This is a genomic window from Rodentibacter caecimuris, assembly GCF_001019715.1.
Taxonomy (GTDB): Bacteria; Pseudomonadota; Gammaproteobacteria; order Enterobacterales; family Pasteurellaceae; genus Rodentibacter; species Rodentibacter caecimuris.
In genome coordinates this window covers 1,781,039-1,838,709 of record NZ_BBXJ01000001.1, presented here as the reverse complement: position 1 = coordinate 1,838,709, position 57,671 = coordinate 1,781,039, and the positions used below count along the sequence as shown (strand labels likewise).

At 40.0% G+C, this 57,671-nt stretch carries 50 protein-coding genes, 5 tRNA genes and 1 pseudogene (2 of these 56 running past the window's edge); 30 read left to right on the top strand and 26 right to left on the bottom strand.

Annotated elements, in window-relative coordinates:
• Positions 1 to 1,743 carry the 5' portion of a fumarate reductase (quinol) flavoprotein subunit gene (frdA, locus tag PNEUHYL_RS09020; protein WP_059367378.1) on the bottom strand. It extends 57 nt beyond the left edge of the window, so 1,743 of the gene's 1,800 nt are visible here — the first part of the coding sequence; it begins with the start codon at positions 1,741 to 1,743; its stop codon lies beyond the left edge, outside the window.
• 286 nt (positions 1,744 to 2,029) lie between these two features.
• Between frdA and epmA the strand changes: the two genes are divergently transcribed.
• The 3 genes from epmA (at position 2,030) to PNEUHYL_RS09005 (ending at position 5,878) form a co-directional block, all read left to right on the top strand.
• On the top strand, positions 2,030 to 3,013 hold the full coding sequence (gene epmA / locus PNEUHYL_RS09015; protein ID WP_059367376.1) for an elongation factor P--(R)-beta-lysine ligase: 984 nt from the start codon (positions 2,030 to 2,032) through the stop codon (positions 3,011 to 3,013).
• A 227-nt stretch (positions 3,014 to 3,240) separates the two neighbouring features.
• The gene (locus tag PNEUHYL_RS09010; RefSeq protein WP_059368854.1) at positions 3,241 to 4,470 is read left to right on the top strand and encodes an HAAAP family serine/threonine permease; all 1,230 of its coding nucleotides are present in this window, start codon (positions 3,241 to 3,243) and stop codon (positions 4,468 to 4,470) included.
• A 40-nt stretch (positions 4,471 to 4,510) separates the two neighbouring features.
• On the top strand, positions 4,511 to 5,878 hold the full coding sequence (locus tag PNEUHYL_RS09005) for an L-serine ammonia-lyase (protein ID WP_059367375.1): 1,368 nt from the start codon (positions 4,511 to 4,513) through the stop codon (positions 5,876 to 5,878).
• Positions 5,879 to 5,928: 50 nt separating this feature from the next.
• Here PNEUHYL_RS09005 and PNEUHYL_RS09000 read toward each other — a convergent pair whose 3' ends face one another.
• Complete coding sequence (locus PNEUHYL_RS09000; RefSeq protein WP_059367373.1) at positions 5,929 to 7,353, bottom strand: surface lipoprotein assembly modifier; 1,425 nt, start codon at positions 7,351 to 7,353, stop codon at positions 5,929 to 5,931.
• 186 nt (positions 7,354 to 7,539) lie between these two features.
• Positions 7,540 to 9,666, bottom strand: a complete 2,127-nt coding sequence (locus PNEUHYL_RS08995; protein ID WP_059367371.1) for a factor H binding protein domain-containing protein — start codon at positions 9,664 to 9,666, stop codon at positions 7,540 to 7,542.
• 131 nt (positions 9,667 to 9,797) lie between these two features.
• Between PNEUHYL_RS08995 and PNEUHYL_RS08990 the strand changes: the two genes are divergently transcribed.
• From PNEUHYL_RS08990 to PNEUHYL_RS08965, 6 genes are all read left to right on the top strand, one after another.
• Positions 9,798 to 10,211: a helix-turn-helix domain-containing protein gene (locus tag PNEUHYL_RS08990; RefSeq protein ID WP_059367370.1), complete on the top strand. Its 414-nt coding sequence runs from the start codon at positions 9,798 to 9,800 to the stop codon at positions 10,209 to 10,211.
• A 154-nt stretch (positions 10,212 to 10,365) separates the two neighbouring features.
• Positions 10,366 to 11,370, top strand: coding sequence for an ornithine carbamoyltransferase (locus tag PNEUHYL_RS08985; RefSeq protein ID WP_059367368.1), 1,005 nt, complete (start codon positions 10,366 to 10,368; stop codon positions 11,368 to 11,370).
• Between the two features lie 71 nt (positions 11,371 to 11,441).
• Positions 11,442 to 12,386, top strand: a complete 945-nt coding sequence (arcC, locus tag PNEUHYL_RS08980) for a carbamate kinase (protein ID WP_059367366.1) — start codon at positions 11,442 to 11,444, stop codon at positions 12,384 to 12,386.
• A 63-nt stretch (positions 12,387 to 12,449) separates the two neighbouring features.
• Positions 12,450 to 13,142 carry a hypothetical protein gene (locus tag PNEUHYL_RS08975; protein WP_059367364.1) on the top strand — a complete coding sequence of 231 codons (693 nt, stop codon included), beginning with the start codon at positions 12,450 to 12,452 and terminating at the stop codon, positions 13,140 to 13,142.
• A 12-nt stretch (positions 13,143 to 13,154) separates the two neighbouring features.
• Positions 13,155 to 13,982 (top strand): hypothetical protein, encoded by an 828-nt coding sequence (locus PNEUHYL_RS08970; protein WP_059367362.1) that lies wholly within the window; start codon positions 13,155 to 13,157, stop codon positions 13,980 to 13,982.
• Positions 13,983 to 14,149: 167 nt separating this feature from the next.
• Entirely contained in the window at positions 14,150 to 14,863 is a 714-nt protein-coding gene (locus PNEUHYL_RS08965) for a YadA-like family protein (protein ID WP_059367359.1), read from the top strand.
• A 287-nt stretch (positions 14,864 to 15,150) separates the two neighbouring features.
• On the opposite strand, the gene PNEUHYL_RS08960 is transcribed toward PNEUHYL_RS08965, so the two are convergent.
• A complete protein-coding gene (locus tag PNEUHYL_RS08960; protein WP_059367358.1) occupies positions 15,151 to 15,552 on the bottom strand; it encodes a helix-turn-helix domain-containing protein in 402 nt (133 codons plus the stop codon).
• 654 nt (positions 15,553 to 16,206) lie between these two features.
• On the opposite strand from PNEUHYL_RS08960, the gene PNEUHYL_RS08955 reads away from it, so the two are divergent.
• Positions 16,207 to 16,935, top strand: a complete 729-nt coding sequence (locus tag PNEUHYL_RS08955; protein WP_059367355.1) for a leucine-rich repeat domain-containing protein — start codon at positions 16,207 to 16,209, stop codon at positions 16,933 to 16,935.
• Between the two features lie 234 nt (positions 16,936 to 17,169).
• On the opposite strand, the pseudogene PNEUHYL_RS08950 reads toward PNEUHYL_RS08955, so the two are convergent.
• The 6 genes and pseudogenes from PNEUHYL_RS08950 to yiaK all read right to left on the bottom strand — a co-directional run bounded on the left by PNEUHYL_RS08950 (position 17,170) and on the right by yiaK (position 23,247).
• Positions 17,170 to 18,619, bottom strand: a pseudogene (locus PNEUHYL_RS08950) (FGGY-family carbohydrate kinase).
• 267 nt (positions 18,620 to 18,886) lie between these two features.
• Complete coding sequence (locus tag PNEUHYL_RS08945; protein ID WP_059367352.1) at positions 18,887 to 19,873, bottom strand: TRAP transporter substrate-binding protein; 987 nt, start codon at positions 19,871 to 19,873, stop codon at positions 18,887 to 18,889.
• A gap of 73 nt (positions 19,874 to 19,946) precedes the next feature.
• Entirely contained in the window at positions 19,947 to 21,227 is a 1,281-nt protein-coding gene (locus PNEUHYL_RS08940) for a TRAP transporter large permease subunit (protein ID WP_059367349.1), read from the bottom strand.
• Positions 21,224 to 21,694 (bottom strand): TRAP transporter small permease, encoded by a 471-nt coding sequence (locus PNEUHYL_RS08935; protein WP_059367347.1) that lies wholly within the window; start codon positions 21,692 to 21,694, stop codon positions 21,224 to 21,226. The genes PNEUHYL_RS08940 and PNEUHYL_RS08935 overlap by 4 nt, the downstream gene beginning before the upstream one ends.
• Positions 21,695 to 21,703: 9 nt before the next feature.
• Positions 21,704 to 22,168, bottom strand: coding sequence for a NanQ anomerase/TabA/YiaL family protein (locus PNEUHYL_RS08930; RefSeq protein ID WP_059367345.1), 465 nt, complete (start codon positions 22,166 to 22,168; stop codon positions 21,704 to 21,706).
• An 80-nt stretch (positions 22,169 to 22,248) separates the two neighbouring features.
• Positions 22,249 to 23,247: a 3-dehydro-L-gulonate 2-dehydrogenase gene (gene yiaK, locus PNEUHYL_RS08925; protein WP_059367343.1), complete on the bottom strand. Its 999-nt coding sequence runs from the start codon at positions 23,245 to 23,247 to the stop codon at positions 22,249 to 22,251.
• A 229-nt stretch (positions 23,248 to 23,476) separates the two neighbouring features.
• Between yiaK and PNEUHYL_RS08920 the strand changes: the two genes are divergently transcribed.
• Together PNEUHYL_RS08920 and PNEUHYL_RS08915 are read left to right on the top strand one after the other, a co-directional pair.
• Positions 23,477 to 24,271: an IclR family transcriptional regulator gene (locus PNEUHYL_RS08920; RefSeq protein ID WP_059367341.1), complete on the top strand. Its 795-nt coding sequence runs from the start codon at positions 23,477 to 23,479 to the stop codon at positions 24,269 to 24,271.
• A 127-nt stretch (positions 24,272 to 24,398) separates the two neighbouring features.
• Entirely contained in the window at positions 24,399 to 26,033 is a 1,635-nt protein-coding gene (locus PNEUHYL_RS08915; protein WP_059367339.1) for a phosphoethanolamine transferase, read from the top strand.
• A 108-nt stretch (positions 26,034 to 26,141) separates the two neighbouring features.
• Here the strand turns inward: PNEUHYL_RS08915 and ycaO are convergent, their stop codons facing one another.
• Both ycaO and PNEUHYL_RS08905 read right to left on the bottom strand, forming a co-directional pair.
• The gene (gene ycaO / locus PNEUHYL_RS08910; RefSeq protein WP_059367337.1) at positions 26,142 to 27,905 is read right to left on the bottom strand and encodes a 30S ribosomal protein S12 methylthiotransferase accessory factor YcaO; all 1,764 of its coding nucleotides are present in this window, start codon (positions 27,903 to 27,905) and stop codon (positions 26,142 to 26,144) included.
• 92 nt (positions 27,906 to 27,997) lie between these two features.
• The gene (locus PNEUHYL_RS08905; protein WP_059367335.1) at positions 27,998 to 28,726 is read right to left on the bottom strand and encodes a class I SAM-dependent methyltransferase; all 729 of its coding nucleotides are present in this window, start codon (positions 28,724 to 28,726) and stop codon (positions 27,998 to 28,000) included.
• Between the two features lie 21 nt (positions 28,727 to 28,747).
• Between PNEUHYL_RS08905 and gloB the strand changes: the two genes are divergently transcribed.
• The 8 genes from gloB (at position 28,748) to PNEUHYL_RS08865 (ending at position 32,252) form a co-directional block, all read left to right on the top strand.
• The gene (gloB, locus tag PNEUHYL_RS08900) at positions 28,748 to 29,449 is read left to right on the top strand and encodes a hydroxyacylglutathione hydrolase (protein ID WP_059367331.1); all 702 of its coding nucleotides are present in this window, start codon (positions 28,748 to 28,750) and stop codon (positions 29,447 to 29,449) included.
• A gap of 133 nt (positions 29,450 to 29,582) precedes the next feature.
• Positions 29,583 to 30,905, top strand: a complete 1,323-nt coding sequence (hemA, locus tag PNEUHYL_RS08895; protein WP_059368853.1) for a glutamyl-tRNA reductase — start codon at positions 29,583 to 29,585, stop codon at positions 30,903 to 30,905.
• Entirely contained in the window at positions 30,889 to 31,620 is a 732-nt protein-coding gene (locus tag PNEUHYL_RS08890; protein WP_059367329.1) for a phosphodiester glycosidase family protein, read from the top strand. The genes hemA and PNEUHYL_RS08890 overlap by 17 nt, the downstream gene beginning before the upstream one ends.
• Before the next feature lie 123 nt (positions 31,621 to 31,743).
• Positions 31,744 to 31,820 (top strand) — tRNA-Met (locus tag PNEUHYL_RS08885).
• Between the two features lie 3 nt (positions 31,821 to 31,823).
• Positions 31,824 to 31,908, top strand: a tRNA-Leu gene (locus PNEUHYL_RS08880).
• A 29-nt stretch (positions 31,909 to 31,937) separates the two neighbouring features.
• Positions 31,938 to 32,012 (top strand) — tRNA-Gln (locus PNEUHYL_RS08875).
• Between the two features lie 45 nt (positions 32,013 to 32,057).
• Positions 32,058 to 32,132: transfer RNA gene (locus tag PNEUHYL_RS08870), tRNA-Gln, on the top strand.
• Between the two features lie 45 nt (positions 32,133 to 32,177).
• Positions 32,178 to 32,252, top strand: a tRNA-Gln gene (locus PNEUHYL_RS08865).
• A 101-nt stretch (positions 32,253 to 32,353) separates the two neighbouring features.
• Here PNEUHYL_RS08865 and prfC read toward each other — a convergent pair.
• Positions 32,354 to 33,934: a peptide chain release factor 3 gene (prfC, locus tag PNEUHYL_RS08860; protein WP_059367327.1), complete on the bottom strand. Its 1,581-nt coding sequence runs from the start codon at positions 33,932 to 33,934 to the stop codon at positions 32,354 to 32,356.
• Between the two features lie 177 nt (positions 33,935 to 34,111).
• Between prfC and PNEUHYL_RS08850 the strand changes: the two genes are divergently transcribed.
• Positions 34,112 to 34,978, top strand: a complete 867-nt coding sequence (locus PNEUHYL_RS08850; protein ID WP_059367325.1) for a phosphoribosylaminoimidazolesuccinocarboxamide synthase — start codon at positions 34,112 to 34,114, stop codon at positions 34,976 to 34,978.
• Between the two features lie 172 nt (positions 34,979 to 35,150).
• Positions 35,151 to 36,485, top strand: a complete 1,335-nt coding sequence (gene argG / locus PNEUHYL_RS08845; RefSeq protein ID WP_059367323.1) for an argininosuccinate synthase — start codon at positions 35,151 to 35,153, stop codon at positions 36,483 to 36,485.
• Between the two features lie 48 nt (positions 36,486 to 36,533).
• Here the strand turns inward: argG and ribA are convergent, their stop codons facing one another.
• The gene (gene ribA, locus PNEUHYL_RS08840) at positions 36,534 to 37,193 is read right to left on the bottom strand and encodes a GTP cyclohydrolase II (protein ID WP_059367321.1); all 660 of its coding nucleotides are present in this window, start codon (positions 37,191 to 37,193) and stop codon (positions 36,534 to 36,536) included.
• Positions 37,194 to 37,260: 67 nt separating this feature from the next.
• On the opposite strand from ribA, the gene PNEUHYL_RS08835 reads away from it, so the two are divergent.
• The 3 genes from PNEUHYL_RS08835 (at position 37,261) to PNEUHYL_RS08825 (ending at position 40,563) form a co-directional block, all read left to right on the top strand.
• The gene (locus PNEUHYL_RS08835) at positions 37,261 to 37,980 is read left to right on the top strand and encodes a phosphatase PAP2 family protein (protein WP_059367319.1); all 720 of its coding nucleotides are present in this window, start codon (positions 37,261 to 37,263) and stop codon (positions 37,978 to 37,980) included.
• Positions 37,981 to 38,049: 69 nt separating this feature from the next.
• Complete coding sequence (nagK, locus tag PNEUHYL_RS08830) at positions 38,050 to 38,964, top strand: N-acetylglucosamine kinase (protein WP_059367318.1); 915 nt, start codon at positions 38,050 to 38,052, stop codon at positions 38,962 to 38,964.
• 165 nt (positions 38,965 to 39,129) lie between these two features.
• Positions 39,130 to 40,563, top strand: a complete 1,434-nt coding sequence (locus PNEUHYL_RS08825) for an alanine/glycine:cation symporter family protein (RefSeq protein ID WP_059367316.1) — start codon at positions 39,130 to 39,132, stop codon at positions 40,561 to 40,563.
• A 110-nt stretch (positions 40,564 to 40,673) separates the two neighbouring features.
• Here the strand turns inward: PNEUHYL_RS08825 and PNEUHYL_RS08820 are convergent, their stop codons facing one another.
• From PNEUHYL_RS08820 to PNEUHYL_RS08810, 3 genes are all read right to left on the bottom strand, one after another.
• Complete coding sequence (locus tag PNEUHYL_RS08820; RefSeq protein ID WP_059367314.1) at positions 40,674 to 41,867, bottom strand: Bcr/CflA family multidrug efflux MFS transporter; 1,194 nt, start codon at positions 41,865 to 41,867, stop codon at positions 40,674 to 40,676.
• The gene (rsuA, locus tag PNEUHYL_RS08815; RefSeq protein ID WP_059367312.1) at positions 41,864 to 42,568 is read right to left on the bottom strand and encodes a 16S rRNA pseudouridine(516) synthase RsuA; all 705 of its coding nucleotides are present in this window, start codon (positions 42,566 to 42,568) and stop codon (positions 41,864 to 41,866) included. The genes PNEUHYL_RS08820 and rsuA overlap by 4 nt, the downstream gene beginning before the upstream one ends.
• Positions 42,569 to 42,675: 107 nt before the next feature.
• Positions 42,676 to 43,323: a DUF1919 domain-containing protein gene (locus PNEUHYL_RS08810; RefSeq protein WP_059367310.1), complete on the bottom strand. Its 648-nt coding sequence runs from the start codon at positions 43,321 to 43,323 to the stop codon at positions 42,676 to 42,678.
• Positions 43,324 to 43,489: 166 nt separating this feature from the next.
• Here PNEUHYL_RS08810 and PNEUHYL_RS08805 point away from each other — a divergent pair, with 166 nt between their 5' ends.
• Complete coding sequence (locus tag PNEUHYL_RS08805) at positions 43,490 to 45,760, top strand: NADP-dependent malic enzyme (protein WP_059367306.1); 2,271 nt, start codon at positions 43,490 to 43,492, stop codon at positions 45,758 to 45,760.
• A 49-nt stretch (positions 45,761 to 45,809) separates the two neighbouring features.
• Here the strand turns inward: PNEUHYL_RS08805 and cmoB are convergent, their stop codons facing one another.
• A complete protein-coding gene (gene cmoB, locus PNEUHYL_RS08800; protein WP_059367304.1) occupies positions 45,810 to 46,775 on the bottom strand; it encodes a tRNA 5-methoxyuridine(34)/uridine 5-oxyacetic acid(34) synthase CmoB in 966 nt (321 codons plus the stop codon).
• Between the two features lie 131 nt (positions 46,776 to 46,906).
• On the opposite strand from cmoB, the gene rng reads away from it, so the two are divergent.
• Entirely contained in the window at positions 46,907 to 48,382 is a 1,476-nt protein-coding gene (gene rng / locus PNEUHYL_RS08795; RefSeq protein WP_059367302.1) for a ribonuclease G, read from the top strand.
• A 62-nt stretch (positions 48,383 to 48,444) separates the two neighbouring features.
• Here rng and PNEUHYL_RS08790 read toward each other — a convergent pair whose 3' ends face one another.
• The 5 genes from PNEUHYL_RS08790 to rsmC all read right to left on the bottom strand — a co-directional run bounded on the left by PNEUHYL_RS08790 (position 48,445) and on the right by rsmC (position 54,321).
• Positions 48,445 to 48,942 carry a YbhB/YbcL family Raf kinase inhibitor-like protein gene (locus PNEUHYL_RS08790; protein ID WP_059367300.1) on the bottom strand — a complete coding sequence of 166 codons (498 nt, stop codon included), beginning with the start codon at positions 48,940 to 48,942 and terminating at the stop codon, positions 48,445 to 48,447.
• Positions 48,943 to 49,021: 79 nt separating this feature from the next.
• The gene (gene treC / locus PNEUHYL_RS08785) at positions 49,022 to 50,650 is read right to left on the bottom strand and encodes an alpha,alpha-phosphotrehalase (protein ID WP_059368852.1); all 1,629 of its coding nucleotides are present in this window, start codon (positions 50,648 to 50,650) and stop codon (positions 49,022 to 49,024) included.
• A 138-nt stretch (positions 50,651 to 50,788) separates the two neighbouring features.
• The gene (gene treB, locus PNEUHYL_RS08780) at positions 50,789 to 52,207 is read right to left on the bottom strand and encodes a PTS trehalose transporter subunit IIBC (RefSeq protein WP_059367294.1); all 1,419 of its coding nucleotides are present in this window, start codon (positions 52,205 to 52,207) and stop codon (positions 50,789 to 50,791) included.
• 173 nt (positions 52,208 to 52,380) lie between these two features.
• Complete coding sequence (locus PNEUHYL_RS08775; RefSeq protein ID WP_059367291.1) at positions 52,381 to 53,322, bottom strand: LacI family DNA-binding transcriptional regulator; 942 nt, start codon at positions 53,320 to 53,322, stop codon at positions 52,381 to 52,383.
• Positions 53,323 to 53,328: 6 nt separating this feature from the next.
• Complete coding sequence (gene rsmC / locus PNEUHYL_RS08770) at positions 53,329 to 54,321, bottom strand: 16S rRNA (guanine(1207)-N(2))-methyltransferase RsmC (RefSeq protein ID WP_059367289.1); 993 nt, start codon at positions 54,319 to 54,321, stop codon at positions 53,329 to 53,331.
• Positions 54,322 to 54,431: 110 nt separating this feature from the next.
• On the opposite strand from rsmC, the gene PNEUHYL_RS08765 reads away from it, so the two are divergent.
• The 3 genes from PNEUHYL_RS08765 to rimI are packed head-to-tail and all read left to right on the top strand — an operon-like array spanning position 54,432 to position 55,868.
• Positions 54,432 to 55,010 (top strand): membrane lipoprotein lipid attachment site-containing protein, encoded by a 579-nt coding sequence (locus tag PNEUHYL_RS08765; RefSeq protein WP_059367287.1) that lies wholly within the window; start codon positions 54,432 to 54,434, stop codon positions 55,008 to 55,010.
• Between the two features lie 8 nt (positions 55,011 to 55,018).
• Complete coding sequence (gene holD, locus PNEUHYL_RS08760) at positions 55,019 to 55,423, top strand: DNA polymerase III subunit psi (protein WP_059367286.1); 405 nt, start codon at positions 55,019 to 55,021, stop codon at positions 55,421 to 55,423.
• Positions 55,424 to 55,427: 4 nt separating this feature from the next.
• The gene (rimI, locus tag PNEUHYL_RS08755; RefSeq protein ID WP_059367284.1) at positions 55,428 to 55,868 is read left to right on the top strand and encodes a ribosomal protein S18-alanine N-acetyltransferase; all 441 of its coding nucleotides are present in this window, start codon (positions 55,428 to 55,430) and stop codon (positions 55,866 to 55,868) included.
• A gap of 39 nt (positions 55,869 to 55,907) precedes the next feature.
• On the opposite strand, the gene fdhE is transcribed toward rimI, so the two are convergent.
• The 3 genes from fdhE to fdxH all read right to left on the bottom strand — a co-directional run.
• Positions 55,908 to 56,819, bottom strand: coding sequence for a formate dehydrogenase accessory protein FdhE (gene fdhE, locus PNEUHYL_RS08750; protein WP_059367282.1), 912 nt, complete (start codon positions 56,817 to 56,819; stop codon positions 55,908 to 55,910).
• Between the two features lie 64 nt (positions 56,820 to 56,883).
• The gene (locus PNEUHYL_RS08745; RefSeq protein WP_059367279.1) at positions 56,884 to 57,594 is read right to left on the bottom strand and encodes a formate dehydrogenase subunit gamma; all 711 of its coding nucleotides are present in this window, start codon (positions 57,592 to 57,594) and stop codon (positions 56,884 to 56,886) included.
• Positions 57,587 to 57,671, bottom strand: partial view of a formate dehydrogenase subunit beta gene (gene fdxH / locus PNEUHYL_RS08740; protein WP_059367276.1) — the final stretch only. 839 nt of this gene lie beyond the right edge of the window; the window shows 85 of its 924 coding nt (coding positions 840–924); its start codon lies beyond the right edge, outside the window; its stop codon occupies positions 57,587 to 57,589. Before fdxH ends, PNEUHYL_RS08745 begins: the two co-directional genes overlap by 8 nt.

Genomic DNA, 57,671 nt, shown 5'->3' with positions numbered 1-57,671 from the left:
GCCATAAACACGTTTTGCAGGTTGGGATTTAGTGATTTTCACCGGGCTGTATTCAATGCGCGGTGCACCATTCTCATTGTAGAAAGCAAGGGTGTGTTTTAAATAATTGACATCATCACGTTCAGTGTAATCTAAGCGTTGATGAGCCCCACGAGATTCTTTACGTTCGATAGCGGAATTAGCGATAGATTGTGCCACATCAAGGATGTAACCTAATTCAACGGTGTAAAGTACATCGGTGTTAAATACACTTGAATTATCTGCGACACGAATACGTTTATAGCGTTCTTTTAATTCTGCAATTTTATCAACGGCTCTTTGCATACTGGCTTGATCGCGGTAAATACCACAGCCTTCTTCCATAACGGTTCCCATTTCATCACGGATTTCAGACCAAGATTCATTACCTTCTTGTTTGTGAAGTGCTTCTAAACGAGCTACGACATCTTTAGCCTGTGCATCTACCGCACTTTGGTTTGTTTGTGGTGCTTCAACCGCACGTTGAGCCGCATATTCACCTGCTACCCGACCAAGAACAACTAACTCTGCCAATGAGTTAGACCCTAAGCGGTTTGCTCCGTGTAACCCCGAAGAAGCACATTCACCTACGGCAAACAAGCCTTTAATACGGGTTTCACTATTGAAATCGACTTCAATACCGCCCATGGTGTAGTGAACGACCGGACGAACAGGAATTGGTTCGTTAACCGGATTTACCCCTTCGTACGCACTTGATAACTCACAAATGAATGGAAGACGTTCGTGCAAGTATTTTTCACCGAGGTGACGTAAATCCAGATGTACAACATCTACACCTTTAGCGGTTTTTAAGGTATTTCCTTTCTTCCACTCTTGCCAGAAAGCCTGAGAAACTTTATCACGCGGTCCTAATTCCATATATTTATTTTCAGGTTTACCAATCGGCGTTTCCGGTCCTAGTCCATAATCCTGTAAATAACGGTAGCCGTTTTTATTAACCAAGATACCACCCTCACCACGGCAACCTTCAGTCATTAAAATACCGGTATTTGGTAAGCCCGTTGGGTGATATTGTACAAATTCCATATCACGTAGTGGCACGCCGTGACGATATGCCATGGATAAGCCGTCTCCGGTTACAATGCCGCCATTGGTATTGAATTTAAATGCTCGGCAACCACCACCGGTTGCGATAACTACCGCATTGGCATTGATTTGAACGAGTGTACCCTCCATCATATTCATCGCGACCATACCGCGGGCGTGACCATCATCGACTAAAATATCTAATACGAAATGCTCGTCAAAGCGTTGAATTTGAGGGAATTGTGTTGAGGTTTGGAACAGGGTATGTAGCAAGTGGAAGCCGGTTTTATCTGCTGCGAACCAAGTGCGCTCGATTTTCATTCCTCCGAAACGGCGTACGTTCACATCACCATCTGCTTTACGGCTCCACGGACAGCCCCAGCGTTCTAACTGAGTCATTTCTACCGGAGAATGTTCTACAAAATACTCTACAACATCTTGCTCACACAACCAATCGCCTCCGGCAACGGTATCATGAAAGTGTTTATCATAGGAATCTTCTTCTTTAATAACCGCCGCTGCACCGCCTTCAGCTGCAACGGTATGGCTACGCATTGGATAAACTTTTGAAACCAATGCGATTTTTAAATTAGGATTTGCCTCTGCTGCTGCAATTGCTGCACGTAAACCGCCACCACCGGCACCAACAATTGCAATATCGACATTAACTGTTTGCACGATATCCTCCAATCATGTAGAAAGTATAATAAAAGCCCTTTAAAGGGTGAGCGGAGGCATTGTGCCACTTTTTTTACAAATTAATAACTTTTTTTCGGAGGAATTTCAGAGAAATTGTGAATTTTGTGATCTACCTCAAAAAAGTTAATTTATTTAACCAAATCAAATGAGAAGGTTTTTTATTTGACGTGCTTTTGTGATGATAAGGCCGGAAAGTTGAGTTGTTAAATTCCCTAGTTTACAATGTTGAAGTTTATGATGATTTTACTAAAAAATAAGAGGAAAAATGACCGCACTTACTTCGCAAACTGTGTCATGGCAGCCTTCAGCCTCCATTAAAAATTTACTTGCCAGAGCAAAAATCATTGCTGAAATTCGTCGTTTTTTTACCGATCGGGGTTTGCTTGAAGTTGAAACCCCGGTTTTGAGTGAATTTGGTGTGACGGATATTCACCTTTCTACATTTAGCACCGAATTTATTGCACCGATTAATGAACTCTCAAAAACCTTGTGGCTTTCAACCAGTCCTGAATATCATATGAAACGTTTATTGGCTGCGGGTAGCGGCCCTATTTTTCAAATTAGCAAAGTATTTCGTAATGAAGAAGCGGGTAATCGCCATAATCCTGAATTTACTATGTTGGAGTGGTATCGACCGCACTTTGACATGTATCGTTTGATTAATGAAGTAGATGATTTACTCCAACAAATTCTTGATTGTAAGCCGGCAGAAAGTATGACTTACCAATTTGCTTTCCAAGAGTATGTGGGACTTGATCCGCTTTCAGCAAGTCGGAAAGAATTGGTCGAGGCTGCCCGTCAACATAATTTTATGGCAGAAGAGGACGAGGATCGCGATACGTTATTGCAATTTTTATTTAGTGAAGTGGTGGAACCGCAAATTGGGCAGGATGCGCCGGTTGCGATTTACCATTTCCCTTCCTCACAGGCCGCACTTGCGCAATTAAGTCCGGAAGATCAACGTGTGGCGGAACGTTTTGAGTTTTATTACAAAGGATTAGAACTCGCCAATGGCTTTCATGAATTAACGGATGTAAATGAACAACGGCATCGTTTTGAGCAGGATAACCGTCAGCGTGAAAAGCTCGATTTACCGGAGCGGGCAATAGATGAGCGCTTTCTTAGTGCATTGCAAGCGGGGATACCGAATACATCGGGCGTTGCTTTAGGAGTGGATCGTTTAATTATGATTGCCCTAGAGGCTTCCAGTATTAACGAAGTGCTCTCCTTTTCTATTGAGAACGCTTAATTTATATAGAAAGTGCGGTTAAGATATTGATTGCTTTTTAACCTCACTTTAATCTAAACCAAATTTTGCTTATTTAATCATGGAAAAACTGTTATCTAGATCACATTTCTAAAAATATTCTTTTGAATTTCACTTTCTTAAAGCATATTATGCGCGCCAGATTTTCAGGTGGTTACTTGAACAATTATAGTAAACTAATTTCTTTTTTAATTTTGAAGGTCTTTATTATGAAAAATCCAAAATGGAATAAATTTGATGCATCATGGATGTTAAATTTATTTGGTACGGCAGTAGGTGCCGGTGTTTTATTTCTACCGATTAATGCCGGTATGGGTGGTTTCTGGCCGCTAGTTATTATGGCAATTTTAGTCGGACCGATGACTTATTTTGCTCACCGTGGTTTATCATATTTCGTGCTTTCTTCCAAAAAACCGGGAAGTGACATTACCGAAGTTGTAGAAGAACATTTTGGTAAAACGGCAGGTAAATTAATTACTCTACTTTATTTTTTCGCAATTTTTCCAATTTTGTTAATTTATGGTAATGGTATTACCAATACCGTAGATTCCTTTATTGTGAATCAACTTGGCATGGCATCGCCTAATCGTGTGTTACTTTCTTTTGTCTTAATTGCAGTATTAATTTCAGTGATGCTTTTCAATGAAAAAGTGATGCTAAAAATTACAGAATGGCTTGTATATCCGCTAGTGCTCATTTTATTTGTGTTATCAATTTATTTAATTCCGGAATGGAACAGTTCTATGTTGCAGGAATTTCCGACTACAAGCAGTTTTATTACGACATTATGGGTAACGATTCCGGTTTTAGTATTCTCTTTTAACCATTCTCCGGCAATTTCTTCCTTCACCTGTTCGCAATATCGTGAATACAAAGAATTTGATCTTACTGAACGTCATATTGAACACACTGAAAAAGGTACATCAACGATTTTACTTTTCTTTGTTATGTTCTTTGTATTCAGCTGCGTATTAACTTTAACTCCGGAAGAGTTATTGGCGGCAAAAGAACAAAATATCAGTATTTTGTCTTTCTTAGCGAACAAATTCGATAATCCTTATATTTCCTACTTTGGCCCATTGGTTGCATTTTTAGCGATTACCAGTTCTTTCTTTGGTCATTATATGGGGGCTCGTGAGGGGTTAGAGGGATTGTACTTAAAAATGAAAGGTGAGTCGGTTAATCGTAAAAAATTAAATTATGCAACCGCACTTTTCTTCTTAGTTACTCTATGGGGCGTTGCGATTATTAATCCTAGTATTCTTGGTTTGATTGAATCCCTTGGCGGCCCAATTATTGCGATGATTTTATTCATTATGCCGATGTACGCTATTCGCAAAGTTCCGGCAATGAAACGTTATCAAGGTCGCTTTAGCAATATATTTGTAACCGTAATGGGATTAATAGCTATCTCTGCGGTCGTATATGGATTATTATAGGCAGCTTAGGTTTTAGCTTATCTTAATTAACGAGAAATATATGATTAGCGTATTTGATATGTTTAAAGTGGGAATTGGTCCGTCCAGTTCCCATACTGTTGGTCCGATGAAAGCGGGTAAACAATTTATTGATGATCTCATTAAGCTTGGGCAGTTTGAAAACACAACAGAAATTCATGTAGATGTCTATGGTTCTCTTTCCATGACCGGGCGTGGCCATAATACGGATATTGCGATCATTATGGGGCTTGCAGGTTATTTACCGCATGATGTAGATATTGATCTCATTCCGCGTTTTATCGAAAACGTGAAAGAGACTGCGGAATTATCTATCGATCAAGGTAAAAAAACAGTGAAATTTGATTTTGATAACAATCTCATTTTTCACAGTACTTTTTTGAAATTACATGAAAATGGCATGACGATCACTGCATTAGATGCAGACCGTAAGGAACTTTACCGTCAGACTTATTATTCTATCGGCGGTGGTTTTATCGTTGATGAAGCCCATTTCGGTCAGGAAGAAGAAAGCGCAATCAGCGTGCCTTATCCTTATAAAAATGCGGAAGACATTTTAAAGCACTGCACTGAAAAAGGTTTAATGCTTTCTACAGTCATGCTTGAAAATGAAATTGCTTTACATGGTAAAGACGCGGTGAGCGCGCATTTAGACAATGTGTGGAAAACTATGCAGGCTTGTATTGATCACGGCTTGCATACTGAAGGTATTTTACCGGGTCCATTACGTGTTCCTCGTCGTGCAGCTTCGTTACATCGCATGCTACAAGCGAATACGAATTTATCAAACGATCCAATGCGTGTTATTGATTGGGTAAATATGTTCGCTCTGGCAGTCAATGAAGAAAATGCGGCTGGTGGACGGGTAGTAACCGCACCAACCAATGGTGCTTGCGGCATTATTCCGGCAGTACTTTCTTACTATGATAAATTTGTTTCACCTTTAACGGCGGAGATTGTTGAACGCTATTTGTTAGCGGCGGGAATGATTGGCTCGCTTTACAAAATGAATGCTTCGATTTCCGGTGCTGAAGTAGGATGTCAAGGGGAAGTCGGCGTGGCTTGTTCCATGGCGGCAGCCGGTTTGGCTGAGATTCTTGGCGCTAATCCAATGCAAGTATGTATTGCAGCAGAAATTGCAATGGAGCATAACCTTGGTTTAACTTGCGACCCTGTCGGCGGACAAGTTCAAGTGCCTTGTATCGAACGTAATGCAATTGCCTCAGTGAAAGCGATTAATGCGGCTCGTATGTCATTGCGTCGTACTACTGATCCACGGGTTACGCTTGATAAAGTGATTGAAACCATGTACGAAACAGGCAAAGATATGAATGCAAAATACCGTGAGACTTCACAAGGCGGGCTTGCAGTCAAAGTGGTTTGTACTTAAATTTCAATCCAAAGTGCGGTCAAAATCGACCGCACTTTTCGTTCTTTCTTCTAAAAATCTTTTTCTACCGAAACAAACCATTCGGCACTTTGGCGTGAGTAAAATTCAGGAATATTGCTATCAATCTTGCGATAACGGTAATTCAATTTCGGGATAAACCCTCTCCATTGCAACTGGTTATGCCAAACCGCTACATTAATGCTATATTCCTTGTCTTGCCGTTTTTTCGTCGGGAAATAAAAATTTTCCGCTCGAAAATCACGTTTTACATAGCGTCCGCTTAAACGCATCGCAAAATCCTTGATTTGCCATATTGTGCCGATATTAAGCCCTCGGCGGAGTGAAGATTCCGCTTTATCTTTACTTTGATCGAGGCTCCCTTCAATACCACCAAATATCAACCAATTCAGTTTAGCTTGATAACTGAATGAAAGGGTTGCACCGTTAATGTAACCATTATGTCGGCGTGCCACATTGGTTTCGGCGTAGCGTTTTTGTGTATGGGAAAGCGTGCCTGAAAGCGTCCAAAGTGCGGTCAGTTCTCGATGAAAATTTGCCACGATGCCATAGTTCTTGCTGTAACGTGGCGTACCTAACCAGTTTTGCTCAAAAAACAGCATAATACCCCAAGATTGCAAGGCGGAACGATGGCGATAGCCTAATGCGGCATATAAGGATTTTTCGCTATATTCTTGATTATCCCAATAATGTACACCGCTGAAATTGCTGGTAACGGCGACAAAATGATTGCCGCCGATATTGATTTCACGATTTAGCCCCAAGCCATAACGAAAACCGTGCGCTTTTTGTGGTAAAGATTCCTCGTCTTTTCGGAAGCGAAGACCGCCAAGTATAATATCTTGTTGAGCGGAGGCATTATTCACATTGTCCGTTTGAGTGTATTGCAATTCGGTATCCACTTGCCAGTTTTGGTGTTTTTCCATTTCTTGTAAATAACGTTGGGTTAAGCCTTTCATTGTTGGGGATAAATCAGGTATTGCTCGCTCAATTTCTGCTTTTGCTTGGCGATATTGTTTGTTTTCAAAGAGCATTACACCCAAATCAAAGCGTGGATAAGCCAATGCCGGATTTTCATTCACGATCTGTTGATAAAGGGAAATCGCTTCAGGATATTGGCGTTCGGCACGTAACATTGCCCCTTTAGCGTAGCGGTAAAGGGTAGCATCATAATGGGCTTGTTCTTGATAGATCGGTAATAATCGTTTTAATAATCCCCATTGTTGATTTACCACGCCATAGTTAATCAACTTTTCTAGTTTTGTTTGCACTGAATCCCTTTCATTCAATGCAATTTGGGGCGTGGAAAGTGCGGTGGATTTTGGCGGTGTTTTTAGCTGAGGCTTCTCGGTTTTCGGCACATTTGTTTCTTCAAAGAAAATTGGTTTAGGTGTATGAATGGTTTCAGCTTGAGAAATAAGGGGGAAAACCAGTAAAAAATAAGTCAGTTTTTTCATAATAAATAGTAGGGACACACTGCGTGTGTCCGCTTATAACATATTGAAATAATTTGATTTTATAACGGACACACGCAGTGTGTCCCTACAGATCAACAAAATGTTTGTGTCGTGCTATATAACGGAACAAAAGAATGCCGTTTAAATTTAAATTGTTTTAAACGGCATTTTGTTAAAGGTTAAAGATTATTTTTGGATTTCACCGCGCGTGCCACCGAAGCCAATGTCAATATTACCGCGAGGGCTACCATCTTGAGAAGAATCATTTATTCTTTCAATTGTAACATCTCTTATATATCTATCTAGTGGCATTGGCTCAGAAGAGCCTTCAATCCATTTATATGTCCCTTGTGATAAAGATGCTTTACCTGCGATTTCTTCTGCATTTGGACCAAAGAAATTAGCCGCATATTCACCTGTTACACCACCTTGATCGTTCCAAGCCTCTGCAATGGCATTGCCTTTAACTCTCATACTATTATGACTTGCTGATTTGTAAATTTCAGCTTCTTGCAAAGTAATATCACCAATATGATCTAACCCTGTAATTTTTCCTGAGCCTTTTCTATCAGCGAAATCTACAGTGTAAGATAGTTCACCCTGTTTTTTAGCATCAAATGCAACACCGGTATAGGTTGCTCTTCCTTCTGAAGGGAATTTATCAACCGGTGTTTTAAAACCATTTGTATGACCTGGATAAGAACCGGCATCTACTGTATAGGTTTCGCTTGTTCTAGTCTTAGAAACTTCACGAGAACGAAAAGGAGATGAATTTTTATCATCGCCTTCCTCATAGTAATATTCTATTTCGGTATATGGCTCTACGGTTTTGTTATAGTTACCTGTAATGACGGAATATTTTTGGTTATAAATATCGGCATAAGTTGTCACTGTTTTATTGGCGACTTCCCGATCATTTTCAATAATGGGTTCATTTCTAATAGAATGATCTTGCTTTGTTAAGAATCCTAGTGGTTTATCTCCAGTACCTTTGAGATTTATTATCGCTTCATCAACTTCTTTATCTAAATTGATTTGAGCCTCTTCCAAAGAAACAAGCGTATTTTGATCGATAAATTGTTCGATATAATAACTACCTACATTTAATTCGGTGAGGATTTTTGCTAATTCTGTAATCTTTTCACGATTTGTTTTGTACTGTTCAAGCTCCGTTTTAGCTTCTTCAAGGGGTTTATCTTTATTTTTTTGAGCAAACTCCCAAGTATTAAAGTGATGAACATTAGGGAAATAAGTATTTTTGTAGTTTTCAGCTAATTCACGTATTTGCTCTTCTTTTCGTGCCTGTAACCGCTCTTTTTCTTTTTCAGCAGCTAGTTGATTGAGGGTTTCTAATGCACTAGATTTATCGTTATCTATATTTTGATTAGCAAAATTTTGAGCTTCCCAATCTTCCAATCCTTTTTCTTTAGCAAGGTCGATTAATTCATTGATTTTGGTTTCTCGTTCAGCTTTTTCAGTAACATAATTATTGAGATCTTCTACCGCACTTTCTTTATCCGTATGATTTCTACCATAGGCAAAATTATGGGCTTCCCACTCTGGCAAACCTTTCTCTTTTGCTAATGCAAAAATTTCATTAATCAGTAGTTGTCTTTTTTGCTGAATTTCATCACGACGGCTTTCTAACAAGGTTTCAGCTTCATCAAGTGTGCTATTTTTATTTTCTCGGGCAAATTGACGAGCGTCCTGATTATTCAAACCATAATTACGCGCAAGTTGGCGTAATGTGATGGTTTTATGTGCATTTAATACTTCATCAGCTACTTCTGCTTTGGATTTGTTTTGTAAATCATCGGCGAGTTCGTTTGCCCAACCTTGTGGTAAACCGCTTTGCAAGGCAAATTTTAGAACTTCATTACGGTTTAAAATTTTGTCATTTGCTAGTTTGGCTTCTAATTCTTTCACAGCTTTTTCTTTTGCTGCCATTTCTTTGGCTAAATTTTCTTTTGCTTTTTCAGTAGCCTGCTGTGTTTTGGTTTGTTCATCTTGTAAGGCTTTTTGTGCCTCTTTTAAGCGTTGTTCGGCTTGAGCTAAATCTTGTTTTGCTTTATTTAAATCTTGCGTAGAAAGCTGTTCTGACTGTTTTAATTTTTCTTCGGTAGATTGTTTTTCGCTTTGTGCTTGCGCAAGTTGCGCTTTCAAGCGATCTAATTCGCTTTGCTGTTGAGTTGCTTGATTATTTTTGATTTCGTTATTCGGTGTGGCTGGGCGATTATCATTCCCACCACTACTCCCACATCCGGTTAATGCCAATAAAAGTGCGGTTGCAACTGAGAGATTTTTTAGTTTCATTTTGGTATCCTTAAATAGTAGTATGATTAAAAAACCAAAAAAATTATAATTTTGTATTAATTTGTGTACAATTAACCAACAGTTACACTCAGTTACCTTAATAAGGTACTTTCATTTTGTGAGACTAAACGATGAAAATTAATGAAAAAATCCGTCAATTACGTGAACAGCACCAACTATCTCAGGAAAATATGGCGGAGAAATTAGGAATGTCGGTAACGGGGTATGCCAAAATTGAGCGGGGCGAAGTGCGTTCGACTTTACCCCGTTTGGAACAAATTTCAGAAGTCTTTGAGATAGATATTTGTGAATTGTTGGCTTTTGGGGAAAACGAGAAAGTTTATTTTAATAATTCCTCAAGTGGTTCTACAAATTCAAATAATTCTAATCATTTCTTATTTGCAGTGGGGAATGAGAATTTAGAAAAAGCGATTCAACAATTACAATTAATGGTGACACACAAAGATGAATTATTACTACAAAAAGACAAAATTATTAACGGCTTAGAACGCGAACTGGCGTTATTGCGAAAATTGCAAAATTAAAATCTCCTCTAAAGTGCGGTTAAAATTCCTTAAATTTTAATCGCACTTTTTCGTTATTTTCCTCCTTTTGTTGCTTTTTTGTTCTTGAACGCAAACGTTTGCTTTGCTAAAATTTGCCGATTTTTTATCAACACACGAGAAAAGGGGAGCAACTATGGCGTTTAATCTTAAAAACAGACATTTACTGAGTTTAGTAAATCATACTGAGCGTGAAATTCGATTCTTATTGGATTTGGCGAGAGATTTAAAAAGAGCAAAATATGCGGGAACTGAACGACCTCGTTTAACCGGTAAAAATATTGCGCTTATTTTTGAGAAAACGTCAACTCGCACGCGATGCGCTTTTGAAGTGGCAGCTTATGATCAAGGTGCACACGTGACTTATATTGATCCGGATTCTTCACAAATCGGGCATAAAGAATCAATGAAAGACACCGCGCGGGTATTAGGCAGAATGTATGATGCCATTGAATATCGTGGGTTTAAACAATCAGTTGTCAATGAACTTGCGCAATACTCGGGTGTGCCGGTATTTAACGGTTTAACCGATGAATTTCATCCGACCCAAATGTTTGCCGATGTTTTAACAATGATTGAAAATTGTGAGAAACCATTAAGCCAAATCAGCTATGTGTACATTGGCGATGCACGTAATAATATGGGGAATTCCTTATTGTTAATTGGTGCAAAACTAGGTATGGACGTGCGTATCTGTGCACCGAAAGCCTTATTACCGGAAGCGTCGTTAGTGAAAATGTGTCAAGAGTTTGCAGAGCGATCCGGTGCAAGAATTACCGTTACCGAAGATATTGATACGGCGGTTAAAGGCGTTGATTTTGTGCATACGGATGTATGGGTTTCAATGGGAGAGCCTCTCGAAACTTGGGCTGAACGTATTGATATGTTAATGCCTTATCAAGTCACACCAGAATTAATGAAACGTACTGGCAATCCGAAAGTCAAATTTATGCACTGTTTACCGGCATTCCATAATAGCGAAACCAAGATGGGGAAAGAAATTGCAGAAAAATACCCTCAGTTGGCAAATGGTATTGAGGTGACGGAGGAAGTATTTGAGTCACCGGCAAATGTGGCATTTGAGCAAGCCGAAAATCGAATGCACACGATTAAAGCTGTGATGGTGGCAAGCTTGGCATAGTAAATTATAGATAGCATCGTAAATATTAAATTAACGATGCTATTTTTTTATAAATTAACAAGGGAAGTAAAATGAGAATTGTGGTTGCATTGGGTGGAAATGCCTTATTAAAAAGAGGGGAGCCGATGACGGCTCAAAATCAGTCTGCGAATATTCATATTGCGGCAGAACAATTGGCAAAAATTAAACAAGAAAATGAATTAGTGATTTCCCATGGCAATGGGCCACAGGTCGGGCTGTTAGCATTACAGCATGCGGCGTATTATGCGCAAGACACTAAAATTGAGCCTTATCCGTTAGATGTGCTTGTTTCTCAAACGGTTGGGATGATCGGTTATATGTTGCAACAAGAATTAATCAATTTATTGCCGCAAACCCCAACTATCACAGTATTAAATCAAGTCATTGTTGATCCAAAGGATCCGGCATTTGAAACACCAAGTAAGCCCATCGGGCAAGTTTATACCAAAGAGGAAGCGGAAAAATTAGCGTCAGAGAAAGATTGGACGATCATGGTTGATGGGCAATATTATCGTCGTGCAGTACCAAGTCCCTTACCAAAAGCTGTCACGGGAATTGATTCTGTAAAAGCTTTATTAGCCAATCGTAATATTGTTATTTGCGGTGGTGGCGGTGGAATTCCAAGTTATTATAACGACCAAGGGGAATTACAAGGCGTTGAAGCTGTGGTGGATAAAGATTTATGCTCTGCTGTTATTTCTCAACAATTAGAGGCGGATTTATTTATTATCGCTACCGATGTGCCTGCGGCTTATGTGAATTTCAATAAACCGGATCAAAAACGAATTGCTAAAGTTAACCCACAGGCTTTAGAAATGCTTGCTGCTGAATTTGCGGCTGGCTCGATGGGTCCGAAAGTGAAAGCAGTGATCAACTTTGTTAATGCCACCGGTAAAGAGGCCGTCATTGGTTCATTAAATGATATTGAACTTATTGTTAAAGGTGATGCCGGTACGCGTGTTACTCGCTCTATTGAGGGCGTGGAATTTTACTAAATTAAGAAAAACGGGGATGAAAACATCCCTATTTTTGACCGCACTTTTTAGAAAGCTTTTCAAATGATGGCGGTTGTACCAAACGCATTTTCTGTTAGCTCTTCGCCTGGTGGTAATTCAGGAACGATTGCTTGGAAAACCGGAGAGGAGACGAGTATTGCAGGTGGTGATGCTAAGGGAGATAATAATGCAACCGCTATAGGGCGAAATAGTACTAATCCGGCATATAATAGCTCTAGAGCGTGGGCACTCGGTGCTATTGTCATTGGTACTGCCTCAAAAGTCGGTAACACCGGACAAGATGAAAATGCACGGGGCGGTATTGCTATCGGTTTTACTGCCCCCACCCAAAGCAAACACGGGGTTACTATCGGTTCAAGTGCCGCAACCAGCGGTGAAGGTGCTACGGTGATTGGTTCAGACTCAAACGCAAGCAGTTTTTCCACAGCCTTAGGGCGTTCTTCTAAAGCAAGCGCAAGCGCACAATGGACGGCGGCGATAGGGGTTAATGCAACAGTTGCAGATAATAATACATATTCCATAGCATTAGGTAGTGGATCTGCTGCGAATGGCACTAATTCTGTTGAAGATCTCAAATTTAATTATGATTCAAATACAGCAAGGACAGCTAATGTTACGGCACAAACGGCAGGAAGCGTGTTATCTATCGGTAATAGAAATCACAAACGCCAAATTGTTAATGTTGCCGCAGGGCGTGTTAACCAAGATTTAACAGATGCGGTAATCGGTAGTTAACTTTATGCGGTAATGACTCATTCCGGTTTTAATATTAAAGAGAATGATTCTCCAAAATCTCGTATTAATAATAATGGTCAAGTCGATTTTGCTAACGGCAATTATACGACAGCTTCTGTTACCGATGGCAGTAACAGTGCAGCGGTTAAAGTGAATGTGGTGACTCAAGATATTTCAACTGATAATAAAGGTGTCACGAGTGTATCCGGTACAAGTGGTTTAACTACGGCAAAAACGGTTTATGACGCAATTAATAATGCGCTAAATAATTCAAGTTTTACATTAAAAGCCAATAGTGACGCGGGCACGGCAATTAAACGAAATGGCTATATTGATATTAAATCGGGAAAAAATGTTAATGTTTCTCGTGATGGTAGTGTTATCATAATCAACACTGTTGATAACCCGACATTTACTGATGTAACCACAAATAATTTGACTGCAAAAGAACAAATTAGCGGTAAAAATTTAACCGTCAGCGGTACATCCAATCTACAAGCCGCTAACGTAAATCAACAATTTTCTGCTAATAGTGATGTCTCTCTAGGCGTATCCAGTAAAACTGTTACCTTTGTTAGCGGTTCTTCAATAAATACTGGCAGTAATAGAATTAGTGGTGTTGCTACAGGTACAGATAAAACCGATGCAGTTAATAAAGGACAATTAGACGACGCTATCAGTAACATTACAAATACTACGAATACTGCTGTAAATGCGGCAAATAATGCCAACACAACGGCGAATAACGCGAATGCGAGGGCAAATAATGGCACAACCATCACTAAAGACTTGAGCGTTACGAATAATGCAACGATTGTCAAAGATTTGACGGTAAACTGAAATAGCACAACCAAAGGAAATTCTGTTGTTGAGGGCAATTCGACGGTCAACGGTGATAGCGTGGTGAAAGGCAACTCAACTGTTGAGGGCGACAGTGTTACCAAAGGTAATACTACCTTTGAGAAAGATGTAACTGTCGGTGGCAATAGTACATCAATGGCGATAGTGTGGTGAAAGGCAATTCAACCGTTGAGGGAGATACGACAATTAATGGTAATGTGAGTATCGGTAAAGATATAGTCGTCAACGGAAATAGTACGACGAAAGGCGACTCGATAGTTGAAGGAAATCGTAATGTAACAGGTTCAACCGTTTTACATGAGGTAACGATAAACAAATCTCTAACATTGGCGGATGATGCGAAAATTGACTTAGGCAATTCCGATATTGAAGGCAACTTTGATATTTACGGTGATGAAAGCAAGAAATCGCTCAGCCAAGCGCTAACCCAATTACAAATGACCGGACCGTTAGTTTATGTTGATTCACAAACCGGCAAAGATGTTCAACGTCATACCGATGTAGTCAGATTAAACAGCGGTTCGGATAAACCTGTGCGTGTTACCAATGTTGCTGCTCCGAAAGATACTCACGATGCGGTAAACTTAGGTTACTTTAATAAACAACTATCACTCAATATGGGCGAGGTTCACAACCGTATTAATCGGGTAGATCGTCGCCTACGTGGCGGTATCGCATCAGCGGTAGCTATGAGCTTATTACCACAATCTTATCGTGCCGGTGAATCTATTGTGAGTGTCGGCGGTGGTACTTATCGCAGTGCTTCGGCGATTGCAGTTGGTTATTCAAGAGTAACGGATAATGGTCGGGTTGTTATCAAAATCGGTGGAAGTGCCAGTAAAGTGCGGTTAAAAATATAAGTCGGTGGAATTATTTGCAAATCTATAAAACTCGCTCTATGCAAATAATTCCCCTTTATGAAAAGTAAATCACAAATTTTAACCAAACAAAAAAACGCCCTTTAAATTATTAAAGGGCGTTTGAATTTTATCTGTTAAAATTTATAGGCTATACTGTTTTCATGATTGTTTGAATAGCTACTGGAATATTGACCGAAAAACGTTGTGTGCAACGCCTACCAAGTATCTACTTTATTCTCGATTCAATTAACGTTTTACTATCCTAATGAAATATATAAAAATTAGCTTTACTCTTTAGCGTCTTCTATTAAATTTCTTAATAATGTAATTTCTTTTTGTTGTGCTTGAATAATATCATCTTTATATTTAATGATTTCGTCTTTATGAGACAGCATTAAAGTTAATTTTTCTGTATTGTCGTTTCCACCTAAAAATATATTTGAATTAGTATTGCTATTATTATCGCCTGTACTAATATAAACTTTACCTTTCTCGCCATAATTTAACAATTCATAAATATCAATATTAAATATACCGAGAATTTGTTCTAGTCTTTCAAAATTTACACGGGTCTCTCCTCGTTCAATTTTGGCATAGCCTCTTGTTGACATACTTAATTTATCGGCCATTTCTTCCTGAGAAAGTTTATGTTCTTCTCGATATAAACGAATTTTTTCATTAATGTTCATTTTTAATTCCTTTCTTCTTTCTTTCTAGAACTTTTTGTTCATTGTAACATAGAATGATAGAACGTAGAATATGACAATATAACAAATGTTTGCTAAGGGATTAACACTATTGTTGGTTTCTAAAATTGGCAACTTTCTTTTTGGAAAGCGCAGGATTGCAAACAAATGATGCGTTAACTGAAAATAGTTAAAGATGATGGATGTTACGAGAATGTTTGTACGTTACAATCAGGAAATGATGAAGAGGTAAAAAAGTTTAGAAAAGTAGTGAGTTTAGGCTATATCTGAGAAATATAATTTCATATTAATAGTATTTAATAGACTAAATAACTATCAAGATTTTGATTTGCGCTGTTCATTATTTCCAGAGTAAAATAATAGTGTAAGCATACATAAGTATAGATGAATTTATTCAATTTATTATATGATATAAATATTGTAATTGGTTCGGGATAAAAAACTGATTTTATATTTTATTGTAAAGAAGTTGTGAGTTGATTTGAAGTTTTTTGTAAAAATTGATGTGGTTTAAAATTTAGATAAAGAATTAATAGAGGGTGTTTTAATTGGATGGTATTGAAATTATTATTGATTTAAATGAACAAGTTAATCTTTTTAATTAATAGTGTTTGTAAAATATAAATGGAGAATAAAATGAGTAATAAATGGATTTTTTCTCTCAAAACACATTTTGTCAAAACTCTTGGTAAAAGACTTAATATTGTTAATGAATCACTTGCAGCAGGAGAAAATCATAATGAAAAGCTGCAATGGTGGAATAGTTTATCAAAGGAGTTTCAAGAAAATTTTTTAGAAATATTAGAACTTGATGTTGATAAGTTTAATCAGGATAAAAAGGAGAATTTAACTCAATTATTCCAACTTACTGAGTTTAGTCTTCGTTATAACAAAATCAGTGACATATCCTCTCTTGCCCAGCTTTGTCGATTGGCTAAGCTTTATCTTGATAGAAATAAAATCAGTAATATTGCCCCTTTAATTCACTTAATAAATTTGCAAGAGCTTAGCCTTGAATCTAATAAAATCAGAGATATATCCGCACTTGCTCGGCTAAGTCAATTAGCCAAGCTTAGCCTTATGGACAACAAAATTAGTGATATTACTTCCTTAGCTCACTTGAACCAATTAAAAGTGCTTAGCCTAGACTTTAACGAAATCAGCGATATATCCCCTCTCGCTCAGCTTTCTCAATTAACCATGCTTTACCTCGATAGAAATAAAGTCAGCAATATTAGCTCGTTAACCCACTTAACCCAATTAAGAGTACTAAGCCTTAATGAAAATCCACTGTGCCAACAGGATATTAACTGGTTACAATCTAAATTGCCAAATTGTGAGATATATTTTAGCAATGAAAATTAAGCCTTTTATTGTCAGGGTGAAGAGGAATTATAATGAGCGAAGCAGATTATTTGGTGGTTGCGTAGCCGATAAATCACCGGCTACTTGAGATTTTTTGATGGTTTTATTGTATCTGCTCGGTGTATTTTATCTGATCATTAACCATTCAACCTAACCTATATTTTTCAGTAACGCTTTTTTATAAATCCTTAGTTTATGTATTTTTATGGTTAGTATTTTTTGCGTTAACACAAATTAATGTAATGTTTTTAATGCCTCGACCAGACAAACATACTTAGCATATTTCTTCTGATATGCTTGATAGTTATCGGAACTTGGATAAATTTTCCGCATGCTGTCGGTTAATTTAATTGGGTTTTCGACCGCACTTTGCATTGCCATTAGTGCCACGCCTAAACAACCGGTTTCTTCCGTTGTAGGAATTTCCAGTGTCATTCCAGTCAAATCAGCAAGCATTTGTAGCCATACAGTCGATTTTGTTGGTCCGCCGGTTACTCTAAGAATATTGACATCAGGAAAGCGATGTAGCATTCGGGTTAGATGGTGCATTAGACTGAATAGTACTCCTTCGTAAACCGCTTGCATCAGATGTATTTGAGTATGATGAGATTGTATGCCGTAAAATCCTGCCTGCATTCCCAATCCGGCATTGGAGCCATACAGGAAAGGAACAAATAATATGGTGCTTGAGGCAGACGGTAATTGTGCGATGCCTTTATTAATTCGGTTATAATCTAGTTTCCAGTGTTTGATAAACCACTCTAGATTTCCGGCGGATGTTGGGCTGGCTTCGTGCACCAGAAATTTTCCTTTTTCCGCATAACGCCCATAAACAAAGGGAATAGTTTGGTTCCGATCAATATGAGCCGTGACCCCGCTGACTACCGACCAAGTACCTAAAACTACATTCAGTTTTTTCTCATCATCCAAGCCGGCACAAAGAGCGGTCGAAATTACATCAAATAATCCGCCTACTACCGGTGTACCTTCTATTAAACCTGATAATTCGGCCGCTTCAGAAGTCACATAACCTGCTACTTGATTTGGTGCGATAATCGGTGGCATCTTTTCAAGAATGTCGGATAGTCCAAGGATTTCCGCAAGTTCATTTTCATATTTACCGCTTTCCATATTATATAAATTGGATTCGGAAATATTGGTTTCTTCACAATGTAACTCACCGGTTAAACAAAAACGAAGATAATCGTGCGACATCAATATTGAACCGATTTTCGTATAGCGTTCAGGCTCATTTTCTTTTATCCAACGTAAAATGGAAACAGGATGTCCGGTCCATAAAGTTTGTCGGGTGATCGGGTAGAGTTTTTCCGGTATCCTTTCTTGTTGCCATTGACGCACAATATTTAGTGAGCGTTGATCGGAAGATAGGATTGCTCTACCAAGCGGTTTTTTTTTGTTTATCTAATAAAAACGCGCCTTTTCCTTGGGCGGAAATACCGATCCCTTTAATTTGTTTTGGATTAACCTGACTTTCTCTTATTGTTTGTTGTATGACTTCGGCACAAGTTAGCCATAATTGTGGCATATCCCGTTCTGCATAGCCTGCTTTTTCACTGATGATCTCAATATTTTTACGTATGCAAGCGGACATATTACCCTGTTGATCAAATAATGCCGCTTTAATAAAGGTTCCCCCACAATCGATGCCAAGATAATAATTCATGCTGATTCCTTATTATTCAATAGTTAGTCTGTATAAGCTGTTTTGATGTGATAAACAACGTTTTGGGTTACCCCAAAAAGGCGCAGTTTGAAGTTATATTCCCTCGATTTGAGGAATGAGTAAACAAATATAACGCCAAATTGTACTTACCGTAATGCGGTAAAGTGCGGTTGTTTTTTTAATCGTTTTAACACTTAACGTCAGTGTGATGCTCAAACAGAAAATGGCATCACACCAGAATTAATGTTACATCTTTAAGATATGGGATTATTGAGCCAAAGCATCAATTTTATTGACTAAATCGTCACCATGTTTCTCAATGAAGGATTTACGAACATCAGCCTCAATTACTGCTTTGAATGGGGCATTATCTACTTTATCAATCACTTCGATACCGGCTTTACGTAATTTTTCTACGATGTCTTTTTCGTTTTGTACGTTCAGATCTCGTTGATATTTTCCCGCTTCTTTGGCCGAATCCAAAATTGCTTGTTGCAATTCAGGCGATAAGCTGTCGAATTTGGCTTTGTTCATTACTACGATGAGCGGAGTATAGCCGTGATTAGTTAAACTTAAGTATTTTTGTACTTCATAAAGTTTTACCGACCAAAAAATACCGATTGGATGTTCTTGGGCATCTACAGCGCGGGTTTCAAGCGCGGTGTAAAGCTCTGATAATGGCATTGGTACAGGATTACCGCCCAACAGACTAAATGCTTGAATATACATTGGGTTTTGATTGGTGCGTATTTTTAATCCTTTAATATCTTCTGGTTTATTAATTGGATGTTTGGAATTGGAAAATGCACGGAAACCTACATCCCAAAAAGCAAGCCCTTTTAATCCCTGTACTTCAAGAGTTTTTAATAAATCTTGACCGATTTCACCGTCCAACACTTTATAGACGTGTTGACGATCTTTAAAAATAAATGGAATATCAATCACGTTTAATTTCGGCTCTAAGCCGGTAAAGTTTGGTGAACCGGACATTTCCAAATCAATTGTACCGCCACGTACAGCCCCGATCATAGTTTGGGCATTACCTAATGTACTGTCCGGAAAAAGGCTAAGTTTAAGCTCGCCTTTTGTTTTTTCTTTTAATAATTCATTGAATTTTTTGGCTGCGATATGTTGAGTATCACTGCGTGGTGCTTCATAACCGAAACGTAGTGTCGTTGAGGCACTTGCACTGGCGGCAAATACAGCCATCCCCGCCATCAATGCGATTAAGGTTTTTAGATTGAAAAATCTCATATGGTTTCTCCTATAGAAATTAAGCGTTTTTCAGTGCTACGATAAAATGATTTCTGACAACCTTATTTTTATTTTATGCCGACATCCAATTCAGAGGCTCGGTAATTAATGATGGCACGAAGATAAAAATAAAGAGTAATGCGATCATCATTAACAAATAAGGTAGAACTCCTTTTGCAGCCTGCTCGAAAGGTAATTTTGATACGCCGGTAATCACATTGAGTACATTACCCACAGGCGGTGTGATCAGCCCGATAGAAGTATTCAGAATAAACAGTACACCAAAATACACAGGATCAATGCTTGCTTCTTCGACTAATGGCATTAATACTGGGGTCAGAATTAATACGGTTGGTGTTAAATCCATTACCATACCGATAATAAATACAGCAATCATGATAACGATTAATAGCACCGTTGGATTATCAATTAATGGCTCTAATAGTTCTGTCATGGCTTGAGGAAGTTCGGCAACAGTAATCAACCAACCGGTTACGTTTGCCGCTGCGACTAAGAACATGACCACTGCTGTTGTTTTTGCAGCAGCTAGAATGACAGGATAGAGATCTCTAAGTTTTAACTCGCGATAAATGAACAGTGACACGAATAGGGCATAGAATGCTGCTACTGCACCGGCTTCGGTTGGTGTAAACATACCGGAACGGAACCCACCGATAATAATGACCGGTAACATAAGTGCCCAGATACTGTTTTTGAAAGAAATACAGAGGTCTTCCCGAGTTGCTTTAGAAAAGGTCATTAAATCCAAACGTTTTGCCTGCCACCACCATAGTGTTGCGAGGCATACTCCCATCAAAATACCGGGGAAGATGCCGGCTAAAAATAATTTAGTGATAGACACGCCGCTTGCAACGCCAAAGATGATAAATGGAATTGACGGCGGAATAATTGGCGCAATAATCCCCGCTGTGCCGATTAAGCCTGCCGATTTATCTATCGGATAGCCAGTGGTTTTCATCATCGGTAATAACATTGCGGCAACCGCAGCAGTATCTGCTACCGCAGAACCGGAAAGGCTTGCCATAATCATGGCGGCAAGAATGGCTACAAACCCTAGTCCGCCGCGTTTATGACCGACCAGTTTCATCGGTAAATCAATAATGCGTTTGGATAAACCGCCTTCATTCATAATCTCACCGGCAAGAATGAAGAATGGAATTGCCATTAAAGAAAAACTGTCTGCACCGCTAACGATTTGTTGGGCAAGAATTTGGGCGTCAAATAAATCCAAATGCACCATTAAAGCGATACCGCACACCAATAACGAAAATGCAACGGGAATACCGAGCATAATTGAACCCAGTAAAACGGAAAGGAAAATTACGACGGTCATTGCTCTTCTCCTTTAATTAAAAGGATTAACGTGGACATAAAACGCACCAAGATTAACATTCCGAAGATCACACTGGCGAGATAAGTGATACCGGTTGGAATGCCGGAGATGGGGGCGATATTATTGATATTTAATTGAAATTGAACCCAACTCCCTTTTACGATTAAATAGCAGCAGAAAAACATTAATGCATCGGTAAAAAGAAAAAGGATTTTACGTTTTTTGTTGGATAAACGTTCGGTAAGCATAGTAACGCTAACATGTTGGTTCTCACTAAAGGCAAGTATTGCCCCTAAGAATGTTAGCCATACAAACAAATAGCGGGAAACTTCTTCAGTAATGTTAATGCTACTGTTAAAACCGTAGCGTAAAATCACGTTGAGAAAGACTAAGCATGACATTATGCTGAGTATTGTCACCACCAATATTTCAAGTAGCTTGCCGGTATAAATTGCGAGAGATTTCATCATTCGCTCCTAAAGTTCGCTGACGGCAATTTTTACGACGATTTTGCGTATTTTTTCCGATTGACCGTCCATAGAAGCAGGGCGATGAATATCTTCAGGAAAAAAGACGGTAAAATTACCCGGACGCATGATCAGCTCTATTTCATTTTGCATATCGGCGTAGAGTAAAATATCACGTTCCGTATCATAATCTTTTGCAATCGGGTTATTCCCTAAATCCGGCGCAACGCCAATACGCTCTTTACCGGAATGGAGATATTGCACATCAAGATATTGACGGTGAACTTCCGGCAAAATATCAGATTTGTCTTTGGTTTCTAAATCTAACACTTGAACATAGATTAGATCGCCTTTAATTGGATAACGCCCTGTTTCCATGTTAGTGAAATCGGTCGAAGCCAAATAGTCCAAGGCGGTTTGGATAGCCATAGGATATGCTTTCTTATTAACTTTAGATATATGCCCAAAAAACATAAATACCTCGCTTATAAAACTCAGTGAAAATTGACCGCACTTTTATGTACCGGTGATGTAAAGAATCACAACACTAGCGACTACAATGATTTTAATTTTGCCCAAACCGTATCATCTACCGGAATACCATTCGCTTTGTTGTCAGACAAGATAGTCGTGAATTCATGGCCTGGTAAACGCACTTCGACATTTGGATCGGCGCGCTCGGCGGTTTTCACATATTCTATAATGCGTTGAAGTTTGGCATCTTTAGTCTCTCCATCAATTAAACGATCCACTTCAATTGCAATAAATACTTGAGAAACGCAGTATTCATCATCTTTATCTTCTGTCACTGCTGCGGTAGATTCACCATTAGAGAGTAATGTTGCAATCATATCCAATACGATGGACAAACCTGAGCCTTTCCAGAATCCCATTGGTAGTAGGCGGCGGTTTTTTTCTACTATTGCCGGATCACGGGTTAAATTACCATCATCATCAAAGCCGGCATCCACGAAAGTTTGACGCCCCGCCAAGCGATGAACTTCAAGCATACCGTAGGAATACATGGAACAAGACATATCTACCATCGTTATTGGGCTTGTCGGAATCGCAATAATTAATGGGTTGGTACCGATACGGCACTCTTTCGCACCCCAAGGTGGCATTACGGCTAAAGCATTAGTCCAACAAATACCAATGTAACCTTTTTCTGCAGCTTGCCATCCGTAACTACCGCCACGCATCCAGTGATTTGCATTACGCAAGGCTACTACGCCGATACCATGCTGTTGGGCGATTTCCATTGCACGATCCATCATTTTTTTTGCGGTTAGATTACCAATTGCTTGATGAGCATCCCATTGTTCAATAGCACCTAAAGAGAGTTCTTTGGTTGGCTCGGCTTCAGGTACGATATCCCCATTCTCCAGCTGCTGAATAAAACGAGGAAAGCGGTTTACCCCGTGTGAATATGCGCCTGCTTGAGTTGTATCGGCAAATAAACTGGCACAATCTTCGGCAATATCCTCACGCATATGACGTGAAAGCAAAATACGTTTAAATTCCGCTTTTAATTCATTATAAGAAACTCTCATAGATACCTCTTTATTTCATATAGTGGATTTTCGTTTCATAATTTAAGATCTCAACACTATAATGTCAATAAATGTACGAAATAATAATTTATTTAAAATCATATGCTTGCATATTATTTTTGGAATTTGTGATCTCGATCACAATATATGTAAATACGATTTCAATATGTAAAACGATACTATTATAATGTCAGTGTTAATTGAAAATTTACTCGGAAGGATATGTGATATGGTAAGTGAAAAGCCAAGTGGAAATCAGAGTTTAATTCGTGGATTACGCATTCTTGATATTTTAAGCAATTTCCCCAACGGTTGCCCTTTGGCAAAACTGGCTGAGATAGCAGAGCTAAATAAAAGTACGGTACACCGCCTGTTGCAGGGATTGCAAAACGAAGGATATGTACAAGCAGCTAGTTCAAATGGTAGCTATCGTTTAACGACCAAATGTTTGAGTCTTGGTCATAAGGTTCTTTCTTCATTGAATATCATACATATTGCAGCGCCACATTTGGAAAAATTGAATTTAACTCTCGGAGAAACAGTGAATTTTTCAAAACGGGAGGGGGAACGGGCGATTATGATTTATAAGTTAGAGCCAACGGTAGGGATGATTAGAACGAGAGCATATATTGGGCAGCATCTTCAATTATATTGTTCTGCGATGGGTAAAATTTATCTTGCCTACGATAAAAATAGTGATTATTTAGACGAATACTGGGCATCTCATCAAGATGTTATTCATAAGCTTACCCACAATACCATAACGGAATTGGGGGAAATGCGTAAAGAATTAGAGGACATTTCTAGAAAGCAGTATGCAATGGATAAAGAAGAAAATGAGCTGGGGGTAGTGTGTCTTGCCTGTCCGATATTTGATTTCCGTGGTCATGTGGATTACTCGGTCTCTGTTTCGATGTCGGTTTATAAATTACAGGAATTGGGTATCCAATTTTTTCTCAAGGAAATTGCACAAACTGCCCGTGATATTTCCTTTGAACTAGGTTATTTTTCCTCTGATAGCTAATTAAAAAAGTATTTATAATTTCGCATAAAAATTACATTAAAACTGACCGCACTTTAAATGTTTAAGATTGTCTTAAGGTTCGCTCTGTTTATTTACTCAGTTTTATATTTAATTGAACAAGGTTTTTATGCGATTTTCACAATATTTTTTTAGAAAGTTTTCTCTTTCATCAACGGCACTTATTGCTTTAGTTTCTCTTTATTTCACACTGGTTTTAAATTATCAGTTTTATAAAACGATATTAAAAATCCATCCTTTTACAGGTAATACTGAAGACTATTTTTTATTTACAGTACCATTTTTTGTTTTTTTTACGCTAAATGCTGCATTTCAGCTCATTAGTTTACCTATTCTCCATAAAGTAATCATTCCGTTACTTTTGGTAATTAGTGCGGCAATTAGTTATCAGGAAATTTTCTTTGGTATTTATTTTGATAGTAATCAGCTAAATAATGTTCTTCAGACGAACGTTGCCGAAAGTTCTCGAATGGTTACAACCTCTTATCTGTTATGGATCTTTGCTTTAGGGATTATTCCCGCTTGGTTGTATATTCGCACACAAGTAAATTACCGTCGCTGGTATAAAGAAATTTTAATTCGTTTAGGGATGATTGTATTTTCTAGCGTAGTTGTGATCATTATTGGTAAATTTTATTACAAGGATTACGCCGCATTCTCACGTAATAATAAAGAAATTGTACATTTGATTGTCCCATCGAATTTTATTGGCTCAACAATACAGTTAGTGAAGAAAAATTATCGAACTAATCTACCATTTACAGAGATTGGTTTAGATACATCAGTAGAAAAACCGGATGAATATCGTCATGTGACTATTTTAGTCGTAGGGGAAACGACAAGAGCCCAAAATTGGGGATTGAATGGCTATGTCCGCCAAACTACGCCAAAATTGGCAGCTCGTGATGATATTATCAATTTTAAAAATGTCTCAAGTTGCGGTACTGCAACGGCAATTTCCGTGCCCTGTATGTTTTCTCGTTATACCCGTTCTGATTACAATGCAACTAAGGCGGCACATGAAGATAATTTATTAGATATTTTACAGCGTGCCGGTGTTGATGTTTTGTGGCGTGATAACGATGTGGGATGTAAAGGTGTGTGCGAGCGTGTTCCTACACAAGATCTAACAGCATTAAATTTGGCTGAATATTGCAGAAATGGGGAATGTTTAGATGAAATTTTATTAAAAGATTTAGATAGGGAACTGAATAAGTCAGACAAAGATATCGTCATCGTATTACACACGATTGGTAGCCATGGTCCGACCTATAATGAGCGTTATTCCAAAGCCTTTGAAAAATTCACACCAACTTGTGAAACTAACGAAATTCAAAAATGTTCAAATGAACAATTAGTAAATACTTATGATAATGGCATTCTCTATATTGATAATTTTTTGAATGAGGTAATCAAACTTTTGGAACAAAAAACAAATTGGGAAAGTATTATGTTTTATGTGTCCGACCACGGTGAAAGTTTAGGTGAAGACGGTATTTATTTGCACGCTGCGCCTTACGCTATTGCACCTGAATACCAAACCAAAGTTCCGATGGTGATGTGGTTTTCACCGGCATGGGCAAAAAATGAAGGCTTTGATTTGAACTGTTTACGTAAAAATGCGGAGACCCAAGAATATTCTCACGACAATTATTTTCACACGATTTTTTCAATGTTAGATATAAAGAATGATTTAAATATTTACGATAAAAAACTGGATATCTTGGCGCAGTGTAAAATTTAAACCTAAATCTAATTCGTACGATATTTGATTATAATAGGCGGAAATAGCTCCGCCTATTTTTTCTTACCAAATTAACGCCCAATTTCTTTGCTAATGAGCTACGGTTTATTATTTCCAATTTTCACGTTTGGCTTTTTGTAGTTTCCCATAAGCATTTAACAAGGCTTGATGTTCTTTGAAATTTTTCAACATCTCATCACTTGCCGGTAAGTTATAGAAAGGATTCCCTTTTTCTGCCGTGGCAGCCCAAGCGTATTGCACCGCATCTTTGCCGTACATTTTTTCAAGTGCGGCGCGATACTGCATTGGAGCACGATTTTCGTCCAAATGGAGTTCAATAATACTAATTAATGCTCGGTAATAATTGGTACGCTCCGCTGTGAAAACAGAGCTATTCATATTCAACGTCCAATTTGCCCAATCCAATGCTTGTTCTAACTCGCCTAAAGCCAAATGCAGCATTGATTTTAGTTCACCAATCCGTAATGTTGTCCAGCCACTGGTTTTAGGGGCTACAATCCCAATAAATTCACGTACGCGGGTTGCGTCATCAATATTTTGCGTATCCAATTCTTGCAATAATTCTTGGTAAGTTGCCGAATCATGATGCCAGTTCGGTAAATCAAGCAGAATTTCTCGCCAATCCATTCCCATATTGTTATTGGCATAGATTAAATCATCTGCCGGATAAATATCCGACATGCCCGGTACGATAATACGGCAGGCGTACACATCCAAATGGCTATAATCCATAATATAGACTTCTTTGTTTTCCGAATGGAAAATCGCCATTAGATTATGATACTCTTCTTGCGTTGTACCGGAGAAATCCCAATCGACAAATACATAATCAGGCGTTTGCTTGAACAGATCCCATGAGATCAAACCGCTAGAGTCTATAAAATGGGTTTCTAAATTAGCGTGTTCGGCAACATCTTCATTATTGAAAGAAGGTGGGGCGAATACGTCTAGATCTTTCAAACTACGACCTTGTAGAAGTTCTGTCACGGTACGTTCTAATGCCACTTGGAAATTAGGATGAGCGCCAAAAGAAGCAAAGCATGTGCCGTTATTTGGGTTCAATAATACTACGCAAATAACCGGATATTTTCCGCCTAAGGACGCATCAAAGGCATAAATCGGGAAACCTTCTTCTTCCAATTTAGCGATAGAGGCTTGAATGGAAGGGTAGCGATCCATCACTTCTTTTGGAATTTCCGGTAAGCTAATGGCTTCAGCGATAATTTTATTTTTGACATAACGCTCAAATACTTCCGATAAACCTTGTACGCGCGCTTCAAATTTGGTGTTGCCCGCCGACATTCCGTTTGACACGTAAAGATTGGCGATAATACTTTGCGGAATATAGACTGTTTGTTCATCAGATTGACGAATATAAGGCATTGCAACAATACCACGATCATAATTGCCCGATTGTAAATCCACGAGTAACTCCGGCGTGAGTTCGCCGTCCGGATCAAAATAGTTGAGCAAATTGTCGTCTAAAATCCCTGTCGGTAACGTGGTTTCCTCTTCAATCGGAAACCATTTTTCACTGGGATAATGAACGAAATCACCGTTTGCAATTTCTTGTCCTAAATAGAAATCTGCAAAGAAATAGTTGGTGGAAAGACGCTCGAAATATTCACCTAATGCGGAGGCAAGTGCTGCTTTTTTACTTGCCCCTTTGCCGTTCGAGAAACATTGTGGACAATCTTTATCACGAATATGTACCGACCACACATTAGGTACGGGGTTTAACCAAGAGGCCTCTTCAATATTAAAACCCAGATTGGTTAATTTTTGTTGGAATTTGCCAATACTGTCTTCAAGTGCTGCATCTTTGCCGGGGATAAAGGTTTGTTCGGTCATTTTTGTTCCTAAATTCAAGAAAAAAGTGCGGTGAATAATAGGGGAGTTTTGCAAAGGGAGCAAGGATTGATTTCAACTTTATGAGGAATTTTCTACTTGTTATCGGGCGAAATTCGACAAGATGTGATGTCTTCTTGAAAGGCTTCGGACGGTTGTAAAAACGCAGGGATTTTCGACCGCACTTTTTCGCTATTCAGTGTTAATGGGTAAGTTCGTTTTCGTGCCACAATTAGGGTTAAAGGTGAAAACCGCGTGGTATTGTTATGCTTAATGGCAAGATTTTTATGTTCTATAATTTCAAAATGCAGTAACTCTAACCAGTCAATAATGCGCCAAGTGGGATATTGGCGGAAAGGAAAATCACCAATTTTTTGTTTGAAAATCAGCGGGCTGAGGGGATTAAACAAAGAGAGCAATAACCAGCCCTCATCAGCCAGAATGCGATGGGCTTCCCGTAAAATTTGATGGGGATCGTGGGAAAAGTTGAGCGTGTTGGCGAGAAAACAAGCATTGATTTCTTGCTGAATCAGTGGCAATTCAGTTAGGTTTGCTTGTAGCAAGCTCTTGTTGGGGGCTAAAAGTGCGGTTAAATTTTGAGAAATTTTTTCACTAATCAGGATTTGGTGGTGTACTGCTAATTCAGTCGGTATTTCTGTACTTAATGCACCGATTTTTACGATTTGGTAGCCTAAAATTTTTAGTAACCAAGGGGCAAATGCGTTCTCTAATGCGCTACAATAGGCCTCACCTTGTGGCAGTTGTTGCCAGCTTGTCGGTGATGTGAAAGGGCGTTTTGCTTTCGCTTGCCAATTGAGGATCATAAATAAATTTAGCGAGGAATTATGTTAGTAGCTTTGTCTGTGTTGAATGACAATTATATTTGGCTTTATCAACGTGAAAATTTACCGATTATTATTGTTGATTTATCGGAAACGAACAAGCTCTTTTCTTGGATAGAACAACACAATCTGCCGATTGAAGCGGTTTTACTGACCCATGAGCATGATGATCATACGCAAGGTGTCGAAAAGTTTAAGCAACGTTATCCAAATGTGCCGATTTATGGTTCGCAAGAATGTGCTAAAAAAGGGGCGACACGGGTTGTCAATGAAGGGGAAATTGTAACGCCGAATTATCGTATTCAAGTGATCCCGACCGGCGGGCATACGGCACAGCACGTGAGTTTTCTGGTAGATAATCACTTGTTTTGCGGTGATGCGTTATTTTCTGCCGGCTGCGGGCGTGTTTTTACCGGCAATTATGCACAAATGTTTGAGGGATTGTTACGCTTAAAAACATTGCCTGCTGAAACCGTCGTTTGCCCTGCGCATGAATATACACTGAGTAATTTAGCCTTTGCCGAAACAGTCATCGCAGATAAAAGTGCGGTTAAAAATTACCGCACTTTTGTCGAAAAACTCCGCTTGGAAGGAAAACCAAGTTTGCCTACAAAGTTAGGATTGGAGAAGTCTATTAATCCTTTTCTGCAAGCGAGGACACTGGAAGATTTCATTATTTTACGAAAACAAAAAGATATTTTTTAACTCTTTTGGGTTATTCTTGACGAGTTGTTGTTTGTTGATTTGCTCAATGTCGCACAATTCATTAAAATAGCGCATTAGTTTTTTATTAAATATTTTATCGCATAGTGAAAATGCGGTAATGTTTAAATCTATTATGACCCTTCTTGTACTTGGCATTAATCATAAAACCGCCTCTGTCTCGGTGCGTGAGAAAGTCGCTTTTTCCGATGAAAAGCGAGCGCTTGCCTTACAACAAATTCAGCAACAAAACCTTGCCGAAGGGGCTGTGATTCTTTCAACCTGTAATCGCACGGAGGTGTATTTGCACCATCGCCAAATTTCACCGCAAGAGTGTGATAAATGGCGACAAAATGTAGAAAATTGGTTTGCGGGTATTCATCAGCTGGCTTTGACTGATCTTTTGCCGAGTATTTATACTCATCAAAATCAACAAGCCGCCAATCACCTTATGCGGGTGGCTTGTGGTTTGGATTCGTTAATTTTAGGCGAGCCGCAAATTTTGGGGCAGGTTAAGCAGGCTTTTCAAATCACGGAAGCCTATTATCAACAGTCGAAAGTGGCTCTCTCAAGTGAATTTTCCCGCTTATTTCAAAAAACCTTTTCTACGGCAAAACGGGTGCGTACGGAAACCAATATCGGTGAAAGTGCCGTATCGGTGGCGTATGCCGCTTGTAGTCTAGCCCGCCAAATTTTTGAATCCTTGCACGGGGTGAATATTTTATTGGTCGGGGCAGGGGAAACCATTGAATTGGTGAGCCGGCATTTGTTACGCCATGGCGTGAAAAGACTGATGATTGCAAACCGTACCGTGGTAAAAGCGGAGTTACTCGTAGAAAAATTGGCCAGTAATATTCCCATTGATGTTTTTTCTCTTGATCAATTACAAGAAGCATTAGAACAAGCGGATATTGTGATTAGCTCAACGGGGAGTCAAAATGTACTCATTAGCCAAGATATGGTGGGGCTTGCCCAGAAAAAACGGCACTATTCTCCGATGTTGTTAGTCGATATTGCGGTTCCGCGCGACATTGATGAAACTGTCGCCAAATTGGATAGTGTTTATCATTATACGGTGGATGATTTGCAGGATATTATTCAGCGTAATTTGAGCCAGCGGGAACAAGCCTCACAACTAGCGGAAGGGATTATCGCTCAGGAATGCGAAGATTTTTTTGAATGGTTGAAAGTACGCCAGTTTTCTAATCTGATTAAACATTATCGCGAAGATGCGGAACAGATGCGACAAGAGCTATTGGAAAAAGCTTTACAACATCTACGACAAGGCGGTAGTGCGGAAACCGTGTTGCAGGAATTAAGTTATAAATTAATGAATAAACTGATTCACGCACCTACGCAAACCATGCAATCTATGATGAAAGCGGGTAATGCGGAGGGGTTGCATTTATTCTCTAATACGCTGAATCTTTCCCACCCTCTGGATGAAAAAAATAGTTAAATTTTTGACCGCACTTGGTGCGGTTATCACATTGCCTACGCTGGCGGAGTATCGAACTTTTACCGATACGGATATTACCTACGGGATTTTTCACGCTAAACCGGAAGAAGTGAGATTACATTGGCGGGATGGCAAAGGCCAAAACTACAATTCTCTTACCAATCTGAAACGTGCCTTACAAAAAGATTATCAAATAAAAATGCTCATGAATGCCGGTATTTATAGTAAACATAACGCACCGGCAGGCTTATGGATTGAAAATGGGCAAGAATTAAATCCTCTGAATAATAAACGAGGGAAAGGGAATTTCCACATTCAGCCGAATGGTGTGTTTGCCTTAGTCGGCAAGACGGCTTACATTCTCACGACAAAAGCTTATCAGCAAAAACAATTAAAACCAACATTTGCTATGCAATCCGGCCCTATGCTACTGATTGAAGGGAAGATAAATCGTCAATTTAGAGCAGGATTGGAAAGTTATCATAAACGTAATGCGGTATGTTTGGATAAGAAAAACCGATTGTTTTTTATTTTAACGACATCAGGAAAACCGAATCTTTATACTTTCAGTCAGGGATTACAAAAAATAGGCTGTTACCATGCCTTGTACTTAGACGGGACGATTTCTAATTGGTATATCCCCGATAGCTTTAGCAGTTTCCATTGGAAGCATTTTGTTGGAATGATCTCCGTGACTGAACTGGATAAAAAATAACAAAAGCGTTTTTTTTATAATCAACTGAACCTAAAAATTAGGATTTTTACAAAAAATGATTGACGAGGTAGAGGCAAATCAGCATAATACGCTCCGCAAAGCCGATATGGTTAGCAAATAAGAGGCTACATAGCTCAGTTGGTTAGAGCACAACACTCATAATGTTGGGGTCGCAAGTTCGAATCTCGCTGTAGCCACCATTTGCGGGACTGGCGAAATTGGTAGACGCACCAGATTTAGGTTCTGGCGCCGAGAGGTGTGTGGGTTCAAGTCCCTCGTCCCGCACCATTTATCGCTTTGTAAGTCAAAATAGTAGTTGGGGTATCGCCAAGCGGTAAGGCACCGGGTTTTGATCTCGGCATCCCTAGGTTCGAATCCTAGTACCCCAGCCATACTATCCTAAAATATTCTTTATTCTTAATTAGAAGAAACTCTATTGGGGTATCGCCAAGCGGTAAGGCACCGGGTTTTGATCTCGGCATCCCTAGGTTCGAATCCTAGTACCCCAGCCATACTATCCTAAAATATTCTTTATTCTTAATTAGAAGAAACTCTATTGGGGTATCGCCAAGCGGTAAGGCACCGGGTTTTGATCTCGGCATCCCTAGGTTCGAATCCTAGTACCCCAGCCATATCATCTTGATTGTTCCGTTTCGATTTAGCCTGTTTAAGATTTTTTAGTTTTACTATATAAAAAAATGCGATCAAAATTGACCGCACTTTTTGCATTTTCCTAATGTTCTCTCGTTTTGAAGAAAGCAATATCAGGGTAGCGTTCCTGAGCTAAATTCAAATTTACCATTGTTGGCGCGATATAAGTCAGATTATCTCCTCCATCTAAAGCTAGATTTTGCTCATTCTTACGCTTAAACTCTTCAAATTTCTTCCCATCGCTACATTCTACCCAACGAGCTGTTGCAACGTTCACATTTTCATAAATAGCTTCTACGTTGTATTCTGTTTTTAGTCGGGATACCACAACATCAAACTGTAGCACACCAACCGCTCCTACGATTAAATCGTTGTTGAGAAGCGGACGGAAGACTTGCACCGCCCCCTCTTCGGAAAGCTGTACTAAACCTTTTAACAACTGCTTTTGTTTGAGCGGATCTTTCAGACGAATGCGGCGGAATAATTCAGGTGCGAAATTTGGAATTCCGGTGAATTTTAAATTTTCACCTTGGGTGAAGGTATCGCCAATTTGGATTGTGCCGTGATTATGCAAACCGATAATATCGCCAGCATAGGCTTCTTCAGCGTGGGCGCGATCCCCAGCCATAAAGGTTAGCGCATCAGAAATCACTACATCTTTACCAATACGCACGTGCTTAAGCTTCATTCCTTTTTCATATTTACCGGAAACCACACGCATAAAGGCAACACGATCGCGGTGTTTTGGATCCATATTGGCTTGAATTTTGAACACGAAACCGCTAAATTTTTCTTCCGAGCTTTCTACCGTGCGAGTATCCGCTTGGCGTGCCTGTGGTTTTGGCGCCCATTCGGTTAAACCGTCAAGGAAATGATCAACACCGAAATTACCAAGTGCGGTACCAAAAAATACAGGGGTTAATTCACCTTTGATAAAGGCATCATACTTAAATTCATTGCTCGCCCCTTGTACCAATTCCAATTCATCACGCAATTGTTGGGCTAAATCATCGCCCACTGCCTCATCTAATTCAGGGTTATTCAATCCCTTCACAATGCGTACTTCTTGAATGGTTGAGCCTTGCCCTGACTGGTATAAATAAGTTTCGTCTTTACTCAGATGATAGACGCCTTTAAACAATTTACCGCAGCCGATCGGCCAAGTGATCGGGGCACAACGAATTTTCAGTACATTTTCTACTTCATCCAATAATTCCATGGGATCGCGAATATCACGGTCAAGTTTGTTCATAAAGGTGATAATCGGCGTATCGCGCAAACGGGTGACTTCCATTAATTTAATCGTCCGTTCCTCAACACCTTTCGCGGAATCAATGACCATTAGACAGCTGTCCACTGCCGTTAAAGTGCGGTAGGTATCTTCCGAGAAATCCTCGTGTCCCGGGGTATCAAGCAGATTGACCAAACAATCATTATAAGGAAATTGCATCACAGAGGTGGTAATGGAAATGCCGCGTTGCTTTTCCATTTCCATCCAGTCGGATTTGGCATGTGCTGCCGAGCCTTTGCCTTTTACCGAACCGGCGGTTTGAATGGCATTGCCGTATAAAAGTACCTTTTCGGTAATGGTTGTTTTACCCGCATCGGGGTGGGAAATAATTGCAAAAGTACGGCGTTTATTCACTTCTTGAGGATAAGTCATGATCTTCTCTTGTTCATTAAAAAATGTCCGCTATTTTCGCTGATTTTAAGATTTTGCTCAAATTAAATTGGAAAAATTCAACGAACTTTATTATTTTTTCAAAAATAGCAAACGTTTGCTTAAAAAGTGCGGTACAATATGCGCCGATTTTTTACCGCAATAAAAAAGGTATAACCCATGACACAACAAAACCTAAGTCTGAAAAAAATCTACTCCGGTAAAGTGCGTGATCTTTACGAAATTGATGATAAGCGAATGTTGATGGTCGCCACAGATCGGCTCTCGGCATTTGATGTGATTTTAGATGATCCTATTCCACGAAAAGGCGAGATTTTGACGCAAATTTCTAATTTTTGGTTTAACAAATTGGCACATATTATGCCGAACCATTTCACCGGCGATTCTGTTTATGATGTATTGCCAAAAGAAGAAGCGGATTTAGTGAAAGATCGCGCGGTAGTTTGCAAACGTTTGAATCCGATTAAAATTGAATCTATTGTGCGCGGTTATTTAACCGGAAGCGGGTTAAAAGACTATCAGCAAACCGGCACGATTTGTGGCTTGAAGCTGCCGGAAGGTTTGCTGGAAGCAAGCAAATTGCCGGAGCCGATTTTTACTCCGTCAAGCAAAGAGGAAGTGGGTAATCACGATATTAATATCAGCTATGAAGAATGTGAAAAATTAATTGGCGCTGATTTGGCGGCTCAAGTTAAAGAAAAAGCGATTGCGCTTTATACGGCAGCGGCGGAATATGCACTCACTAAAGGCATTATTATCTGTGATACTAAATTTGAATTTGGGCTGGATGAAGAGGGTACACTAACCCTGATGGATGAGGTATTAACGCCGGATTCAAGCCGTTTTTGGTCGATTGATACTTATAAAGAAGGCACGAATCCGCCTTCATTTGATAAGCAATTTGTACGCGACTGGTTAGAAAATAGCGGTTGGAACAAACAACCGCCGGCCCCTAAAGTTCCGGCTGATGTTATTGAAAAGACGGTTGCGAAATATCAAGAGGCTTTAGATCTTTTAACTCAATAATGCTAAAAACCCTGCTAAGAAGGCAGGGATTTTTATAGATAAAAAGCCGTGAAAATGGTTTGCTTAGTATGGAAACCGCTAGACAAATGATAGAAGTGCGGTTATATTTTATCGAGTTTTTATTCACTTAAAATGATTAAATATTCAAAACAACGTTAAGTAAGGAAAAAATATGTCAAATACGATTTTGCAAGGTTTACCCAAAGGTCAAAAAGTAGGGATTGCCTTTTCCGGCGGTTTAGATACCAGTGCGGCATTACTTTGGATGCGTCAAAAAGGTGCGGTGCCTTATGCTTATACGGCAAATTTAGGTCAGCCGGATGAGGATGATTATAATGCGATTCCTAAAAAAGCGATGGCTTATGGGGCGGAAAATGCCCGTTTGGTTGATTGCCGCGCTCAGTTGGTTCACGAAGGGATTGCGGCGATTCAATGTGGCGCATTCCACATTTCAACAGGCGGTATTCCTTACTTCAACACCACGCCGCTTGGTCGTGCGGTAACCGGTACCATGCTCGTTGCGGCGATGAAAGAAGATGATGTCAATATTTGGGGAGATGGTTCGACTTTCAAAGGTAACGATATTGAGCGTTTCTACCGTTACGGTTTATTAACTAACCCAAAATTAAAAATCTATAAACCTTGGTTGGATGATCAATTTATCCATGAGCTGGGTGGTCGTTTTGAGATGTCTAAATTCTTAGTTGAAAACGGCTTTGATTATAAAATGTCGGTGGAAAAAGCCTATTCAACGGATTCCAATATTCTTGGTGCAACCCATGAAGCAAAAGATTTGGAAGAATTAAGTACCGGTATGAAGATTGTTAAACCAATTATGGGCGTGGCGTTTTGGGACGAAAACGTTGAAATCAAACCGGAAACCGTAACAATCACCTTTGAAGAGGGTGTACCGGTAGCATTAAACGGTAAACGTTTTGATGACTCGGTAGAAATAATGCTTGAAGCCAACCGTATCGGCGGTCGCCATGGTTTAGGGATGTCCGATCAAATTGAAAACCGTATTATTGAGGCAAAATCCCGCGGTATTTATGAAGCACCGGGAATGGCATTATTGCACATTGCCTACGAGCGTTTAGTGACGGGGATTCATAATGAAGATACCATTGAACAATACCGTATTAATGGTTTACGCTTAGGTCGTTTGTTATACCAAGGTCGTTGGTTTGATCCGCAAGCGTTAATGTTACGTGAAACGGCACAACGTTGGGTTGCTAAGGCGATTACAGGTACGGTGACGTTAGAATTACGCCGCGGTAATGATTTCACGATCTTAAATACAGAATCGCCGAATTTAACTTATGAGGCAGAGCGTTTGAGTATGGAAAAAGTGGAAGACGCACCGTTTGATCCGATTGATCGTATCGGTCAATTAACCATGCGTAATCTTGATGTTGCCGATACCCGTGGTAAATTGGGAATCTATGCGGAAACCGGTTTATTGGTATCGAATAAAAACTCGGTTTTGCCACAGTTAGGTAAAAAATAACATTGAATTGAGATGAATAACCGCACAAAAGTGCGGTTATATTTTGCTTTATTTTTTAGTAAGTATCACTTCTTCTTGGCAATGTGGGCAGTTCATTAGATGTTCTTCATTGTTATGTACAATGTAATGTCCCATTTTTTTGGCTTTTGTGTCTAAATATTTTGTATTGTAGCGATTTTCGCCCACATTTAACGGCACACGCTCAACGACATTAATCCCGGCTTTTTTCATCGTTTCCACTTTTTCAGGATTGTTTGTCATTAAACGCACTTTTTTTACCCCCAATAATTCAAATATATCGGCACAGACTTCAAAATTGCGTTCATCCGCTTTGAAACCTAGAGCGAGGTTCGCTTCAATCGTATCCATTCCTTGATCTTGTAGTGAGTAAGCACGAATTTTATTAATTAAGCCGATACCACGTCCTTCTTCACGGTGATAAATTAAGACACCACGCCCTTCTTCCTTAATTTGACGAAGTGCGGTGGCAAGTTGGAAACCGCAGTCGCATTTTAAACTATGCAGGGCATCACCGGTTAAGCACTCGGAATGAATTCGGGCTAAAACAGGCTCATCGCTGTTTGAAATATCGCCCATTACTAACGCAACATGTTCTTTTTTCGTATCAGGAAATTCAAACCCTACCATTTTAAAAATACCGTATTCGGTAGGTAAATTGGCTTGAGCAACCAGCTGAATTTTTGTCATAAGCTATCCTTATTCATTTTCATTTCTGCTAAAATGCGCACGTTATTTTAATTATTAAGGGGTGAGCATGTTTAAGAGGCTGTCATTATATACGTTATTACTTTGTCTTGTACCGTTTTTTATGTGGGGATTTTCCTATCAATGGCATGGCAATGAGCAATTAACGGAGGCGGATTATTGGCTTTATTTGCTTACTGAAACCGGTAGTGTGCCTTATGCTTTGATTACCTGTGGCGTGTTTGCTCTTATTTTTGGCTTTTTATTCAAAAGTCGTAAACAGTGGATGTTAGGGGTGGCTGTGATGGCATTTTCCGTTATCGCCACTCAAGCGGTAAAAACGGGATTAAAGGCGATGTTTAAAGAACCACGCCCGTTCACGGTATATCTCGCGGAACAAACTAATCAAACAACAGAAAAATTTTATGAAAATGACCGCACTCAGCGGGCAATTATTGCAAAAAACTTTTATTCTACGCAGCCAAACACACCGGCTTGGTTGGTGAACCATTATGAAAATGAAACCGGCTATGCTTTCCCGTCGGGACATACTATTTTTGCTGCTACATGGTTAATGCTTGCGGTCGGATTTACGCAATTATTAGGCAATCGTTCGTGGAAAGCTAAGCTATTGGTGGGCATTATGGCTGTGTGGAGTTTGCTTATGCTGATTAGCCGTGTGCGCCTTGGTATGCATTATCCGATAGATCTTTTTGTTGCAACGGTTTTTGCTTGGTTGGTGAATCTGGTTATTTTTGGTTTTTTACAGAAAAAACGATCTTCGTCATAACAGAAAAATTTAAGTGCGGTTAAAATTAACCGAGATTTTAACCGCACAGTTTTAGAAAAGGAGCCGATTATGTACTATGGGTTAGATATTGGCGGCACAAAAATTGAACTTGCCGTATTTAATGAGAAACTAGAAAAACTGTATTCAGAACGAGTGCCGACGCCTAAAACGGATTATGACGAATGGCTGAATGTGATTGCGGATTTAGTCAATCGTGCCGATGAGCAATTCGGTGAATGTGGCACGGTTGGATTAGGGGTGCCGGGATTTGTGAATCAACAAACGGGGCTTGCGGAAATTACCAATATTCGTGTTGCCGATGGTAAGCCGATTTTACGTGATCTTTCTGCTCGTTTGGGGCGTGAAGTGCGGGCGGAAAATGATGCAAATTGTTTTGCTTTATCTGAAGCATGGGATGAGGAAAACCAACAATATCCCACTGTGCTTGGATTGATTCTCGGTACAGGATTTGGCGGCGGTTTTGTGCTGAATGGAAAAGTCCATTCCGGTCAAGTCGGTATGGCTGGTGAACTTGGGCATTTGCAATTAAATTATCATGCGTTGAAATTATTAGGTTGGGATAAAGCCCCAATTTATGACTGTGGCTGCGGTAATAACGCGTGCTTAGATACCTATCTTTCCGGTCGTGGTTTTGAAATGCTGTACCATGATCTCAAAGGGGAAAAGCTGTCTGCCCGTGAAATTATCGATGCCTTTTATCGGGGCAAAGAAAGTGCGGTCGATTTTGTGAATCTTTTTGTTGAATTGGCGGCTATTTCTATTGGAAATATTATCACGGCATTCGACCCGCATATGATTGTATTAGGTGGCGGTCTGTCTAATTTTGATTATCTCTATGAAGCGTTGCCGAAAGCTTTACCGCCTCATTTAATGCGTACGGCAAAAGTACCGCCGATTAAAAAAGCCAAACATGGTGATTCCGGCGGCGTTCGTGGTGCGGCGGCATTATTTTTAACTAAATAATCTTTTAAAGGCGTATATTTTCTCTATACGCCTTTTATTTTTATCTAATGATTGTTTGTTTTTATTAGATAAAATCTTTTTAAATGGATTTATTTTTTGATAAATATCGCTTTTTTCATTCTTCTTCACTACAATTCTGCCCTCATATTTATTTGAAGGAATGCTATGGAATTAATTGCTTATTTAGAACAATTCTTAATGTGGATTGTTGAACATCTTGATGAACCGTTATGGAACCTGACAATTATCGTTTTACTTGGTGTAGGTCTGTTTTTTACCATTACCACCGGCTTTGTACAGTTGCGGTTGTTTCCTGTCAGTATTCGAGAAATGTGGTTTGGACGGGCCGCTGAAGGAAATTCTTTAACACCGTTTCAAGCTTTCGCCACCGGATTAGCAAGCCGTGTTGGGGTAGGCAATATTGGCGGTGTTGCGACCGCTATCGCGCTCGGTGGAGAAGGCGCGGTGTTTTGGATGTGGGTGACTGCCTTTATTGGTATGTCGAGTGCCTTTGCGGAATCTACCTTAGCGCAGCTATTTAAAGTTCAGGATAAAGACGGCTCATTTCGTGGCGGGCCTGCTTACTATATGGTACAAGGCTTGAAGTCACGCAGTATGGCTGTGTCATTTGCCGTCGCACTTATTTTTACTTTCGGTTTTGCGTTCAATTCCGTGCAATCAAATGCTATTGTGGAAGCAACGCATAATGCTTGGGATTGGCAGGGTGAGTATGTCGGCATTGCGTTAGTTATTTTAACCGCCGCTATTATTTTTGGCGGTATCAAACGTATTGCCGTGATTTCCAGCAGTCTTGTCCCTATGATGGCGTTATTTTACTTAATTATGGCGGTCATTATTCTTGGTATGAATATTGAGATGGTGCCAACCGTCGTGGGTAACATCATCAAAAGCGCCTTTACTTTTGATGCGGCGGCTGGCGGCTTTTTTGGTGCGATGGTTTCTAAAGCGATGATGATGGGGATTAAACGTGGTTTATTTTCCAATGAAGCGGGTATGGGATCGGCGCCTAATGCGGCAGCGGCTGCTCATGTGAAACACCCTGTCAGCCAAGGTTTAGTCCAAATGTTAGGCGTATTTGTGGACACCATGATGGTGTGTACTTGCACCGCTGTGGTGATTTTGCTTTCAAATAATTATGGCAGTGAAGCGCTCAAAAGTATTTCTCTCACACAAAACGCCTTGCAATATCATGTAGGTGAATTTGGCTTGCATTTCCTTGCATTTATCTTGTTGCTTTTTGCTTATTCTTCAATTATCGGAAACTATGCTTACGCAGAAAGTAATATCCGTTTTATTAAAAATAAACCTTGGTTTGTATTGTTATTCCGTTTGACGGTTCTGTTTTTCGTTTATTTCGGTGCAGTGCGTCCAGGCAATGTGGTGTGGAATTTTGCCGATACGGTTATGGCGGTAATGGCAATTCTTAATTTGGTTGCAATCGTGCTACTTTCACCGATTGTATGGAAATTACTGAAGGACTATCGACATCAACTTAAGGCAGGAAAAACACCGGAATTTAAAATTGAAGATTATCCGGAATTGAGAAAACGTGTGTTTGAACAACAAACTTGGAAATAACAAAGTGCGGTCACAAAAAACAACGTTTTTTGAGCGTTGGCTTTGCCAACACCCCCGATAGGGGTGAGCAAACGAGTAAGTGAGTTTGTGAATAATATTGACCGCATTTTTTATCGCGATAAATTTCGATAAGTCAGAAAATAATAGGCGAATACGGCAATGACGACACAAGCGCCCATCGTGAACAGCATTGGCGCGGCGGTATCCATTTTCATAGTGGCGACTAAGCTGCCAATGACTGCTCCGGTCGCAAAACGTACACTGCCTACTAAGGAATTGGCGGTACCGGATATGGTCGGGAATTTTTCTAAAATTGATGCCATAGCATTGGAGGATATTAGCGGATTTTGTCCGACAAAAAATGCTACACCTATCGCCATTGACCAAAAGCCGAAATCAAAAAGTGCGGTCAGTATAAGCCAAACCCCCGATAAAAATTGAATCGCAATACCAATGCGTAACATGGTTTCCGCCCCGACTTTTATTACAAATCGCCCGTTTAGGAAAGAGGCGAAAGTCATAATGGCAATATTCAGCATAAAGAAGTAGCCGAATTTATCGACAGGAATACCGTAAATTCCGATATACACAATAGAACCGGCAGTAATGAAAGCAAACAAACCGCCAAACCCGAAAGAGGCGGCAAACATATAGCCTAACACTTGTTTTTGTTTCCATAGGCTCATAAAGTTTCGGGCAATAATGTTTAAACGGAGTGGAATACGGTTTTCTTTTTTATGGGTTTCGGGAATAATAAAAAATACTAACAATGTCGATAATATGCCCATTAATGCAATGACATAAAAAATAGCGTGCCAGTGGAAATATTTTACGATGTAACCGCCGATAATTGGGGCAACCAAAGGGGCAATCATAAACACTAGTGTGATAGTGGATATCACTTTTGATAATTCATTTTTACTGAATAAATCGCGCAACAATGCGCCGGAGAGCACCACCGGCGCTGCACCGAAGAATCCTTGAATAAAACGAAGTGCGGTGAAATTTCCGATAGAATTGATTTCGGTCAAAATCAATGCGGCAATGGCGCTGATAATCACGCCGATCAAAATGATCGGTTTGCGTCCGAAACTATCACCGAACGGCCCCCAAAATAACTGTCCGAATGCCATGCCGTATGCAAAGGCGGTAAGCGTGTGTTGCACTTGTTCCGGGCTGATATTGAAATCTTTGGCAATTTCTAAAAAGGACGGCAAATACATATCGACGCCAAAAGGCGGCAACATAGACAAAATGCCGAGGGTCATAATAAAAATAAAGGTTGGTTTTATATTTTGCTTCATAGTATTTTACTTAAACTGTTAATTTCTGTTTGTGTGAGTGGGCGGTATTCACCTTCTTCCAAACTTTCGTCTAATTCCACTGTACCTATTTTCCAGCGGTGTAGCCCGACAACTTTGTTACCTAGCGCGGCAAACATTCGTTTTACTTGGTGATAACGTCCTTCTGAAATGGTGAGATTGACATTGTAATCATCTAAAATCTCAAGTTTTGCAGGCTTAGTCGGCGTTTTTTCTCCGCGTAATAAAATGCCTTCTTCACAGGCCTGCGTATAGTGGGCTTCAACAGGATCGGCAAGGGTCACCAAATACGTTTTTTCACAATGATGCTTAGGATAGGTGATACGGTGCGACCATTGCCCGTCGTCGGTGAGTAAAACAAGCCCACTTGTATCCGCATCTAAACGCCCCGCACTATGTAATTTTTCTGCAAGAGGATAGTCAAAGAATTGGTAAATTGTGGGATAGTCTCCGTCGTCATGTGAACAGACACAGCCCTGAGGTTTATTCAACATAAAATATTGACCGCTTTCCAACCAAGCGAGCAAGGTATCTTCAAAATAAATTTCGTCTTCTTTTGAAATTTTACGTGCACTGTTTTTTTCAATTTTACCGTTAATTTTGACCGCACTTTGGCGAATGGCTTTGGTGGCTTGAGAACGGGTTAAACCGGTATTTTCAGCTATAAATTTATCTAATCGCATAAGATTTCTCTTTTTTAATAGTTAGAGGTGTTTTACACCGATTTGAATCTGCCGGCAGGATAAAGAAAAATAAAAAAACACCCGTGGGATTAAGGAATAATGATAAATTAAGTTTGGTTAAACCAAGAGACGTAATCAAATTGATCGTAATATTTCATTCCATTCCAACCGGAAAACGTGAATAAATCACCCACTTGGTTTTGCTGTTCAAAACCTTTGATGTAAAAGGCAGAGCCTAATTCCGGGTAAGGTTTATGGGTAAACACCACTTTATTTTTAAACGGAAGCCGATCAAAGGCGACAAGATTTTCATCATCAATACCTTGTGCGCCGTCTTTATCTGTCATGATGATAAATAAATTATCGGGGTTGATCCGAGCTGAGCGGATTTGCCATTTTTCTCTTGCTTCCTGTTCAGTGTGATAATGCATGAAATGAATTTCAATGTCTGCCAATTTACCGACTGGATAGGTTTTTTCAGAGACGATAAACTCAAGGGGCTGCTGTTGATAAAAGGTGATATTTTGCAAATAACGAATAAAGTCTTTAGGGCTTAAATAAAGATTCACAAAAGGTGAGTTAAAAGGTTCACCAAGATCATGCAAAATAAACGCACCGACACAGTTGGCGGAGATAACCGTCATACCATGGTTGTTCAAGCGTGATTTGAGTTGATTATTAATGAATTTTCTTTGCAGCCGATTAACTGCATATTTGACTTTCGATAGCAAAAGAGTGTCTCCCGATTGCGTCATCCTACTCTTTTTAACCTATTAATTCAACCTGTAATTTTTGTAAAAGATTTGTGAAAATTTGCGGTTCATCACAAATTTGGAAAAGAAAACGGAGTATAATCAAGCCGTTTTTTCAATTTGGTTCTGTGCGAACCAAGTTCCGTATCAACCACAATGGAGTATTTATATGAGCGAACAACTACGCCAAGCAGCATTGGATTTTCACGAATTTCCTATTCCGGGAAAAATTGAAGTTACCCCGACCAAATCATTGGCAACCCAGCGCGATTTAGCCCTCGCTTATTCTCCCGGTGTGGCGGAGCCCTGTTTGGAAATTGAAAAAGATCCCTTGGCGTCTTACAAATATACGGCGCGCGGAAACTTAGTGGCTGTGATTTCAAACGGTACGGCGGTATTGGGGTTAGGTAATATCGGCGCACTTGCAGGCAAGCCCGTTATGGAGGGAAAAGGGGTATTGTTTAAAAAGTTTGCCGGTATTAACGTATTTGATATTGAAGTAAATGAACATGATCCTGATAAATTAGTGGATATTATCGCTTCTCTTGAGCCTACTTTTGGCGGCGTAAACCTTGAAGATATCAAAGCACCGGAATGTTTCTATATTGAGCAAAAATTACGTGAGCGAATGAATATTCCCGTATTTCATGATGATCAACACGGTACGGCAATTATTAGTGCCGCCGCAATTATTAATTCACTTCGTATTATAGGCAAAAAAATTGAAGAGGTACGACTTGTTGCATCAGGTGCGGGTGCCGCTTCAATCGCTTGTTTGAATTTATTACTTTCCCTCGGAATGAAACGTGAAAATATCACAATTTGCGATTCAAAAGGTGTGGTATATAAAAACCGAGGTGATCGCATGGATCAAACAAAAGAAGATTATGCGATTGCAGATAACGGATGGCGTACGTTGGCAGATGCCATTCCGAATGCGGATATTTTTCTTGGTTGTTCAGCCGCAGGGGTATTGACACAAGATATGGTTAAAACCATGGCAGCGCATCCGATAATTCTTGCGTTGGCTAACCCTAATCCGGAAATTACCCCGCCGGAAGCTAAAGCCGTTCGTCCTGATGCGATCGTATGTACAGGTCGATCCGACTACCCGAATCAAGTAAATAATGTACTTTGTTTCCCGTTTATTTTCCGTGGAGCCTTGGATGTTGGGGCGACAGCAATTAATGAAGAAATGAAGCGGGCGGCCGTTTATGCGATCGCCGATCTTGCCCTTGAAGAACAAAATGATGTAGTGACTTCCGCCTATGGAGGTAAAGGCGTGACATTTGGGCCGGAATATGTGATTCCCCGCCCATTCGATCCTCGCTTAATTGTTCGTATCGCACCGGCGGTGGCAAAAGCAGCAATGGAATCCGGCGTGGCAACACGTCCTATTGATAATTGGGCTGAATATACCGAAAAACTCACTCAGTTTGTTTATAAAACCAGTTTATTTATGCGTCCGATTTTCAATCAGGCAAAACAATCTCCGCAGCGTATTATTCTTGCCGAAGGGGAAGAAACGAACGCGCTACATGCTACACAAGAAGTTGTTTCTATGGGATTGGCGAAACCGATTTTGATTGGTCGTGAAAGTATTATTGAAGAAAAAATCAAAAAACTTGGTTTACGCTTACAACCTGGTGTTGATTTTGAGATTATCAATAATGAAAACAACCCTCGCTATGAAGAATGTTGGAAATACTATTATGAATTAACGAAACGAAAAGGCATTACCCAAGCGATTGCTAAACGTGTCGCTCGTTCAAATACAACCGTACTTGCCGCAGTTTTAGTTAGCCTTGGTTATGCAGATGGTTTGATATGTGGCTTATTCGGTTCTTACGCTAAACATTTAGCCTCAATTCAAGATATTATCGGTTTAAAAGAGGGCGTGAAAATTCCGGCAACATTACAGAGTTTGGTATTGCCGACCGGTAATGTATTCTTAACGGACACCCATGTAAACTTAGATCCGAATACGGAAGAGCTGGCTGAAATTACGCTAATGGCGGCAGAAGAAGTGCATCGTTTCGGAATCGAACCTGCGGTTGCATTGCTTTCGCATTCAAATTACGGTTCATCTAACGAATTAGGCGCACCGAAGATGCGTGAAGTCTTGGAAATTGTGAAAGCTCGTGATCCTAACTTGATGATCGATGGTGAAATTCGCGGTGATTTAGCGATGAATGAGGCTCACCGTAGAGAAATTATGCCGGATAGCCCGCTAAAAGGTTCTGCAAACTTGTTGGTTTTCCCGAATTTAAGTGCGGCGCGTATTAGTTACAGCTTGCTACGCGGTACAACAACCGCGGTGACTGTCGGTCCTATCCTTATGGGGGTAAATAAATCCGCCCATATTTTAAATCCGTCAGCCTCCGTTCGCCGTATTATTAATATGATTGCTTACGCAGCGGTACAAGCACAGCAAGATTAGCTGTTTTATTCATGAAAAGTGCGGTTAATTTTAACCGCACTTTTTTGTTTTATTTATTCGCCAAAATGACTGCTCTTTTAGGTGCAGGGTAGCCCTCAATTGTTTTACTGTGATCATTCGGATCTAAAAAATCAATGAGGCTTTCATTTTCCAGCCAATCGGTTTTACGTTGTTCTTCCAGTGTTGTAATGGCAACGTCCACACAGCGAACGTTGGTAAAACCCGCTTTTTCCAACCAGTTTATTAAGGCGTGAACGGACGGAATAAAATATACGTTTTTCATTTTTGCGTAGCGATTGGTCGGTACGAGAACGCTATTGACATCGCCATCAATGACTAGGGTTTCCAGCACTAATTCTCCATCTTTTTTCAGCTGATTTTTTAGCTGGGTCAGATGGTCCAAGGGCGATTTTCTATGATAAAGTACGCCCATGGAAAAAACCGTGTCAAAAGCGGCAAGAGGCTGCATTTGTTCTATGCCTAGCGGAATAAGGTTTACGCGCCGATCGTTGTTTAATAATTTACGTACGGCTTCAAACTGGCAGAGAAAAAGTTCGGTAGGATCAATGCCTACCACCATTTTTGCTCCCTCACCCAGCATACGCCACATATGATAACCGCTACCGCAGCCCACATCTAAAATAGTGCGATCTTTTAATGGGGCAAGATGTGGGAGAAGACGATCCCATTTAAAATCGGAACGCCATTCGCAATCCACATGAATACCGAATAAATGATAAGGCCCTTTCCGCCAAGGCATGAGCTGTTTTAAATGGTGAATGACGCGTTGTTTTTCACCTTCTGAGAGCGGAGAAGTGCGGTCGGATTTCACTGCATTTTTGAGGTCAATCCTCTCAGCATGTAAATCAGGCAGAAAATCCACGACTTTTGACCATTTTTCATAGTCACCATGGGTTTGTTTTTCCCACGCTTTGAGTTGAAGGGGGAGGGTATCCAACCAATCGGATAATGGGCTTGTCGCGATTTGTTGATAAAATGGGCGAAAATCGATCATTTTGGTTCCTTACGGGCTTTTTAGCGCAAAATAATCCTAGAAAAGGTATTGAGGATCTAAGAAAGCTCGCATTCTACCTTATTTAGATTTATTATTCTATTTGTGAAAATAAGATTCAGAGACAAGAAATAATGGATGCCGTAGAGTTATTGATGAATGTAACCCCCAATGAAACGCGTATTGCATTAGTGGAAATGGGCGTATTAAAAGAAGTCCATATTGAACGCCAGGCAAAGCGCGGTATCGTAGGGAATATTTATAAAGGGCGGGTTACGCGCGTATTACCCGGAATGCAGTCCGCATTTGTGGATATCGGTTTGGAAAAAGCGGCTTTTTTACATGCTTCCGATATTGTATCTCATACTGAATGTGTGGATGAAAATGAGCAGAAACAGTTTAAAGTAAAGAGTATTTCGGAACTGGTACGTGAAGGGCAGGATATTGTGGTTCAAGTGGTAAAAGATCCGCTAGGCACAAAAGGCGCGCGCTTAACTACCGATATTACATTACCTTCCCGCTACCTAGTGTTTATGCCGGAAAACAGTCATGTAGGCGTTTCACAACGTATTGAAAGTGAAGAAGAGCGTTGCCGCTTAAAAGCGTTGGTGGAACCCTTCTGCGATGAATTGGGCGGGTTTATTATTCGCACGGCGACCGAAGGGGCGACAGAGGAAGAACTCCGCCAAGATGCGGAATTTCTCAAACGTTTATGGCGCAAGGTATTAGAGCGTAAAAGTAAATATCCAACCCGTTCAAAAATTTATGGTGAGCCGGCATTACCGCAGCGTATTTTGCGTGATTTTATCGGTACAAGATTAGAAAAAATTCGTATTGATTCCAACATTTGCTTTAACGAAGTAAAGGAGTTTACCGATGAATTTATGCCTGAATTAAGTGATAAACTTGTACTTTATACGGGAAATCAACCGCTCTTTGATGTGTATGCTGTGGAAAGTAGCATTCAGCAAGCCTTGGATAAACGTGTTAATTTAAAATCCGGCGGTTATTTAATTATTGAGCAAACGGAGGCTATGACCACTATTGACATTAATACCGGTGCATTTGTGGGTCATCGAAATTTAGAAGAAACCATTTTCAACACCAATATTGAGGCAACAAAAACCATTGCGCAGCAACTTCAGCTACGTAATCTTGGCGGTATTATCATTATTGATTTTATTGATATGCAGCTGGAAGATCATCAAAATCGAGTGTTGGAATCATTACAGGATGCTTTGGCTAAGGATCGGGTGAAGACCAATGTAAACGGCTTTACCCAACTTGGTTTGGTGGAAATGACGCGTAAACGAACCCGTGAAAGTCTGGAACATATTTTATGTGATGAATGTTCGGTATGTCGCGGTCGCGGTCATGTGAAAACCGTGGAAACCGTGTGCTATGAGATTATGCGGGAAATTATTCGTGTTTATCATTTATTCAGCAGCGAGCAATTTGTGGTATATGCGTCTCCTGCTGTTGCGGGATATCTCATTAATGAAGAATCTCACGGGCTGCTTCCTGAAGTGGAAATGTTTATCGGTAAACGTGTTCAGGTGAAAACCGAGCCGTTTTATAACCAAGAGCAGTTTGATGTTGTGGTGATGTAGTAAGCTAGGATCAAGTTAAAAAAGAGCGGTCAAATTGACCGCTCTTTTTAGTTTATCGTCGGCTAAACATCATAAGTTCCCATCACAACCGCTTGCTCTAAAATATGACCTTGCATGGCAAAATGAAGATCATTGAAACGAAAACCCGGTTTAACATCGAGTTTGGTATCGAGGGCATACACAATCAACTCATAACGATGTAAACAATTCGGGGGAGCCATACCACCGTAAGCGGAGGCCTCATCAAGTTCAAATTTGCCTAACACACTTGCCCAAGAATTCGCACCTTGTACATAATCCGTTGCGGTTTGGCTTTCGTTTTCTTGCACACTTGTGCGTTCAAGATTGGCGATTAACCAGTGAATCCAAACAAATCCGCTTGCGGTAATCGCGTCTTTATCTTCAAGTACCACGGCGAAAGATTTTGTACCTTCCGGCGCACTTTTAATTTCAAAGGGAATGGAATAGGTAGGCATACCGTTTGGGCTAAATTGGGTTCCACGTTTGCCGTATTTGTCTTCAAATACCCCATTTTTGATGGCAGAACTGGTTACGATCATCATATTCTCCTTATTTTGGTTAATGAGCGATGGTTTGAAATACTAGCATATCTCACTGAGAAAACTACCGCCGATGATATTAAGCCAACAAATAGATGCTCTGATAAGGCATTAATAGCACTTTATTTTCTTCTAATGACAACTCATCATAGTTATTCATTAATACCTCGCCTTTCACATTTAACTCAACAGATTGCGGTTGATGGCTCAAATTTGCCAACACAGTGAGGGTTTGTTCGTTAGCTTGACGTTGATATGCCCAAACGGACGGGTGATTCGGGAGTAAATCGGTGTAATTGCCCTCGGTTAAAATTGGTAATTCCTTACGAAGTTTAATTAAGCTTTGGTAGGTGTAAAACACCGAGTGCTTATCCGTTAATGCTTTTTCTACATTGATTTCAGTATAGTTGCGTGCCACATCGATCCAAGGTTGGGCGGTGGAAAAACCAGCGTTTTCACTCTCATCCCATTGCACCGGCGTGCGGGAATTATCACGGGATTTTTGTGTCAGAATTTTAATAATCAGATCGTCATTTATGCCTTTTTCTTTCAGTTCCTCATACGCATTTAAACTTTCCACATCACGATATTTTTTAATTGTCGTGAAATTCGGGTTCGTCATACCAATTTCTTCACCTTGATAAATATAAGGCGTGCCCTGCATACCGTGAAGTAGCATGGCTAACATTTTGGCAGACGTAGTGCGAAGTTCGCTCTCGTCGCCAAAACGTGAAACGATACGGGGCTGATCGTGGTTGCACCAAAATAGCGCATTCCACGCTCTGCCGTGCATTCCCTGTTGCCAATAGTTGAAAATTGATTTTAGTTCGACAAAATCAGGCTTGGCGTATGTCCATTTTTCACCGTTCGGGTAATCCACTTTGAGGTGATGAAAATTGAACGTCATAGACAATTCCGTGCCGTTTAAATTTGCGTAACGTTGGCAATGTTCAAGACTGGTGGAAGACATTTCCCCCACACTCATCAAGCCGTAAGGCGTGAGAGCGTTTTGGTTGAGCATTTGTAAATATTCGTGGATCTTATGTCCATCGGTATAGAAACGGCGACCATCTCCCTCGAAATCATCTTCAAAATGTTCAGGTTTAGAAATCAAATTCACCACATCCAAACGTAATCCGTCAATGCCTTTTTCTGCCCAAAAGCGGCAAATTTCAAACAATTCTGACCGCACTTTGGGATTTTCCCAATTTAAATCCGCCTGCTCGGGGGCGAATAAATGCAAATAATATTTTTGCGCTTTATCCGACCATTTCCATGCCGAGCCACCAAATTTTGATTTCCAGTTAGTGGGTTTTTCACGCCAAATATAATAGTCGTGGTATTCGCTTTGTGGATTTTCTCCCTCTTCAAACCAACGGTGGAAAGTGGAGCTATGATTAAATACCATATCCATTACAATACGAATGTTACGTTTATGGGCTTCTGCGATCAGTTGCTCGAAATCTGCCATCGTGCCGTAGCTCGGGTCAATTTCACGGTAATTGGCAATATCGTAACCGTTATCAATTTGTGGGGAAAGATACATAGGCGTGATCCAAATGCCATCAATGCCGAGCGTTTGTAAATAGTCCAAACGTTTAATGATACCTTGAATATCGCCTGTGCCACTGCCTGTCGTATCTTGGAATGATTTTGGGTAGATTTGGTAGATAACACCGTTTTTCCACCATTGGGTATTGTTATTCATCGTTGCTTTCTCGAGGAGGCTGCGTAGAGTTGAAAATTTACGCACCTTTAAAAATAAGGGAAACATTGACCGCCTGTCTGCATGGAATGTTGTTCCAGCACTGCGAAAGTGCGGTCGTTTTTCTGTAAGTTTTTTAGCTTAAGCTAACTCACCCGCTTTCTCTTTGCGTTTATACACAATTGTCGTCAGTACAAATGGGATAACAATCGCTGCGAGCATTGCAATGCCGAATACCCCCCAATATTGATATTGAACGGAAAGAATACCCGGTAAACCTCCCACCCCAATACTACCGGCTAACACGCCGGATAAACCGCAGATTAATCCTGCTACGGCAGCGCCAATCATGGCACATAACATTGGAAAGCGATATTTGAGGTTAATTCCATACATGGCAGGTTCGGTCACGCCGAGATAAGCGGAAAGGGCGGCGGGAATTGCCACTTCGCGAGATTGCGCGCTTTTGTTCACATAGAGAATACCGACTACCGCAGAGGCTTGTGCGATATTGGATAAAGCGATGATTGGCCACACCGGCGTACCGCCGATACTTTGGATCATCTGCATATCAATGGCGAGTGAGGTTTGATGTACACCGGTGACCACAAGCGGTGCATAGAGAAAACCGAACAATGCCGCACCGATTGGGGCAAAATCTCCCGTCATAGCATGTTTCACGACAAAGGCTACACCATTACCGATTTCACGACCGATAGGCCCGATAATGCTATGGGCGAGAAACACGGCAAGGATAATGGATACGACAGGTACAATGATGAGATTTAAGAAATCAGGTACGATTTTTGTCATAAAACGCTCAATGTAAGAGAGCATTAAACCTGCCATAATTGCCGGAATCACTTGTGCTTGGTAGCCTACTTTTTCAATACTGAACCAACCAAAATCCCAGGCTTCCGGCAATTGTGAACCGAGTGCGTACGAGTTCATGAGTTGCGAGGAAACCAGGGTAATTCCAAGGATGATACCTAAAATAGGCGAAGTCCCCATTTTACGGGCGATAGACCAACAAATACCCACCGGTAGGAAATGGAAAATGGCTTCACCAATCAACCATAAAAAGCTGTGCATACTGTTCCAGAACGGGCTGATTTGGGTCAGTGTCTTGCCATCAAACATCGCAATATCGCCGATTACATTACGGAAACCGAGAATCAAACCACCGCTAATTAATGCCGGTAGAAGTGGAATAAAAATATCCGCCATGTGTGAAATTAGGCTTTCATACCATTTTTGATTTTGACGTGCTGCCGCTTTTACTTGCTCTTTATCTACGCTCGCTAAGCCTGTTTTATTTAATAAAATTTTGTAATAGTCAGACACTTCCTGACCGATCACAACTTGATATTGCCCGCCGGTCGAAAAATTTGCTTTTACCATTGGTAAGGCTTCAATCGCCTTGGCATCAACCTTAGTTTCATCATTTAACACGAAGCGTAAACGGGTAATGCAATGTGTCACCGTTGCAATATTTTCACGTCCGCCAATTGCTACTATCAGCTTATCCACATTTTGAGGATCAATTTTCTGTTTAGCCATAAAAAACCTTTTTAGTATAAAAATTAAACCGCCGAGAATTATACGCTTTAGCTTTATAAAGTAAATGGGAACGTTCCCAATTTAAATGAAGTTATCTTGGAAATGTGATGAAGATCACAAATTGAAAGCGTTAAGTGCGGTTATTTTTTGCGTTGTTTTCAGCAATCATACTTTTATAGCAAATGAAAGGAGACCAGCCGCTGTTCTACGGTTTTGTTTCCGTGAATTTGTGTGAGTAGCAATTCCACCGCCCAAGTGCCTGCCTGCTCATAGCCAAAATCAAGGTTGATGAGATTGGGGACGAAATGTTCTAAAAGAGGATTTTGCCCAATATAAGCAAGGGGAAGAATTTGTTGGCTCTCCTGTAAATATTTTACGGCACCAATGGCAAGACTTGTGGTGGCGCATAACACGGCATCAAGCGGTTGGGTAAGCTTCGCACAATGATGATAGCCGGCTTCAATATCAAGCTCAGTCAGGGCAAAATTTGGCGTAAGCTGATGACGACGACAGAAATTTAAATAACTTTGAGTACGTAATCGTCCCGTCGTTTCATCTTGGTCGTGTATGCCGAGATAACCAATGTGTTTGTATCCTTGGGCATAGAGTTTATCCATGAGGGCATTAATTGCGTGTTGATCATCATAATGCACGCAAGAAATATCCTTAAAATAACGGGCAATCACAACGATATTGCCTTGCCATTGCTGCAATATTTTTTCGGAAAGAGGAGAAAACCCAAAGACAATGACACTATCTACTTGGCGTTGTTTGAATAACTTGAGATGGTGGGCAACTTGTTTTTCATCGAACTGACTTTCAACAATGATCGGCGTAATTTTTTGGCGGTAAAGTGCGGTCAAAATTGCCCGTAATGTTTGGGATTCACCGCTTGAATTGAGTTTCGAGACAATAATCCCGACTACGGGTTCTTGTGCGCCGCGCATAGCCCGAGCGGAGCGGTTTGGGCTAAAACCAACGGAGTCAATGATCGTTTGGACTTTTTGTCTTGTGGTTTCGCTGACTTTAGGATCGTGATTTAAAACTCGGGAAACGGTTGATTTCCCAACTTGGCAAAGTTTTGCAATATCCTTAATCGTGTAATTTTTTTCCATCTCGGATTAATTTTTTACAGAGTAAACTTTAAATTTTGAAGTTTGTGCCAATACGTCAAACGTCCCAAAATGTTGTTGTAATAAATCGGGATAAGGCAGGAAAGCATTCGCCACAATACGTAATTCTCCCCCTTGATTTAAATGCCGTTTCGCTTGAGTAATCAGTGTGTTTACTGCTTGATAAGCCGTATCAATCCCATCGTGGAACGGAGGGTTGGAAATGATGAGGTCAAATTTCCCTTCAATATCGGAGAAAACATCGCTGGCAAAAACTTCAGCGTCCAACCGGTTTTCTGAGAGGGTTTTGCGGGCTGATTCCAAAGCCATCGCATGAATATCGGTCATCGTAACATTTGATTTCGGGTTAATTTTTTTTACCATTGATCCGATTACACCGGCTCCGCAGCCGAGATCAAGCACTTTACCTTTAATTGATTGGTTGAGCGTAGAAAGTAAAAGTGCCGTCCCCACATCTAATTCATTTGCACTGAATACCCCCGGTAAACTATGGACTGTTAAACCATTGAGTTGAGGATGTTGGTAGGTTTTCCAAAAAGTATTGAGGGAAAAGTGCGGTCGTTTTTTCAGGGAAAAATGATATAAACCGCAACGGCGGGCGGAATCAATTTTAGCAATATCACCAAACGGTGAGAGGATTTTTTCTGCCGAACGTACACCGCAGCGGTTTTCACCAATGATGAGGATTTCTTGTCCGTCTTGTGCATTGGCAAGGAGTTGCATTAGCTGGAATTGTACTTCTTGCTTGTTTTTTGTCCAATAATAAACAATGAGATCTGCTTTACCTTGAAATTCAATGGAAAAATTGACAGCACTTTGGGTGCGGGCATAATCAAAATAGCAGCTCCAAACTTGAACGGATTGGCAATGTGGTGCCAATTTTTGTGGAAATTGATCCTTAATGCCACCGCTAAGTAGCACAGATTTACGGTAAAAAAGGGAAAGATGGCGTTCTAAAACTTCAGTTTCAAGGGACATCACGCTTTGAATCCTGTGGATTATTAGTTAGAATTAGGCGTTATTCTAGCAAAGATAACGCTAATAAAACATTTTTCATTAGTGTTATAGACAATTATTATAAGGAATTTTTTATGAAAAAAATCGTATTCGCGGCAACCATGGCTGCTTTATTATCAGGTTGTCAATTAATTGAACAGATACAAGGTAAAGCTCAAGCTCCTTCTAAAGTTGAAGCGACGCCTGAGCAGATTGAGATGTTCAAAAAATTAGATGAACAATTTGAGCGTGTTAAAAAAACCGGTACTGAAATTGAATTTAATGGCGAAAAATATGTGAAACAAACGAGAGCGGTAAAAGGCGATGACCCTCGTTTTATTAGCTTAGCCGTGAGTGTTGACCGTTCAAATCGTAAATCGGTAACCAGTGAAACGTTTTATCTGAAAGATCTCTCCCATATATCGATGTTGACAACAAAATATTTGGATTCCAATAAAAAAGTATGTGATTTGCAAACGTTAAGTTATGCAAACGCTGCTTACTATGCATGTGATGGTAATAATTTTCAGCGTTTCATCGCCGTAGTGCATAAAGAAAAAAATATTCTGTCATTTCGCAGTCTAAAAACCTATCAGAAAAAACCAACGGAAGCGGAAGAAAACGCTATTGTTAAGAGCTTAATGAGTTATCCGTTTGATGCAATTTCTCGTTAATTAAAAAGATGGAAAGACGCAATCTTCTTTTAAAAGAAATGGGGATAACCCAATGGAAACTTCACCGTCCTGAGATATTTCAAGGGGCGGTGGGAATTACTGTGGCGGAACATATTCGTTTTGTGGTGGTATCCGATGAAAATGTGACTACATTTCCTTTATTTGAAGATATATTAATGAGCCTCGAATTAAAGCAAGCAGATTGTTTGTGTTTGAATTATGAGCAAATTCAACATCTTGAGTTAAACCATTCCGTACGCTATTGGCTACTTGCTGAAAATACGGAGAAAATTGACCGCACTTTACCTCATTGCTTGCACGCTGAACGTATTTATCGCTCACCGTGTTATCGGGATTTCCAATCTTCCCCCGCTGCTAAACGGGAACTTTGGCAACAAATTCAACAAGTTTAATCATATGCCTCAAATTTTTACTATTGAAGAATGCGATTTTGAACGTTTGTACGAGATTGAACAACAAGCGCATTTAGTGCCTTGGTCTTTCGGAACGCTAAAAAATAATCAAGGCGAGCGGTATTTGAATCTGAAATTGGTTAAAGATCATCGAATTATCGGGTTTGTCATTTGCCAAAAAGTATTGGATGAAGCCACCTTGTTTAATATTGCGATTGAGCCTGCTATGCAGGAGAAAGGATTAGGCACATTCCTGTTGAAGGCGTTAATGGAACGGCTTAAAGCGCAAGGCGTTCAAACCCTATGGCTTGAAGTGAGAGAATCTAATCAGGCTCGTTGGCTCTATGAAAAACAAGGATTTAATGAAGTGGGTATTCGTAAAAACTACTATCCGATGCCTGATGGCGGAAGGGAAAATGCCGTTGTGATGGCGTGTTATTTGTAAAAGTGCGGTCGTTATTGAGGAAATAACGACCGTTTTTTACTAAGTTTCTTGAGGAGGAAAGAGAAATGGATTAAGGCCGCTACGGGAAAACCCTTTTTCTTCCATTTCTACGTCTAAGAAAATAGAGGCTAAATCATCGGCGACCGCTTCTACATTAGGATCTTTTTCTTGGAACATCATTTTCAAATAACTTTCGCAACTGCCACAAGTTTCTGCACGGATCAAAGATAATTTTTCATTTAATGACCACATTTCTAATTTATCGTGTCCATTACAATTAGTGCATTGAGCGCGTACCAGATTCCATTCACTTTCACATAAGGCACAGTGTAGATAACGTAAGCCTTGTGATGAGCCGATGTGGATCATACTGGATACCGGCGTAGATCCGCAAACAGGGCAATAGTGGATATTTTCCGTATTTTCCAAACGGCTTGCGTGAGGAATTTGTTGGGCTAATTGTAACCAATAAAGAGAAAGTGCCGCCCAAATAAAAACGGCTTTGTCGCTACTGACTAAATTAAATTCTTCCGCTAACAGCTGATCCGCCATCTGTTCCAGTTCTGCCGTGCCGGCTTTTTCCAGCGATTCAATGGTTGCGATAACTTGTTCATTTGCTTTGGGTTTTATCTCATGCAAGATTTCGCTGAGATATTCACGCCAGATGCCATTACGCTTGAACGTTCTTGCATTAAGCGGCTTGACACCAATTAGCTGTTCTAAGTTTTGTTTTTCGAGCGGATTTTTTTCTAATGTATTTAGCTGACTTTCAACGATGTTTGCAGCAAAAAGCAAATAGTCGGCAAGTGGGTGTGCTTTTGCCAATTCTGTTAAACGTTTTGCCCGGCGCTGATAAAGATTTTTAGGATTGGCAAATAGCACGGCCGGTGTTTCATAAGAATTTGTTTTTTGTTGTTTAATTTCGGATTCTGATAGGATTTTGATACTCATAATGCCTCTTCAATAATAAAAAGTGCGGTCATTTTTAACCGCACTTTTGGAGTCCGTTTTGGACTTAGTCCGCAATACCTTTAAATAAGGCTTTAGGTTTTTCACCTTTTATTTGACGTTCTCCGTCTTTTTCCAACTCAGGGAGTATTTCTTCACGATACCAACGAGGGTGATGTTTTTTCGCCCAACGAACGGTTACCCAACCTTCCACAATACCGCGAATCGATCCTTTTACCCAAAATGCCATGTACATATGTACCATAATGCCGGTAAATAACATAAAGGCACTGGCAGAGTGGAGAAGAATCGCAATTCTTAATACCGGAATTGAGAAGTAGTGAGAAAAGTATTGACGCCACATAATGATGCCGGAAGCTAACAAGGTAAACATTGCCAAGATCAATGTCCAAAACAACATTTTTTGACCAAGATTGTATTTTCCGTTATCCGATACGGCGTGTTCATTACCTTTTAATACTTCCGTAATCCCTTTTAACCAACGAATATCATTTTTCTCCGGAACATTGTGATGCCAATATAATGAACATAAGAAAATAAAGGCAATAAACATTAAAATTCCGGTGAAAGGATGAACTGCACGCGCCAGTTGTGGTGTGCCTAAAATATCCGTTAGCCAGGCAAAATCAGGGAAGAAAAACGCCACCCCGGTAAACATGGTGAGGAAGAAAGTGATCACCAAAAACCAGTGACTTAAACGCGCAGGAATTCGATGACGAACGATACGAGTATCGTTAGTAATTTCAAATTTACTCATCTTCTTTTCCTCCGTGTTTCTCTTCGTTCTCAAATTTTTCATGGTGATCTTCGACATCGGTCTCAACATTTGGGCCA

What these genes read in the sequence shown, in the direction of transcription:
- treB (WP_059367294.1), bottom strand. Translation starts at nt 52,207, where the DNA reads ATGGCTAAACAGAAAATTGATCCTCAAAATGTGGATAAGCTGATAGTA.
- ycaO (WP_059367337.1), bottom strand. Translation starts at nt 27,905, where the DNA reads ATGACCGAACAAACCTTTATCCCCGGCAAAGATGCAGCACTTGAAGAC.
- rsuA (WP_059367312.1), bottom strand. Translation starts at nt 42,568, where the DNA reads ATGCGATTAGATAAATTTATAGCTGAAAATACCGGTTTAACCCGTTCT.
- PNEUHYL_RS08790 (WP_059367300.1), bottom strand. Translation starts at nt 48,942, where the DNA reads ATGATCGTAACCAGTTCTGCCATCAAAAATGGGGTATTTGAAGACAAA.
- PNEUHYL_RS08765 (WP_059367287.1), top strand. Translation starts at nt 54,432, where the DNA reads ATGAAAAAAATCGTATTCGCGGCAACCATGGCTGCTTTATTATCAGGT.
- nagK (WP_059367318.1), top strand. Translation starts at nt 38,050, where the DNA reads ATGTACTATGGGTTAGATATTGGCGGCACAAAAATTGAACTTGCCGTA.
- PNEUHYL_RS08955 (WP_059367355.1), top strand. Translation starts at nt 16,207, where the DNA reads ATGAGTAATAAATGGATTTTTTCTCTCAAAACACATTTTGTCAAAACT.
- epmA (WP_059367376.1), top strand. Translation starts at nt 2,030, where the DNA reads ATGACCGCACTTACTTCGCAAACTGTGTCATGGCAGCCTTCAGCCTCC.
- PNEUHYL_RS08920 (WP_059367341.1), top strand. Translation starts at nt 23,477, where the DNA reads ATGGTAAGTGAAAAGCCAAGTGGAAATCAGAGTTTAATTCGTGGATTA.
- PNEUHYL_RS08905 (WP_059367335.1), bottom strand. Translation starts at nt 28,726, where the DNA reads ATGATCCTCAATTGGCAAGCGAAAGCAAAACGCCCTTTCACATCACCG.
- PNEUHYL_RS08975 (WP_059367364.1), top strand. Translation starts at nt 12,450, where the DNA reads ATGATGGCGGTTGTACCAAACGCATTTTCTGTTAGCTCTTCGCCTGGT.
- cmoB (WP_059367304.1), bottom strand. Translation starts at nt 46,775, where the DNA reads ATGATCGATTTTCGCCCATTTTATCAACAAATCGCGACAAGCCCATTA.
- PNEUHYL_RS08930 (WP_059367345.1), bottom strand. Translation starts at nt 22,168, where the DNA reads ATGTTTTTTGGGCATATATCTAAAGTTAATAAGAAAGCATATCCTATG.
- prfC (WP_059367327.1), bottom strand. Translation starts at nt 33,934, where the DNA reads ATGACTTATCCTCAAGAAGTGAATAAACGCCGTACTTTTGCAATTATT.
- PNEUHYL_RS08825 (WP_059367316.1), top strand. Translation starts at nt 39,130, where the DNA reads ATGGAATTAATTGCTTATTTAGAACAATTCTTAATGTGGATTGTTGAA.
- PNEUHYL_RS08970 (WP_059367362.1), top strand. Translation starts at nt 13,155, where the DNA reads ATGACTCATTCCGGTTTTAATATTAAAGAGAATGATTCTCCAAAATCT.
- holD (WP_059367286.1), top strand. Translation starts at nt 55,019, where the DNA reads ATGGAAAGACGCAATCTTCTTTTAAAAGAAATGGGGATAACCCAATGG.
- PNEUHYL_RS08915 (WP_059367339.1), top strand. Translation starts at nt 24,399, where the DNA reads ATGCGATTTTCACAATATTTTTTTAGAAAGTTTTCTCTTTCATCAACG.
- PNEUHYL_RS08810 (WP_059367310.1), bottom strand. Translation starts at nt 43,323, where the DNA reads ATGACGCAATCGGGAGACACTCTTTTGCTATCGAAAGTCAAATATGCA.
- PNEUHYL_RS08945 (WP_059367352.1), bottom strand. Translation starts at nt 19,873, where the DNA reads ATGAGATTTTTCAATCTAAAAACCTTAATCGCATTGATGGCGGGGATG.
- PNEUHYL_RS08745 (WP_059367279.1), bottom strand. Translation starts at nt 57,594, where the DNA reads ATGAGTAAATTTGAAATTACTAACGATACTCGTATCGTTCGTCATCGA.
- hemA (WP_059368853.1), top strand. Translation starts at nt 29,583, where the DNA reads ATGACCCTTCTTGTACTTGGCATTAATCATAAAACCGCCTCTGTCTCG.
- PNEUHYL_RS08960 (WP_059367358.1), bottom strand. Translation starts at nt 15,552, where the DNA reads ATGAACATTAATGAAAAAATTCGTTTATATCGAGAAGAACATAAACTT.
- fdhE (WP_059367282.1), bottom strand. Translation starts at nt 56,819, where the DNA reads ATGAGTATCAAAATCCTATCAGAATCCGAAATTAAACAACAAAAAACA.
- yiaK (WP_059367343.1), bottom strand. Translation starts at nt 23,247, where the DNA reads ATGAGAGTTTCTTATAATGAATTAAAAGCGGAATTTAAACGTATTTTG.
- PNEUHYL_RS08775 (WP_059367291.1), bottom strand. Translation starts at nt 53,322, where the DNA reads ATGGAAAAAAATTACACGATTAAGGATATTGCAAAACTTTGCCAAGTT.
- PNEUHYL_RS08890 (WP_059367329.1), top strand. Translation starts at nt 30,889, where the DNA reads ATGAAAAAAATAGTTAAATTTTTGACCGCACTTGGTGCGGTTATCACA.
- PNEUHYL_RS08805 (WP_059367306.1), top strand. Translation starts at nt 43,490, where the DNA reads ATGAGCGAACAACTACGCCAAGCAGCATTGGATTTTCACGAATTTCCT.
- PNEUHYL_RS09000 (WP_059367373.1), bottom strand. Translation starts at nt 7,353, where the DNA reads ATGAAAAAACTGACTTATTTTTTACTGGTTTTCCCCCTTATTTCTCAA.
- PNEUHYL_RS08850 (WP_059367325.1), top strand. Translation starts at nt 34,112, where the DNA reads ATGACACAACAAAACCTAAGTCTGAAAAAAATCTACTCCGGTAAAGTG.
- PNEUHYL_RS08940 (WP_059367349.1), bottom strand. Translation starts at nt 21,227, where the DNA reads ATGACCGTCGTAATTTTCCTTTCCGTTTTACTGGGTTCAATTATGCTC.
- PNEUHYL_RS08820 (WP_059367314.1), bottom strand. Translation starts at nt 41,867, where the DNA reads ATGAAGCAAAATATAAAACCAACCTTTATTTTTATTATGACCCTCGGC.
- PNEUHYL_RS08990 (WP_059367370.1), top strand. Translation starts at nt 9,798, where the DNA reads ATGAAAATTAATGAAAAAATCCGTCAATTACGTGAACAGCACCAACTA.
- PNEUHYL_RS09010 (WP_059368854.1), top strand. Translation starts at nt 3,241, where the DNA reads ATGAAAAATCCAAAATGGAATAAATTTGATGCATCATGGATGTTAAAT.
- argG (WP_059367323.1), top strand. Translation starts at nt 35,151, where the DNA reads ATGTCAAATACGATTTTGCAAGGTTTACCCAAAGGTCAAAAAGTAGGG.
- gloB (WP_059367331.1), top strand. Translation starts at nt 28,748, where the DNA reads ATGTTAGTAGCTTTGTCTGTGTTGAATGACAATTATATTTGGCTTTAT.
- PNEUHYL_RS09005 (WP_059367375.1), top strand. Translation starts at nt 4,511, where the DNA reads ATGATTAGCGTATTTGATATGTTTAAAGTGGGAATTGGTCCGTCCAGT.
- PNEUHYL_RS08985 (WP_059367368.1), top strand. Translation starts at nt 10,366, where the DNA reads ATGGCGTTTAATCTTAAAAACAGACATTTACTGAGTTTAGTAAATCAT.
- rimI (WP_059367284.1), top strand. Translation starts at nt 55,428, where the DNA reads ATGCCTCAAATTTTTACTATTGAAGAATGCGATTTTGAACGTTTGTAC.
- arcC (WP_059367366.1), top strand. Translation starts at nt 11,442, where the DNA reads ATGAGAATTGTGGTTGCATTGGGTGGAAATGCCTTATTAAAAAGAGGG.
- PNEUHYL_RS08935 (WP_059367347.1), bottom strand. Translation starts at nt 21,694, where the DNA reads ATGAAATCTCTCGCAATTTATACCGGCAAGCTACTTGAAATATTGGTG.
- rng (WP_059367302.1), top strand. Translation starts at nt 46,907, where the DNA reads ATGGATGCCGTAGAGTTATTGATGAATGTAACCCCCAATGAAACGCGT.
- ribA (WP_059367321.1), bottom strand. Translation starts at nt 37,193, where the DNA reads ATGACAAAAATTCAGCTGGTTGCTCAAGCCAATTTACCTACCGAATAC.
- PNEUHYL_RS08995 (WP_059367371.1), bottom strand. Translation starts at nt 9,666, where the DNA reads ATGAAACTAAAAAATCTCTCAGTTGCAACCGCACTTTTATTGGCATTA.
- PNEUHYL_RS08835 (WP_059367319.1), top strand. Translation starts at nt 37,261, where the DNA reads ATGTTTAAGAGGCTGTCATTATATACGTTATTACTTTGTCTTGTACCG.
- treC (WP_059368852.1), bottom strand. Translation starts at nt 50,650, where the DNA reads ATGAATAACAATACCCAATGGTGGAAAAACGGTGTTATCTACCAAATC.